This is a genomic window from Chengkuizengella axinellae, assembly GCF_030730905.1.
Taxonomy (GTDB): domain Bacteria; phylum Bacillota; class Bacilli; order Paenibacillales; family KCTC-33759; genus Chengkuizengella; species Chengkuizengella axinellae.
The window spans coordinates 863,152-920,822 of sequence record NZ_JAVAMP010000001.1; the positions used below are offsets into that span (position 1 = coordinate 863,152).

At 35.2% G+C, this 57,671-nt stretch carries 50 protein-coding genes (1 of these 50 running past the window's edge); 42 read left to right on the forward strand and 8 right to left on the reverse strand.

The genetic code is table 11. The annotated features are described in order from the left end of the window. Positions 1–330 carry the 5' end (the start) of a transglycosylase domain-containing protein gene (locus Q5Y73_RS04345; RefSeq protein WP_305990601.1) on the reverse strand. Its footprint begins 2,802 nt before the window's first position, so only the first 330 of its 3,132 coding nucleotides appear in the window; the start codon lies at positions 328–330; the stop codon falls past the left edge of the window. Between the two features lie 219 nt (positions 331–549). Between Q5Y73_RS04345 and tyrS the strand changes: the two genes are divergently transcribed. Continuing rightward, a complete protein-coding gene (gene tyrS / locus Q5Y73_RS04350) occupies positions 550–1,803 on the forward strand; it encodes a tyrosine--tRNA ligase (RefSeq protein WP_305990602.1) in 1,254 nt (417 codons plus the stop codon). 58 nt (positions 1,804–1,861) lie between these two features. Here the strand turns inward: tyrS and rpsD are convergent, their stop codons facing one another. Beyond that, positions 1,862–2,461, reverse strand: coding sequence for a 30S ribosomal protein S4 (gene rpsD, locus Q5Y73_RS04355; protein ID WP_305990603.1), 600 nt, complete (start codon positions 2,459–2,461; stop codon positions 1,862–1,864). Positions 2,462–2,873: 412 nt separating this feature from the next. On the opposite strand from rpsD, the gene Q5Y73_RS04360 reads away from it, so the two are divergent. The 5 genes from Q5Y73_RS04360 to Q5Y73_RS04380 all read left to right on the forward strand — a co-directional run bounded on the left by Q5Y73_RS04360 (position 2,874) and on the right by Q5Y73_RS04380 (position 7,389). After that, the gene (locus Q5Y73_RS04360) at positions 2,874–4,856 is read left to right on the forward strand and encodes a sensor domain-containing diguanylate cyclase (RefSeq protein ID WP_305990604.1); all 1,983 of its coding nucleotides are present in this window, start codon (positions 2,874–2,876) and stop codon (positions 4,854–4,856) included. 169 nt (positions 4,857–5,025) lie between these two features. Then, on the forward strand, positions 5,026–6,141 hold the full coding sequence (locus Q5Y73_RS04365; protein WP_305990605.1) for an aminopeptidase: 1,116 nt from the start codon (positions 5,026–5,028) through the stop codon (positions 6,139–6,141). A gap of 109 nt (positions 6,142–6,250) precedes the next feature. Further along, complete coding sequence (locus Q5Y73_RS04370; RefSeq protein ID WP_305990606.1) at positions 6,251–6,493, forward strand: HPr family phosphocarrier protein; 243 nt, start codon at positions 6,251–6,253, stop codon at positions 6,491–6,493. A 130-nt stretch (positions 6,494–6,623) separates the two neighbouring features. Continuing rightward, positions 6,624–6,911, forward strand: a complete 288-nt coding sequence (locus Q5Y73_RS04375) for an Fpa/YlaN family protein (protein ID WP_305990607.1) — start codon at positions 6,624–6,626, stop codon at positions 6,909–6,911. Between the two features lie 100 nt (positions 6,912–7,011). Continuing rightward, on the forward strand, positions 7,012–7,389 hold the full coding sequence (locus Q5Y73_RS04380) for an Asp23/Gls24 family envelope stress response protein (RefSeq protein WP_305990608.1): 378 nt from the start codon (positions 7,012–7,014) through the stop codon (positions 7,387–7,389). A gap of 30 nt (positions 7,390–7,419) precedes the next feature. Here Q5Y73_RS04380 and ftsW read toward each other — a convergent pair whose 3' ends face one another. Both ftsW and Q5Y73_RS04390 read right to left on the reverse strand, forming a co-directional pair. Next, positions 7,420–8,556 carry a putative lipid II flippase FtsW gene (ftsW, locus tag Q5Y73_RS04385; RefSeq protein ID WP_305990609.1) on the reverse strand — a complete coding sequence of 379 codons (1,137 nt, stop codon included), beginning with the start codon at positions 8,554–8,556 and terminating at the stop codon, positions 7,420–7,422. A 10-nt stretch (positions 8,557–8,566) separates the two neighbouring features. After that, positions 8,567–8,908 (reverse strand): YugN family protein, encoded by a 342-nt coding sequence (locus tag Q5Y73_RS04390; RefSeq protein WP_305990610.1) that lies wholly within the window; start codon positions 8,906–8,908, stop codon positions 8,567–8,569. Between the two features lie 250 nt (positions 8,909–9,158). Between Q5Y73_RS04390 and Q5Y73_RS04395 the strand changes: the two genes are divergently transcribed. The 5 genes from Q5Y73_RS04395 (at position 9,159) to Q5Y73_RS04415 (ending at position 15,142) form a co-directional block, all read left to right on the forward strand. Further along, positions 9,159–10,343, forward strand: coding sequence for an amidohydrolase (locus Q5Y73_RS04395; RefSeq protein WP_371320139.1), 1,185 nt, complete (start codon positions 9,159–9,161; stop codon positions 10,341–10,343). An 85-nt stretch (positions 10,344–10,428) separates the two neighbouring features. Continuing rightward, positions 10,429–10,869 (forward strand): CBS domain-containing protein, encoded by a 441-nt coding sequence (locus Q5Y73_RS04400; protein ID WP_305990612.1) that lies wholly within the window; start codon positions 10,429–10,431, stop codon positions 10,867–10,869. Between the two features lie 90 nt (positions 10,870–10,959). Then, positions 10,960–12,627, forward strand: coding sequence for a DNA repair helicase XPB (locus Q5Y73_RS04405; RefSeq protein WP_305990613.1), 1,668 nt, complete (start codon positions 10,960–10,962; stop codon positions 12,625–12,627). Continuing rightward, positions 12,624–14,612: a helicase-associated domain-containing protein gene (locus Q5Y73_RS04410; protein WP_305990614.1), complete on the forward strand. Its 1,989-nt coding sequence runs from the start codon at positions 12,624–12,626 to the stop codon at positions 14,610–14,612. The genes Q5Y73_RS04405 and Q5Y73_RS04410 overlap by 4 nt, the downstream gene beginning before the upstream one ends. An 86-nt stretch (positions 14,613–14,698) precedes the next feature. Beyond that, the gene (locus Q5Y73_RS04415; RefSeq protein ID WP_305990615.1) at positions 14,699–15,142 is read left to right on the forward strand and encodes a YlbF/YmcA family competence regulator; all 444 of its coding nucleotides are present in this window, start codon (positions 14,699–14,701) and stop codon (positions 15,140–15,142) included. Positions 15,143–15,219: 77 nt separating this feature from the next. Here Q5Y73_RS04415 and Q5Y73_RS04420 read toward each other — a convergent pair whose 3' ends face one another. Next, the gene (locus Q5Y73_RS04420; RefSeq protein WP_305990616.1) at positions 15,220–16,224 is read right to left on the reverse strand and encodes an asparaginase; all 1,005 of its coding nucleotides are present in this window, start codon (positions 16,222–16,224) and stop codon (positions 15,220–15,222) included. A gap of 49 nt (positions 16,225–16,273) precedes the next feature. On the opposite strand from Q5Y73_RS04420, the gene Q5Y73_RS04425 reads away from it, so the two are divergent. Next, positions 16,274–16,537, forward strand: coding sequence for a YlbG family protein (locus Q5Y73_RS04425; protein WP_305990617.1), 264 nt, complete (start codon positions 16,274–16,276; stop codon positions 16,535–16,537). A gap of 167 nt (positions 16,538–16,704) precedes the next feature. On the opposite strand, the gene Q5Y73_RS04430 is transcribed toward Q5Y73_RS04425, so the two are convergent. Both Q5Y73_RS04430 and Q5Y73_RS04435 read right to left on the reverse strand, forming a co-directional pair. Continuing rightward, positions 16,705–18,795 (reverse strand): methyl-accepting chemotaxis protein, encoded by a 2,091-nt coding sequence (locus Q5Y73_RS04430; RefSeq protein WP_305990618.1) that lies wholly within the window; start codon positions 18,793–18,795, stop codon positions 16,705–16,707. Between the two features lie 128 nt (positions 18,796–18,923). Then, positions 18,924–19,298 carry a DUF3899 domain-containing protein gene (locus Q5Y73_RS04435; RefSeq protein ID WP_305990619.1) on the reverse strand — a complete coding sequence of 125 codons (375 nt, stop codon included), beginning with the start codon at positions 19,296–19,298 and terminating at the stop codon, positions 18,924–18,926. A gap of 300 nt (positions 19,299–19,598) precedes the next feature. Between Q5Y73_RS04435 and Q5Y73_RS04440 the strand changes: the two genes are divergently transcribed. The 12 genes from Q5Y73_RS04440 to Q5Y73_RS04495 all read left to right on the forward strand — a co-directional run bounded on the left by Q5Y73_RS04440 (position 19,599) and on the right by Q5Y73_RS04495 (position 33,609). Continuing rightward, complete coding sequence (locus tag Q5Y73_RS04440) at positions 19,599–21,287, forward strand: peptide ABC transporter substrate-binding protein (RefSeq protein WP_305990620.1); 1,689 nt, start codon at positions 19,599–19,601, stop codon at positions 21,285–21,287. Between the two features lie 128 nt (positions 21,288–21,415). Beyond that, the gene (gene opp3b, locus Q5Y73_RS04445; protein WP_305990621.1) at positions 21,416–22,345 is read left to right on the forward strand and encodes an oligopeptide ABC transporter permease; all 930 of its coding nucleotides are present in this window, start codon (positions 21,416–21,418) and stop codon (positions 22,343–22,345) included. Between the two features lies 1 nt (position 22,346). After that, a complete protein-coding gene (gene opp3C / locus Q5Y73_RS04450; protein ID WP_305990622.1) occupies positions 22,347–23,375 on the forward strand; it encodes an oligopeptide ABC transporter permease in 1,029 nt (342 codons plus the stop codon). Between the two features lie 18 nt (positions 23,376–23,393). Beyond that, positions 23,394–24,455 carry an ABC transporter ATP-binding protein gene (locus Q5Y73_RS04455; protein WP_305990623.1) on the forward strand — a complete coding sequence of 354 codons (1,062 nt, stop codon included), beginning with the start codon at positions 23,394–23,396 and terminating at the stop codon, positions 24,453–24,455. Next, the gene (locus Q5Y73_RS04460) at positions 24,452–25,387 is read left to right on the forward strand and encodes an ABC transporter ATP-binding protein (RefSeq protein WP_305990624.1); all 936 of its coding nucleotides are present in this window, start codon (positions 24,452–24,454) and stop codon (positions 25,385–25,387) included. Before Q5Y73_RS04455 ends, Q5Y73_RS04460 begins: the two co-directional genes overlap by 4 nt. A 413-nt stretch (positions 25,388–25,800) precedes the next feature. Continuing rightward, positions 25,801–27,489: a peptide ABC transporter substrate-binding protein gene (locus Q5Y73_RS04465; RefSeq protein ID WP_371320140.1), complete on the forward strand. Its 1,689-nt coding sequence runs from the start codon at positions 25,801–25,803 to the stop codon at positions 27,487–27,489. A gap of 116 nt (positions 27,490–27,605) precedes the next feature. Further along, positions 27,606–28,562 carry an ABC transporter permease gene (locus Q5Y73_RS04470; RefSeq protein WP_305990626.1) on the forward strand — a complete coding sequence of 319 codons (957 nt, stop codon included), beginning with the start codon at positions 27,606–27,608 and terminating at the stop codon, positions 28,560–28,562. Next, positions 28,549–29,478: an ABC transporter permease gene (locus Q5Y73_RS04475; RefSeq protein ID WP_305990627.1), complete on the forward strand. Its 930-nt coding sequence runs from the start codon at positions 28,549–28,551 to the stop codon at positions 29,476–29,478. Before Q5Y73_RS04470 ends, Q5Y73_RS04475 begins: the two co-directional genes overlap by 14 nt. 14 nt (positions 29,479–29,492) lie before the next feature. Then, on the forward strand, positions 29,493–30,485 hold the full coding sequence (locus Q5Y73_RS04480; protein ID WP_305990628.1) for an ABC transporter ATP-binding protein: 993 nt from the start codon (positions 29,493–29,495) through the stop codon (positions 30,483–30,485). After that, the gene (locus tag Q5Y73_RS04485) at positions 30,482–31,441 is read left to right on the forward strand and encodes an ABC transporter ATP-binding protein (RefSeq protein ID WP_305990629.1); all 960 of its coding nucleotides are present in this window, start codon (positions 30,482–30,484) and stop codon (positions 31,439–31,441) included. Before Q5Y73_RS04480 ends, Q5Y73_RS04485 begins: the two co-directional genes overlap by 4 nt. A 219-nt stretch (positions 31,442–31,660) precedes the next feature. Then, a complete protein-coding gene (locus Q5Y73_RS04490) occupies positions 31,661–32,572 on the forward strand; it encodes a selenium metabolism-associated LysR family transcriptional regulator (protein ID WP_305990867.1) in 912 nt (303 codons plus the stop codon). Between the two features lie 194 nt (positions 32,573–32,766). After that, entirely contained in the window at positions 32,767–33,609 is an 843-nt protein-coding gene (locus Q5Y73_RS04495) for a PHP domain-containing protein (RefSeq protein WP_305990630.1), read from the forward strand. A 212-nt stretch (positions 33,610–33,821) separates the two neighbouring features. On the opposite strand, the gene Q5Y73_RS04500 is transcribed toward Q5Y73_RS04495, so the two are convergent. Beyond that, positions 33,822–35,588 (reverse strand): Rqc2 family fibronectin-binding protein, encoded by a 1,767-nt coding sequence (locus Q5Y73_RS04500; protein WP_305990631.1) that lies wholly within the window; start codon positions 35,586–35,588, stop codon positions 33,822–33,824. Positions 35,589–35,771: 183 nt separating this feature from the next. On the opposite strand from Q5Y73_RS04500, the gene Q5Y73_RS04505 reads away from it, so the two are divergent. The 18 genes from Q5Y73_RS04505 (at position 35,772) to rpe (ending at position 57,610) form a co-directional block, all read left to right on the forward strand. Then, positions 35,772–38,549 carry a calcium-translocating P-type ATPase, SERCA-type gene (locus Q5Y73_RS04505; protein ID WP_305990632.1) on the forward strand — a complete coding sequence of 926 codons (2,778 nt, stop codon included), beginning with the start codon at positions 35,772–35,774 and terminating at the stop codon, positions 38,547–38,549. A 226-nt stretch (positions 38,550–38,775) separates the two neighbouring features. Beyond that, on the forward strand, positions 38,776–39,609 hold the full coding sequence (gene dapF / locus Q5Y73_RS04510) for a diaminopimelate epimerase (RefSeq protein ID WP_305990633.1): 834 nt from the start codon (positions 38,776–38,778) through the stop codon (positions 39,607–39,609). A gap of 420 nt (positions 39,610–40,029) precedes the next feature. Continuing rightward, the gene (locus Q5Y73_RS04515; RefSeq protein ID WP_305990634.1) at positions 40,030–41,232 is read left to right on the forward strand and encodes a nitrate/nitrite transporter; all 1,203 of its coding nucleotides are present in this window, start codon (positions 40,030–40,032) and stop codon (positions 41,230–41,232) included. 253 nt (positions 41,233–41,485) lie between these two features. Then, positions 41,486–43,366, forward strand: a complete 1,881-nt coding sequence (locus Q5Y73_RS04520; protein WP_305990635.1) for a bifunctional homocysteine S-methyltransferase/methylenetetrahydrofolate reductase — start codon at positions 41,486–41,488, stop codon at positions 43,364–43,366. 51 nt (positions 43,367–43,417) lie between these two features. After that, a complete protein-coding gene (locus tag Q5Y73_RS04525) occupies positions 43,418–44,302 on the forward strand; it encodes a YicC/YloC family endoribonuclease (RefSeq protein WP_305990636.1) in 885 nt (294 codons plus the stop codon). Positions 44,303–44,367: 65 nt separating this feature from the next. Then, positions 44,368–44,631: an extracellular matrix/biofilm regulator RemA gene (gene remA, locus Q5Y73_RS04530; protein WP_305990637.1), complete on the forward strand. Its 264-nt coding sequence runs from the start codon at positions 44,368–44,370 to the stop codon at positions 44,629–44,631. Positions 44,632–44,644: 13 nt separating this feature from the next. Next, the gene (gene gmk, locus Q5Y73_RS04535; RefSeq protein WP_305990638.1) at positions 44,645–45,247 is read left to right on the forward strand and encodes a guanylate kinase; all 603 of its coding nucleotides are present in this window, start codon (positions 44,645–44,647) and stop codon (positions 45,245–45,247) included. Positions 45,248–45,249: 2 nt separating this feature from the next. After that, positions 45,250–45,447: a DNA-directed RNA polymerase subunit omega gene (gene rpoZ / locus Q5Y73_RS04540; RefSeq protein ID WP_305990639.1), complete on the forward strand. Its 198-nt coding sequence runs from the start codon at positions 45,250–45,252 to the stop codon at positions 45,445–45,447. A 123-nt stretch (positions 45,448–45,570) separates the two neighbouring features. Then, a complete protein-coding gene (gene coaBC, locus Q5Y73_RS04545; RefSeq protein WP_305990640.1) occupies positions 45,571–46,776 on the forward strand; it encodes a bifunctional phosphopantothenoylcysteine decarboxylase/phosphopantothenate--cysteine ligase CoaBC in 1,206 nt (401 codons plus the stop codon). Positions 46,777–46,793: 17 nt separating this feature from the next. Then, positions 46,794–49,253 (forward strand): primosomal protein N', encoded by a 2,460-nt coding sequence (gene priA / locus Q5Y73_RS04550; RefSeq protein ID WP_305990641.1) that lies wholly within the window; start codon positions 46,794–46,796, stop codon positions 49,251–49,253. Between the two features lie 69 nt (positions 49,254–49,322). Further along, a complete protein-coding gene (def, locus tag Q5Y73_RS04555; protein WP_305990642.1) occupies positions 49,323–49,814 on the forward strand; it encodes a peptide deformylase in 492 nt (163 codons plus the stop codon). Further along, positions 49,801–50,772, forward strand: coding sequence for a methionyl-tRNA formyltransferase (gene fmt, locus Q5Y73_RS04560; RefSeq protein ID WP_305990643.1), 972 nt, complete (start codon positions 49,801–49,803; stop codon positions 50,770–50,772). The genes def and fmt overlap by 14 nt, the downstream gene beginning before the upstream one ends. A 5-nt stretch (positions 50,773–50,777) precedes the next feature. Continuing rightward, positions 50,778–52,172, forward strand: a complete 1,395-nt coding sequence (rsmB, locus tag Q5Y73_RS04565; RefSeq protein ID WP_305990644.1) for a 16S rRNA (cytosine(967)-C(5))-methyltransferase RsmB — start codon at positions 50,778–50,780, stop codon at positions 52,170–52,172. Positions 52,173–52,228: 56 nt separating this feature from the next. After that, entirely contained in the window at positions 52,229–53,275 is a 1,047-nt protein-coding gene (gene rlmN / locus Q5Y73_RS04570; protein ID WP_305990645.1) for a dual-specificity RNA methyltransferase RlmN, read from the forward strand. 7 nt (positions 53,276–53,282) lie between these two features. Continuing rightward, the gene (locus Q5Y73_RS04575; RefSeq protein WP_305990646.1) at positions 53,283–54,014 is read left to right on the forward strand and encodes a Stp1/IreP family PP2C-type Ser/Thr phosphatase; all 732 of its coding nucleotides are present in this window, start codon (positions 53,283–53,285) and stop codon (positions 54,012–54,014) included. A gap of 52 nt (positions 54,015–54,066) precedes the next feature. Then, positions 54,067–56,028, forward strand: a complete 1,962-nt coding sequence (gene pknB, locus Q5Y73_RS04580) for a Stk1 family PASTA domain-containing Ser/Thr kinase (RefSeq protein ID WP_305990647.1) — start codon at positions 54,067–54,069, stop codon at positions 56,026–56,028. Between the two features lie 27 nt (positions 56,029–56,055). Further along, the gene (rsgA, locus tag Q5Y73_RS04585) at positions 56,056–56,964 is read left to right on the forward strand and encodes a ribosome small subunit-dependent GTPase A (RefSeq protein ID WP_305990648.1); all 909 of its coding nucleotides are present in this window, start codon (positions 56,056–56,058) and stop codon (positions 56,962–56,964) included. Between the two features lies 1 nt (position 56,965). Next, entirely contained in the window at positions 56,966–57,610 is a 645-nt protein-coding gene (gene rpe, locus Q5Y73_RS04590) for a ribulose-phosphate 3-epimerase (RefSeq protein WP_305990649.1), read from the forward strand. Positions 57,611–57,671 lie beyond the last annotated feature (61 nt).

Below are 57,671 nucleotides of genomic sequence, written 5' to 3' on the forward strand. Positions count from 1 at the left end.
AAAAGCGTCTTGAATCACTTGTGGAATATCGTTTAGTTCAATCATTCTCCGATCTTCTGATGAACGGAGTTGTCCGATTAATGTCTCATCATTAAAATAGGCAAAACCTGAGACATTGTTTTCCATAACCTCTGCAACCATTTCTTCTGATGTGCGTACTGGTTCATCCTTTACTATAGAAGTGACGTAACCTAAAACTACCCCACCTGTTAAAATACCAAATATAATGCCAGTAATTAATATCCATTTTAATGTAAGTAAAGATATAATAAGAGATTTTTTTAATATTGTTTTTGATTTGTCTTTTTTATTTTTTTGTTCCTTTGACATTTTTGATCCCCCTCCGGTCTAATCCATTATAGCATAAAGGTTTTTGTTTGACATTCATCATAATAGAGTATAGATTTGTTTGACTTTAACTTGGTTGTTTGATATAAAAGAATGAAATTGCTAACAAAAGAATACAACTTTTTTACGTCATAAAAGAAAAAAAGTTGCACTTTTAAAAAAAATTGTTATTTGTAGGATTTTATTGGAGGGAACGTGTTCATGGCAAAGTGGGAAGAGCTTTCATTAGAGCAACAAACAGAGGTTACTAGACAAATAGAAGTCATTCGTCGTGGAGTAGTAGAAATTGTACCTGAGGATGAGCTGAAGCAAAAAATCATTAAATCTGTAGTAAATAAAAAACCTTTAAAAGTAAAGCTGGGAGTAGATCCTTCAGCACCAGATATACATATTGGACATACTGTTGTTTTACATAAACTTAGACAATTTCAAGAGCTTGGTCATACGATTCAATTAATAATTGGAGATTTTACAGGTCGTATCGGAGATCCTACCGGGAAATCTGAAACTCGTAAACAATTAACAGAAGAAGATGTATTGAAAAACGCACAATCCTATAAAGAGCAATTTGTAAAAGTGCTTGATCCGGATAAAATAGATGTTTATTTTAATTCTGAATGGCTTTCACCATTGAATTTTGCTGATGTTGTTGAACTTTCTGCTAAAGTGACAGTTGCTCGTATGTTAGAACGTGATGATTTTACGAAGCGTTACAATTCGGGTCAATCCATTAGCATCCATGAATTTTTCTATCCATTAATGCAAGGATATGATTCTGTGGCTTTGCAAAGTGACATTGAGATTGGCGGTACAGATCAAAAATTCAACCTTTTAATGGGACGGACACTACAAAAAGAGTATGGCGTTCAGACACAAGCAACTGTAATGCTTCCATTGATAGAAGGTTTAGATGGCGTAAAGAAAATGAGTAAGAGTTTAAATAATTATATTGGGATTAATGAGGAGCCAAGTGAGATTTATGGTAAATCAATGTCTATTCCAGATGAACTGATGGTGAAGTATTATGAACTTGCAACAGATATTTCTTTGGAAGCGTTAGATAAGTTGAAAAAGGGATTAGAAAGTGGGGAAGTCCATCCGAGAGATGCTAAAATGCAATTAGCTCATACATTTGTAAGGATGTATTATGGCAAAGAACAAGCTGATCAAGCAGAAGAACGTTTTAAAACTGTTTTTCAAAAGCGAGCCTTGCCTGAGGACATTCCAACTATTGATATCTCAACAGAAGAGCTTGATAACGGTGCGCTGCGATTGATAAATTTATTAGTATTATTAAAATTGCAAAGCTCAAATGGAGAGGCGAGAAGAAGCATTACACAAGGAGCCGTAAGAATTAATGAAGAGAAGATTACGGATGTTAATGCGGTGATAACTCCGAATGATGGTGATATTGTTCAAGTAGGTAAAAGAAAATTTGCAAAAATAAGCTTGTAAAAAAATAAGATGTTCATATTTTAAAAAGAAAAAACCCCTCATTTGAGGGGTTTTTAAATTATCTACTGTAAAGCTCGACGATTTGTTGTTCATTAATTTCAGGAGGTAATTCCGCACGTTCTGGATAGCGTACATATTTACCTTCCATTGTTTTTTCATCAAATTCAACATAAGCCGGCACAAAATTGCTGTTCTCTAATGATTCTTTGATGACTTTTAAACCTCTGCTTTTTTCTCTTAAACCAATAACGTCACCTGGTTTTACGGCGTAAGATGGAATATCCACTTTTTTACCATTTACAGTTACATGACCATGAGCTACTAATTGACGAGCTCCTGCACGTGAATTAGATAATGCAAAACGATATACAAGATTATCTAAACGGCCTTCTAATAAAATCATAAAGTTTTCACCAGAAATACCTTGCATTTTAGAAGCTTTATCAAACAAATTACGGAATTGTTTTTCGTTTAATCCGTACATATGACGAAGTTTTTGCTTTTCTTGAAGCTGTAAACCGTATCCGCTGATTTTTCTTCTTTGGTTTGGACCATGTTGACCTGGTGGATAATCTCTTTTTAATTCTTTTCCTGTACCGCTTAAAGAAATTCCTAAGCGACGACTTAATTTAAACTTTGGACCTGTGTAACGTGCCATGTATTTTTGACTCCTTTTATAATTAAATTGATTTTTGATATGTCGGTTCCAGTCTGTGCCTAATTTTATGCAGTTTAACCAAAGGGATAGCGAGGTTAAAACATTGACAAACACTTCAGCCGCCGGTTCATCGTCCACAAAATTAGTGAGGGTATTCACACAAATTTCATCCGCCATAAATACATAACGCTATCCACATTTCTCTAATCGTTAATTTTATAAGAAAGGTACTATAAAAGTCAAGTTTATCTACTAAAAAAAAATCTTTGAATGTAATGTCAGAATGATATAGTGCAAAATTACTAATTTAATAGTATTATAGATATATGGAAAATAGATTTGAAAAATGAAATCTTAAGGATGACCCTGATCCTTTTTGTTACTATCTTTTTTGTATGAAGAAGGTGTTTGTATGAACTTGAACAATAGTAAATATCAATTTAAAAAGGATAGTGTTGGAAACATTCAAGAATGGGACTTCAGTCATAATATTGAGAAATTGAATGTGAAACACCTCAGGCAGATCATCACGGATTCTTTTGGAGAGTTAACGGATCAAATCATTGCAGATTCACTTCAGATGAACGGAGCTTTTTTTGTTGTTGATTCAAATGGAAAAATTTTGAATAAATATGTATTTTCTGAGTGTTTATATTCTGAGAGGCTTGTTTTGAAGTTAAGTATAGATAAAATATGGAGTCAAACAGAGGTCGGAATGAATGCAATAAGTGATTGTATTTCAACTTTGAAACCAAGTTTATTCTCTTCTAAAAAACACTCAAACGAAATGATGATGAATTATATCACATGTGCAGTACCAATTTCATTGTCATCAAAAAAGGAACAAACAGTCATATTAGGTGCTGTTTTGAAAAAAAATGAACAGTTGAATGAGCTGTTTCTTATGAAAACGTTTGCTATGTCATTGCGAACTACAATGCTTAAAAATATTGAATCTTATATTCATTATAATTTATACACAGATTACTTGAAGGTTGCTAGAGAAAATGAGCAGAGAAAACAACTATATCAAATCAACAAAAACTTACAGTCTAAAAAAGATGCAGGGTTGATTATTTCTGAAGTAATACAGACAATAAAGGACATTTATCCAAAGTTGGATTTTCAACTTTTTTTATCAATGGATAATAAAACGAATATATCATTTAAAACGATTTCATTTGATATAGATGAAGATGTTTATTGCAAACGTGCTTTTATGCAAGGCAAAGTGCAAATAAACCAAATGGAACCCAATAATATGATCATCGCTGTTCCTCTCAAAGGGCATCAGGCTGTTTATGGTGTGTTTAGAATTCAAACAAATCTTGAGCCATTTGGTGATAAAGATATTCATTTTGTGTCCATGATCGTTGATTCAGCAGGAATTGCATTTGAAAATGCTAAATTGTTGGAGCAATCTAATTCTTCAGTTGATGAGTTAAGATTAATTAATGATATTACTAGAAAATTAAATAAAAGTTTAAATTTAAGTGAAATTTTTGATTACATATCAACAGAATTAATTAATATTTTTCAAGCAGATTTTGGATGTATACTTGAGTTTAATAAAGAAAATAATGAAATCGTAGTTAAATCAAGTAACATTACAAACTTGCCTCAGGAAGTTTTTTCTATTAATTATGGATTTTCAGGCATTGTCAATCAAACAAAAGAAGGACTAATCGTTCAGGATTATGAGATGAATCCAACTGTTAGTTCAAAAGTAATGGAAATCACATCATCTAGATCTTTGATTGCCTCACCTATATTAGTAAATGATGAAGTTTCGGGAGTTGTAATGTTTACAAATCGATTGCCGAACTTTTTTACCTATGATAACTTTAGACTTCTTCAAGTTCTATCCACACATATTGGATTAGCGATGAGTAATGCAACTCTACACGATGAGATGAATCGAATGGTCATTACAGATAACTTAACAGGTTTATATGCGAGACATTATCTAGATGAGCAAGTAAAAAGCAGCATACAAACTACACATCAATATGGATCTTTAATTCTTATAGACATAGATTTCTTTAAAAGAGTGAATGATACTTATGGTCATCAACTAGGAGATAAAATCTTGAAAAAAGTGAGTCAAATTATTCAATCCTGTATCCGTGACTCTGATATTGCTGCAAGATGGGGGGGCGAGGAAATCGCCGTTTATATTCCTGAAGCACAAGTTAAGCATGCATTAAAAATAGCGGAACGCATTCGCAAAAGAGTTTATCAGGAGACGAGCCCGCGTGTAAGTGTGTCTTGTGGGGTTTCCGATTGGAGTTTGAGTGATAATGTTGTTGGCGTCGAAACTCTCTTCTATAAGGCTGATATGGCGTTATATGAAGCGAAGAAAATGGGAAGAAACCAAATTCAAATCAATACATAAAAATCAACATCTAAACACTTCAAAAGGACTGAAGAGAGTTATTTTCACTTTTGAAGTGTTTTTTATTTTTATGTGTAGATGGAAACTTTTTAATCAGGAAAAAAATATGGTAAGATTTTATATGTGAAATTGAAATGAATTTTGAAGAAATAGATGGAGGCTGAATATAGTGAGAGATCCTAGAGTACAGACATTAGCTAAACAGTTAGTGAATTATTCTATTGAATGTAAACCTGGAGAAAAGGTTTTAATTGAAATGATTGGTTCTGAAAGAGAGTTGTTAAAGAGTGTTATTGAAGAGGTACATGCAAGCGGAGGGCTTCCTTTTGTTGAAATTACAGATCATTCTGTAATGAGATCTTTATTAATGAATGCTACGAAGGAACAAGTTGAACACTGGTCATCTTATGATTTGACTAGAATGGAAATGATGGATGCATATATAGGCATTCGTTCGGGTGACAATTCAAATGAACTTTCCGATGTGCCTGATGAAAACATGAAAATGTACATCAATGATTATCGTCATCCAGTACATTCTGAGCGAAGAGTGAAACATACGAAATGGGTGATTTTAAGATATCCTAACAATTCAATGGCTCAATCCGCAAATATGAGTACTGAGGCTTTTGAAGATTTTTACTTCAATGTATGCAATTTAGATTATAATAAAATGTCAAGCTCAATGGATGCATTGGTTGAATTGATGAATTCAACAGATAAGGTGAAAATTGTTTCTCCTGGTACCGAGTTGACATTTTCCATCAAAGATATCCCTGCGATAAAATGTGCTGGTTCCAACAATATACCTGATGGGGAAGTCTACACTGCTCCTGTATTGGAATCCGTTAATGGTACTATTTCATACAACACACCGACTGTGTATTCAGGCATTACTTTCGAGAATATTCAATTTAAGTTTGAGAATGGAAAAATAGTGGAAGCGACTAGCAATGATACTGAAAGATTAAATAAGGTCTTGGATTCAGATAAAGGTGCACGTTACATAGGAGAATTCAGTTTAGGATTTAATCCGTATATAAAAAATCCGATGAAGGACATTTTATTTGATGAAAAAATAGATGGAAGTTTACATTTCACTCCAGGTCAAGCTTACGATGAAGCAGACAATGGCAATCGTTCTTCCGTACATTGGGACTTAGTTTTAATACAAAGACCTGAGTTTGGTGGTGGGGAAATCTACTTTGATGATCGTTTGATTAGAAAAGATGGTCGTTTTGTTGTCAGTGAATTGGAGCAGTTAAATCCTGAAAATTTAAAATAACATAAGAGAAGTCAATATTTCTAGTGAAAATGACTTGCGCGAATTCATCTATACGATGTATCATATATTTAATGTAATATATGGTATTTATAAAATGGAGGGAAGCCCTATGTCAAAAAATGAAGCAATCATGGAAATATCTCAAACAGCAAATAAATTTACTTCATCTATCGTTTTACAGTTTGACAACAAATATATTGATGTGAAGAGCATCCTAGGTTTGTTCACTACATTGGTTGATTCAAACAGTTATGAACTACATGTGCATGGACCTGATCAAGAGGAAGCGACTGCTAGTATGAAAGAAGTATTTGCTAAACATAATTTAACAATTGAAGTCAAAGAAGATTAATTCTTAATAGATTTAATGTTAAATTCCTAGCTTCCTCTTTTATGAATAATGGATCATCTCTTGTGTATTTCAACGTTTTCGTCTAAACTATTTTTTAAGGGAAGTGACCATATCACAGGGGGGAAGTTGGGTGTCTACATCTGAAATATCTAACGATTTAGTTCAAAAAGCCTATGATCTTCTTCAAGAAGATGCAAATAAAATATTAAAGTTAATTGAAGTGCAAATGGAAACACTCACCAACCGTAGATGTCCTTTGTATGAGGAAGTCTTGGATACTCAAATGTATGGCTTATCAAGAGAGATTGATTTTGCTGTGAGAGCAGGTTTAATGTCAAGTAGTACAGGCAAAGAAATCATTAGTGAGCTAGAGAGGAATTTAGCCAAGCTGTATGAAGCGTTAAACCAATGTGAATGAGTATTCACTAATTCTGTTTATTAAGGGATGCCTCTACTATTTCAAATTTGGCTCTATGTAGAGCCTTATTCATATATTGAAAATAAGAAGGGGTGAGCTTATGTCCGGTTTTGACAATAGTGGTGCTGTACGTATTTCACCTGATGTAGTTGCAACAATTGCGGGTTTAACAGCGATTGAAACACCTGGTATTGCGGGTATGTCTGGTGGGGTTTCAGAGGGACTTGCTAAAAGATTAAGTGGAAAAAATGTACAAAAAGGTGTGTCTGTTGAAGTAGGACAATTAGAATCAGCCATTGATTTAAGAGTAATTGTAAATTATGGTTCCAAAATACATGAAGTTTGTAAAAACTTGCAAACGAATGTAAAGGAATCAGTAATGAGTATGACAGGTTTATCAGTGGTTGAGGTGAATGTCAAGGTAGAAGGTGTGGTTTTCCAAGAGGAGACTACTGATGCCCTTCAGAAAGTAAAATAAATAAAAAAAATAACCCTAGGGTTATTTTTTTTATTTAGATAAACGGTTATTTTCACGAGAGATACTGAGCAAGATACCAACACTGATCAGTGAAGTAATCATAGATGAGCCCCCTTGACTAATAAAAGGAAGAGGAACCCCCGTTATTGGAATTGCATTAGTAACCCCTCCAATATTGATAAGGGCTTGGATTGCTAATATCCCTACGATCCCAGTTCCTACTAATGTACAAAACATATCTGTAGATTTAATAGAAATGATTAAACCTCTCCACAATAATAATAAGTAAGTCATTAAGAAGATAGTACTACCGATAAACCCTAGTTCTTCTGCGATAATGGAAAAAATAAAATCATTAAAAGGAAAAGGGAGATAAAAAAGTTTTTGAATGCTTTGTCCAAAACCAGCCCCTGTCATCCCACCATGTCCAAAAGCATATAAAGACTGGATGATTTGATAACCACTACCCAGTTGATCAGACCAAGGGTCTTGGTAAGATGTAAATCGACTTAATCTAATATTAATAGCAGTGCTTGTAGTTTCAAACTTAGTTAATAGGAATAGAAGTAGGCTCATAACTCCTAAAGATACCGTTAATATGCCAAATAAGTGTTTTAGATTAGCCCCTCCAACAAAGACAACTAGTAAAGTACCAAATATAAGAATAGCAGCTGTCCCAAGGTCTGGTTGAATAAGTATTAATCCCGACACGAAAGCAATAATAACTAAAACAGGTAACAAACCTGTTTTAAAATCTCTAAACTGTTCTCCCTTTTTACAGATAAGAGCAGATATGTACAGGATGATACCTATTTTTGCAAATTCTGAAGGCTGTAAAGTTCCAAATGAACCGAGAGTAATCCAACTTCTAGCTCCATTTAGTGGCTCGGTGAATAACACAAAAACCAGCATGATGATGATCGTAAAATTTATGGGTGAAATCCATTTTTTAAGCTTTTCAATACGCATATTCATTACAAAAAACATAGCAACTAAACCAACAATGGCAAACACAACTTGTTTTTTCGTATAATATAAGGCATCTTGTTGATAAAAAGAAGCAATCGGGGAACTAGAACTAAAAACCATCACGATTCCAAATCCTACAAGTAAAAAAGTTAAAACGAGCAGAATAAAATCAGGAGTCCCTCTTCTACCGTTATCCATTTTAAGGGACCTAGCTTAATAGTTTTTCTAATTCTGATATTTTTTCGTTAGCTACTTTTAAAACAGGCTGAGGGATATCAGCGTTATAATCTACTCCATGTGGGAAGCTTTCTTGACCTATGTATATGTCCTCTGGTGTCAATACAGCATATGGAGATTCCATTTTTCCGTCAATCACTCTGCAATTGACTCTTAAAAAATAGACATCATTTTTTTGGTCTTGTATTCTAAGATCATATGTAGCTCGATAATACTCCCACTGTCCTCTCACAAATCCTAAACCGCCTGTAATTTCATCCATATATTTTAATTCGCTTTGCAGTCCTTGTAATTCTTTTTTTTCTAAAATCATTAGTTGACCTCCTAGACCTTTTTATTCTTTATCCATGATAGTATGTTTCATTCAGTTGTGCAAGTTTAAACCCAAAAAAGTGAAGAAAAACAAACGATTGTTTAAGCTTCGAACTATTTAAATCTCTAGTGTGTTAAGGGATAGTGTTGAGGGATGATTTACATATTTTAAAATTTAGTGACAAAAGAAAGAGGTTATTGATGATATAATATGAAGAAAGAATAAATGATTCGATGTGAAGGTGATGAATTTGAATAAATATACTCAAAAAATAGAAACACTTTTCCCCGAGATGGTGAAATGGAGAAGACATCTACATATGAATCCTGAATTGTCTTTTCAAGAAAGTGAAACTACACAATTTATATTTGATAAACTATCGGAGTGGGGCATAAATGCCATTAAATCTAAAAACAATGGTGTGATAGGCACAATATATGGAGATAAATCCGGTCCTACAGTTGCATTAAGGGCTGATATCGATGCATTGCCTATTCAAGATGAAAAAAAGGTGCGTTATGCTTCACAAAAAAAGAATATTATGCACGCATGTGGTCATGATGGTCATACAGCTAGTTTGCTTTCGATAGCAAAAATACTGCAAGAAGACCGATCTGAGTTAACTGGGAATGTCAGGCTTATATTTCAACCTGCTGAGGAACAATATCCAGGTGGAGCGTTATCTATTATTGAAGATGGTGCATTGGAAGATGTGGATGTCATTTATGGTGTACACTTATGGACGCCTTTGCAAACAGGAATTGCTTCTTCAGTTGCAGGACCAATCATGGCATCCGTTGATGAATTTAAAATCAAAGTGATAGGAAAAGGAGGTCATGCTGGATTACCGCATGATACAGTGGATAGTACCTTGGTTGGAGCTCAGTTAGTGGTTCAATTACAATCTATTGTTAGTAGAATGATCAATCCAATAGAACCAGCAGTTGTGTCTGTAGGTTCATTTCATTCAGGGGAAAGCTTTAATATTATTTCATCTCTTTGTACAATCAAAGGCACAGTAAGAACGTTTAATGACAAAATCAGAGCTTATATTCAAGAGCGATTTACTCATATATGCAAACAAATCGGTGAGCTGTATGGTGCCGAAATTGAGTTGGATTATATTAATGTATATCCACCTGTTGTAAACCATAAGAATGAAACGAATCGCTTTATTAAGATGAAAGAAAGCGAAATTGTACATGCTGAAATTTCAACTTCCCCTTTAATTATGGCTGGAGAAGATTTTTCGTATTATTTAAAGAAAGTTCCTGGTTGTTTCATGTTTGTAGGTGCTGGTAATGAAGAGAAAGGAATGAATTTCCCTCACCATCACCCTAAATTTGATTTTGATGAAAGAGCAATGAAAAATGCGGTAGAGCTGCTTTTAGGGATGACGTTAGATTATATGTATGTAAATGCATCGAATGGGTAACTATAAATTTGAATCCGTATTTGAGTAATGATCGTTCAAAATGGTTCACTTTTGAACACGTACTATAAGATTAGGAGGATTACCCATGTCAACACTAAAAGATATTATGACTACTGATTGTGTAACAGTGACCTCACAGGATAACATTTATGAGGCTGCAGTAAAGATGAAAGAACATAATATTGGAATCATCCCTGTTGTGGAAGGCAAAAAATTGATCGGGGTATGTACGGACCGTGATTTAGTAATTAGAGGCTACGCAGAAAAAAAATCAGGTTCAACAGCTGTAAATGAAGTGACTAGCACAAACATAATAACAGCTTCTCCAGAAACAAGCATTGATGATGCAGCCAATATGATGGCAGAGCAGCAAATACGTCGTTTGCCAGTTGTAGAAAATGGAGAGCTATGTGGAATTGTTGCAATTGGTGACCTGGCTGTACGTGATATTTTTGAAAATGAAGCTAGCGATGCATTAAGTAAAATATCTGAACCGACACAAGAGCAGCAAAATTTTGCTCATTAAAATTTAAAATATCTAAAATTTAGTAAAAAGAATATGAAAGAAAAAAGGGGGGCCATCTGTGGCCCCCTTTCAAATAGGGAGTGATAAATCTTGTCATGTTTAATTGTACAAGCTGATTTCACATTGCTTTTTGAAACGGACTCACCTAAATTTGAAGAGGTTAGTGAGTATCTATCTCTTTTCTCTGATTTAGTGAAAACACCTGAACATATCCATACATATAAAATAACTCCTCTATCTTTATGGAATGCTTCAGCTTCTGGGGTTAAATCCCAAGAAATCATTCGTTTTTTAAAAAAACATAGTAAATTTGAAATTCCTTTAAAAATTTGCAAAGACATTCAAATGTATATGAATCGTTATGGGATTTTAAGATTAGAAAAAAATAATGACTCTTTGACATTAATATCTAGAGATTCAGACATCATGAAACGGATTCGAAAATCGGATTCAATTCAACCGTATTTATTAGAAGAGATAGATCAGTATTCATGCAGAATTGATTTGAAACATAGGGGAATCATCAAACAAGAATTAATTCAATTAGGATTTCCTGTAGAAGATATTGCAGGATATTTATCTGGTGAAACGTTACAAATACAATTAAGTGATCTGGAACTTAGAGATTACCAATCAAATGCAATCGAATCTTTTTATCAAGGAGGAAGTAAAAGTGGTGGAAGTGGATTAATCGTTCTACCTTGTGGTTCAGGTAAAACCATCGTAGGTATGGGGGTTATGTCAAAAGTGAACTGTGAAACATTAATTTTGACTACAAATATGACTTCAGTGAAACAATGGAAACGAGAAATATTAACAAAAACAAACGTTACTGAGGAATTTATTGGAGAATACACTGGGGAACTGAAACAAGTAAAACCCATTACCATTGCTACTTATCAAATTCTAACACATCGAAAAAGCAAGGTTGATGAATTTATTCATATGGAGCTTTTCAAAAAAAGAGATTGGGGATTGATTATTTACGATGAAGTACATTTGCTGCCTGCACCTGTTTTCAGAGAAACTGCTAATATTCAAGCTACCAGAAGATTGGGTTTAACAGCAACATTAATCAGGGAAGATGGCAGAGAAGAGGATGTATTTTCCTTAGTAGGTCCTAAAAGATTTTATTTTCCGTGGAAAAAGCTTGAACAACAAGGTTGGATATCAACAGTAAAGTGTTATGAAATTCGGGTTGAATTATCAGCTGATCTAGAAAAACAGTATAATCAAACGGAAAATCAAAAGCAAAAGTATAGATTAGCTTGTGAGAATTCCTTGAAAATCGATGTGATTGAACAGCTTATTGGATTACATTCAGGAACACCAACTCTTATTATTGGTCAATATATAGATCAATTGAAAAAGATTTCAAATATTTTAAAAGCACCATTAATTACAGGACAATTGCCTCAATTAGAAAGAGAACGGTTATACAGTGAATTTAAAGAAGGAAAGGTTACGTTGCTGGTCGTATCAAAAGTAGCCAATTTTGCAATTGATTTACCTGATGCTGGTGTTGCCATTCAGGTATCTGGTAGCTTTGGTTCAAGGCAAGAAGAAGCACAGAGACTTGGTAGAGTTTTAAGACCTAAGAAAACAAATAATAAAGCACATTTTTATACATTAATTACGAAGGATACAAAGGAGCAGGAATTTGCGTTAAAAAGACAATTATTTTTGGTCGAACAAGGTTATCAGTATCAAATTTTAGATTCGAATCAAATAACGAAGAAGGAGCTGCTAACCTCGTGAATTGTGAAAAGTATCTTTCCAAGTTGCCAGCATCTTTTATTGAAGAAATTCAAAACGATTCAACATATGCTCAAATCATAAGAAACGGACATGAGCTAAAGGATTGTTTAACATCTTCTGATTTATTAATGAAGTGTTATGAGAAATTAAGTTATCTAGAAAAGAAAACTTTGAATTTAATCCTTAGAAACTTTGGCTATGGTCCATTTGAATGGAAAGACATGCTTTTATCAGTAGATACACCATTTTCAGAATCGGAAATTAAGGTAGGTCTTACACTTTTAAGACAAAAAGGAGTTGTTTTTACATTTCGAAAAACATGGGGAGATCATGTTTTTGTAATTCCCAAAGATAGTTTTCGTTCCTGGGTAAGCGTATTGATGCCGGATACAAATAAGATGGAATATTTACCTGATGAGGAAGTTCAACCTACTCATAAGATAGGACGTGGATTTTCATTTGATATGTTTCAATTCATTATTTTTATAGAGAAAAATGAGTTGGAATTAACACAAGCCGGATTGGTTAAAAAACGGCAAGTTCAAAAAATATGTGATTTCATTGATTTTAATGAAGAGGATTTAGAATATATTGATTTTAAATACGAGGGGGAGGATGTTTATCCAAAACAATTTGCAATAGTACTTGATATGATGATGAGATTGCAATTAGTCAATAAAGAATCTAAATCATTTCATCTAAATATGGAAAAAACACATGTTTGGCTTCTTCAAAATATGGATCAAATGAATAGGATTTTATATGAAAACTGGCAGCAAATATGTATGCCTAGTAATGTTTGGCTTCAGCTAATATGGGCAAAAATAGAGACTCTGGACTATGATATGTGGTATCCTATAGATGAACTGATAAAGTGGGTAAAAGGCACGCAGATTTTACAGTCCACTAATATAGATGAAACGCATTGCGCTAACCAAATACTAAATTGGATCAAAAGTTATGCGGGATTTGGTTGGATTGAGATAGGGAAAAACAACAAGGATGAATTTGTTTTCAAATGGAAGATTAATATTCATGCTGAAGTAGAAGTAGATATACCTGTAGTAGATGAGGTGCAGTTTTATGTTCAAGCTGACTTTGAAGTTATTGTTCCTCCCAATGTTCCTTTTCATATCAGATGGGAACTTGAAGGAATGTCAGAGATCACATATTCAGACCTTATTATGCGTTATAAATTGCATAAAAAAAGTATCGAAAGAGCGAGACAAAAAGGAAAAACATCAACAGATCTGATTCTTTTTTTGGAGCAAAATTCAAAATATGAATTGCCTGAGAATGTAAAGAGCTCAATTGAAGAATGGTCTGAACAGTTTGGGAAGATTGTGATTGAAGAGGTTCTATTATTGAGATGCTCGGATAGTAAAATATCAGAACAAATAAAAGAAAATCCGATATTTCAGCCATATATTCTAACGATGTTGGGTGATCGGGATTTTATTATTGATAAAGGCAGCTCCAAAGAATTTTATAGGAAGTTAGAACAGCATGGATATTCACCTTTTATTAAAGAAACAAATAAGCAAAATTCGAATCAAATAGACAAAAACAACTCTGATATAAAACCTATTCATCTAGACGATTCATTTATGTTTGAGGACACTTCGTCAGCTTCAAAAGGATTGATCTATTCTAATAAAGCAATGTTATATTATGATATGGAAAAAACATTTCCAAAAGTAATAGATGTCTATCCAAAATTAGAACAAATTCCACCAATGTGGTTAAAACAATATAGATCTTACCATCCGTCAACAGAAAAGGAAATTGTACAAAAAGCCATTGAAAATCGTGTATATTTAAAATTGCGTAGCAATCATAAAGAGAGAACCATTTTGCCAAAAGAATTAGAAGAAAAATCAGATCAATATTCAGTACGAGGATTTGAAAACAATGATGAAATTACCTTATTTTCCCATCAATGGAATGAAATGAGGTTGATTTTCCCTGGGATTAATGATAAATAGTTATTAAGTCCTAATTAATGTATGAAAAAAAGGGCGTTTTACAATTATCTCTAACTTATAAATAGAATTAGATAGGAATGATATAGATGAGTGTATATGAACTCACTGATTTGGATATGTCTACGTTGTTAATGGAAGCATATGATCTTGGTGATATGATAAATGCTTCCGAGGAGCTTAACGATTATTTGTTTTGGAAAAAAGAGATTGAAAAAGACGCAGAGGTTCAAATAAAGGTAAATCAATTTCTGAAAAAGAAGGAGATTTATGAGGATTGCGAGAGGTTTGGACAATTTCATCCAGACTATCATTCAGCTTTAGAAGAAGTTCAAAAAGTAGAAAAAGAATTAAATGAGTTAAATAAAGTTAGAAAGTTCAAAGAATCGGAAGAGAAGATTGATCTTCTCCTATATTCGATTTCTAAAACTCTCGCTCATGAAATTTCAGAGGAGATAAAAGTGCCAAGCAACAATCCCTTGCCAACAGTAGCAGGCTGTGGCTCAGGTGGATGCAGTGGAAAGTGCAGTTAAAGACTTTTGTCCCTGCCAGAATGTTCAGATCAAACTTAAACATTCTGGCAGGGTATTAAAAAAGGTTATAAAAAAGGTTATACACGGTGAAGCTTAAATACAGGTTCTAAACGACCTACATTTTCATTCCTGCGATTCTTTATAATTGGATAATGAAACCTAGTTAGTTCTTGTTTTTCGTGTGATGAAAGCAAGCCCAATTGAGATAGAATTTCTACAGCTGATGGATAAGAAGCTCTTTCTGCTCCGTCACTAACTTTGATTGCTATACCTAAATCTTCTGAAGGGATTGTTAAAGCAAATACACCTTCATTGCCCATTTTTCCAAGAATACGACCTTTAGTGGCTTGAATGAGATGTGTATCAAATCGCTCTGTTCCTGCTATATAAAATGGTTGCAAAGAAACAGCATGAACTATTTTTTCACAAGCTTGTTTCTTTCTTTCAGCTAAAGAGGTCGGTGAACCCAATTTTGCAAAAGCAGTTGCTAACTGGTGAACTGTTATTCCAAACACAGGAACACCACAGCCGTCTTTAGCAATATTAATCTCGCTTGTTTTAGCCCCTGTCATTTCTTTGATAGTTTCTAACATGATTTGTTGAACTGGATGTTCGACGGATAAATAGCTATTCAATGGGCAATTTAATAATTTGGACAACAGAAGCATGCCAGCATGTTTTCCAGAACAAGTATTATGCAGGCTTGTGAATTGAACATTTTCACGAAGCAACCTTTCTCTTGTTTCTTTATGAAGTGGCTTTTGTTCTCCGCATAACAATTGAGAATGATTTAAATTTATTTTAGTGAGAATGGATTGTACTGCTCTGACATGTTCTGATTCTCCATTATGTGAAGAGCAGATAACAGCAATTTCTTCATCCGATAATTCGATATCAGTATTTAATACTTCTTCCATGATTGGAATCGCTTGCAACAGCTTGGCAGTGGACCTAGCATATGTTTTATAGTGGGGATCTCCTAAATAATATTGAAGTTTGCCATCTGAATTTGAAACCGCAATATAACCATCGTGTAGGCTTTCGATCATAGATCCTCTTTTTACATGTATCAAAGTAGTCAAGAAATTCACTCCCTTTAGTTTTAAGAAATTATGAATTTGAGGTGTTAAAATGTTTACTGGAAGAACTGGACTCATCATATGGGTTAAACATATAAAAGCATTAAGATTAGTTGAAAGATATGGCACAATTCACTATGTATCAAAAAAGATGAAGTATGTAGTGTTATATGTTAATGAAACAAAGGTAGAACAAACGATTGCTCAATTAAACAAACTGAATTTTGTTATAAACATTGAACGATCTTATCGAAGAGAAATTAAAACAGATTATGATACTAATGTGCCTGATAAAACTAGATTTTACTCCATTTAATTAAAATCCCATTTGATTATTACTTAATGCAAGCTAGATGTCAAATGAAAATCATTATCTTTTTGTACATATTAAAAGCGCCTAAACTTAGATTGATGATGAACTAACATCAATCCTTCTAAAAGGCGCTTTTTTTCCGGCTATATTTCAGATCAAAAATCCTTCATTTAGTTTTCTTCTTTTACCTTGAATCGTTCTACAGATTGATTTAATTCTGTAGACATGGATAATAAGTCATCAATTCGGTCTATGACAGTAGTCATATTTGAAGTTGTTTCGGTTGCAGATGCGGCAACTTCTTCAGTACTTGATGTTGTTTCCATCGCATAGGAAGAAGATTCCTTGGAATTGGTCTGAATAGATGATACACTTGATTTTTGCTCTCGTAGCAAATTATTCATTGAATTAATGGATAGTAACACTTTATCCATGGATTCAATAATTTCCAATAAAGCTGTTTTAGCTTTTTCCGCTGCCATTCTTTCTTCATGGGCTTGTTCTATGTTATAAGCCATTGTATTGTTTACATTAGAGATTGAATCAAGTACAAGATTAATGATTTCCTCTACGTTGTCTGAAGCTTCCTTGCTTTGTACTGCTAATTTTCTTATCTCATCAGCAACAACAGCAAATCCTTTTCCCTGAGTTCCTGCACGAGCAGCCTCAATACTAGCATTTAAAGAAAGCAAATTTGTTTGCTTGGCAATATTTTTTGAGGTTTCAAGTATTTTTCTGATTTGGAATGCACGTTCTTCTAGTATATTGACTTCTTTAGAAGAATGATCTGTAGATTCGGCCAAAGATTGAACTCCATCGATCACGTTTTCAAGAATGGATTGATTATCATTGATTGTTTCCTGAGTATGTTTAGCTTTTTCTATAACATTATTTTTTTGCGTTTCAATTTCAGTGGCAAGCTCCATAAATTGATCGATTTTATCATCGGTTTCCTGGCTTATAGTTGCTTGATATTCAGAGCTATGAGCAATTTCGTCGATGGCTGCTGTGATTTGTTTAGAAGCTACAGCTACTTCGTCCACAGTTAGACGAAGCTTCTCTGATGTAGTGAGAGTTAGTTTTGACGCCTGTTTCGTATTGGTTACAAGCTGATTTAAGCTGTACACCATTTCGTCAAACGAATCTGCAAGCATCCCAATTTCATCTTTTCGTTTGATATTAGTTGTTTGGGTTAAATCCCCTTTAGAAATTCTATTTGAGACGGATATTAATTTTTTGAGGGGTTTAATTAATCTATTGGAAAACCCAAAAGCAATGATAGTGACTGCTGCCAATAAAGATAAAACAACGATGATGATTACATTTCTAATTTCTGAAACTGCACTAAATGCAACAGTTACTGGAGTTTCGACAAAAACAGCACCACCAATTTGATTATCATATACATAAGATGTCACATGTGAGACCCCATTTTCATCTTTAAAAATTCCATATCCACTCATACTATTGATTTCTGAAAATTCAGTAGTTTCCAATTTGGCGATCATATCCATGACACCTTCGTGTTCAAGTGTGTTTTCAACAGCTCCATCTTGATTTATTAATGCTAGATGTTCTTCGTCATCTGAAGCTACTAAGTATCCATCACTTGAAATTAAAAACATTTGATTTTGATTTTCTTCGAAATTTCCTCTTATCTCCTTCCAAGCGGACTGTAAACTTAAATAAGTTCCAATTGTTCCAATGGGTTTGTTAACTAAATCAGTCACTGAATTTGAAACTTCCAAAATAAATTTCGGTCCCATCATATAGTTGCTTTCTTCAATTTTTCCTATGTAGTTACCTGTATTATTTACTTTTATGTAAGAGGAATCTTCGGAACGGTCTTGCATAATAGAGGAGAATCCAGACCGTAATACTTCTTGGCCCGTTTCATCTATTTGGTAGATATCAATAAATTTCGAGCTTGTCCCTTGCAAGTGGGAGAATCCAATGTTGATTTCTTCAGTAGATTTGTTTTTTAATAAATCAGACATTAGATTTAATTCTTCAGAAGTTGTGAGAACATAATTTTGCAATGATTGCAGTTGGGTTTGAGCTACCATTAAAGATTGATTTTGAATATTTTCCTCCATTTTTGTTGATACGTAAGGAGTAATAATTATACTAAGTAAAAGTCCAGTAGTTACCATAGAGAAGAAAAATAACAGATTGATTTTTGTCCCTATCCCATGAATGTTAAATTTTTTTCTTATGTATTTTGACCTATCTTGTGTATCTTTTTTTATGTTTTTTGCCACACAAAAACCCCCTTAATAAATCCAATTGTATTAATTGAATTATATCATTAATAGGGGGTATGAATACTGCATTTCGGTAAAATGTTTCCAAAATAAAACATATTTAATACATTTTTCTACATAAAAAACTATAGATAATAAAATAATAAGCATAACATCATAATACAAAATAATACTAACCCTGTTACAAGAAGTGGTTTAATGAAATTGAATTCAGACATTTCTGAAGGTAGTCTCATCGAGTCTATATCATCACCCAGCATTTCTCCTTGGCGAGTAGTTCTTTTTACCACTTTTCGAATACTAGAATAGAAAAAATCGAAAAAACCGCCTCTAACAACAATGAGGAATAAGCCAAGTAATAAAAATACCGCTGAGATGATAAAAATCGAATTGATGTATGAGACTAAGGTAATTTCTTTATAATAAAGAAGCGATAGGAAAAAAGGTGCTAAAAAAATAAAAATATTGAATAAAATTACCTTTTTATTGTATAAATACATGATCAACCTCCTAAATCTCATTATATAATTCGGGTTCTAAAAAGGGAAGTTTTTAAGAAGATAACGCTTTACCATAAGACTATAATGACGTTTTACAGTGATAAAATAATTACTAAAATATAGTACTGTAGACCTATTATTTTGTATCTTAAGTCATTAGTTTTATCAAAAATTGTAAAAATAAATAGGTATTTAGAATTATCAAAAAAATAATGTACAATTTATAGAAAAGCTGTATAATAAGAGTAGTGGACAGAAACCCACTGGAAAAAAATGATTAAAAAAGGGGAGAATTTATTCATGAGAAAGACAAAATGGTCTTTTCTACTAACACTCATGTTAGTGTTAAGTGTGTTCGTAGCTGCATGTAGCGGCGGAGGAGAGGCAACTCCTGAAGAAACACCTGCAGATGAAGGTACTACAACTGAAGGAGAAGCAACAACTCCAGAAGAACCAGCATCAGATGTAGCACAAGTATTGAACGTGCTTGAAACAGCTGAAATCCCAACAATGGATACTGTAATGGGTACAGATGCAGTTGCTTTTGAATGGGGTAACGCAGTATTTGAAGGTTTATACGCTTTAGGTGAAAATGCACAACCTGTTCCAGGTGTTGCAGAAAGTCATGAAGTAAGTGAAGATGGTAAAGTTTATACTTTCAAATTACGTGAAGATGCAGTATGGTCTGATGGCTCTCAAGTAGTAGCAGACGATTTCATCTTTACTTGGCAAAAGGTTGTAAACCCAGAAACTGGTTCTCAGTATAACTTTATAATGGGTGACATACTTAACGCAAACAGCATCATGGCTGGTGAAATGACTCCAGACCAGTTAGGTGTTAAAGCAATTGATGAAACAACTTTAGAAGTAACTTTAGAGCAACCAGTTGATTATTTCCTTTCATTAACTGCGTTCCCTGTATACTTCCCGCAAAAGCGTGAGTTTGTAGAAGCGCAAGGTGAAAACTATGCTCTTGAAGTTGAAAACTTACTTTTCAATGGTCCATTTGTTATGACAGAGTGGAAACATGAAGAAGGTTGGGTACTTAAGAAAAACCCTAATTATTGGGATAAAGATGTAGTTAAGTTAGAAGAAATCAACATTAAAGTAGTAAAAGACGTAGCTACTGGAGTGAACTTATACGACACTGGTAAAGTTGATCGCGCTGGATTAACTTCTGAATTTGTAGACAAGTATAGAAATGATCCTGCATTCACGACAATTGAAGAAACAGTTGTATTCTGGTTTAAAATGAACCAAGAAAATGAAGCCTTAGCAAATGAAAACATTCGTAAAGCGATTGCATTAGGTGTAGATAGACAAGGATTAACAGATGTTATCTTAAACAATGGTTCTATTCCTGCATATACAGCAGTTCCTAAGGGATTTGTTTCCCACCCAGAAACTGGTGAAGAATTCAATGACAAATACGGTAATTTCTATGAGTTTGATGCTGATCTAGCATTAGAGCACTGGAATAAAGGTTTAGAGGAATTAGGATTAACTGAACTTTCATTAGAAATTTTAGGTGGAGATACTGAAACAGCTAAGAAATCTGATGCTTACTTTAAAGATCAATTAGAGAAACATTTACCTGGATTAACTGTTACATTATTAGAGGTTCCATTTAAACAACGTCTTGAATTAGACGAAACTCAACAATATGATCTTCAAGTTGCAGGTTGGGGTCCAGACTATCTTGATGCTATGACTTTCGTTGATCTTTGGGTAACTGGTGGCGGTCATAACATGATGAGTTATTCTAACCCTGAGTTTGATCAATTAATTGAAGATTCTAAAACGAATTTAACTGGTGTTGAGCGTTTTGAAGCAATGCAAGAAGCTGCTCGTATCGTAATGGAAGATGCTGCATTCTCTCCACTTTATCAACGTGCAAGAGCAGTGTTAATTCAACCATACATTAAAGATATGTTTGTTCTTCCTTTTGGTCCAGATTATACTTATAAGTGGGCATCTATTGAGAAATAAGTAATCAAACATGTTAGTGTTTATTTAAATTAGGAAAGAGAGTATGTGCTCTAGCCCATACTCTCTTTTTCCCTGTAAGCTGTTGAATGACTTGTGTGAATGCACAAAATCGATTAGGAGGTGCAGAAATGGCAAAATACATTTTGAAACGTGTAGCATTTTCATTTATTACATTATTAATTATTGCATCCATTACGTTTTTCTTAATGAAACTTATGCCAGGAACACCGTTTACTGCTCAAGAGAAATTAACTGAAGTTCAAATAGAGATTTTAAATGAAAAATATAACTTGAATGATCCAGTGCCAGTTCAATATGCTAAATATATTGGTAACATGTTAAAAGGAGATCTAGGGGTTTCTTTTCAATTTGATAATCGAAATGTTACTGATTTAATATTAGACCGCATTGGACCTTCTGCTCATCTTGGTTTGCAAACGTTAATCTTTGGAGCAATAGCCGGAATAATTTTTGGTGTAATTGCAGCACTGAAGCAAAATACGATGTGGGATTATGGATCTACATTTTTAGCCGTATTAGGTAAATCAATACCGAATTTTGTCTTTGCAGGGATGTTGCAATATTTTATTGGTGTAAAACTTGGTTGGTTTCCAGTCGCATTTTGGGAAGGGCCGTCCTATACAGTTATGCCTACCATTGCAAACGCAATGTTTACCTTAGCAGTAGCTGCTCGTTTTATGAGAACTGAAATGATCGAGGTCCTATCATCTGATTATATTGTAACTGCAAAAGCTAAAGGGTTAAGCAGTGCAGTGGTGACTATAAAACATGGGTTGCGTAATGGATTAATACCACTGGTTACAGTGTTAGGTCCTTTAGCAGCAGGTTTATTGACGGGTTCACTCGTTATAGAAAGGATTTTTGCTATTCCGGGACTAGGTGAACAATTTGTGCGTTCAATTACTACAAATGACTTTCCTATGATTATGGGTATAACATTATTTTATTCTGTTTTTCTAATATTTGTAATTTTATTAGTTGACATTTTATATGGTATTATCGACCCTCGTATCCGTCTTGCAGGAGGTAATAAATAATATGAAATCTGAAGAAATATTGTCTAAACAATTATTTGAACCTGCAACTATAGATCCAAGTAAGGGTGAGGAAATTACAAAACCAACTCTTTCTTATTGGCAGGATGCTTGGTTGAGAATTAGAAAAAACGTTGGCGCCATTATTGGTATTATTTTGCTAGTGACTTTAATATTTTTTGCTCTTGTCGGACCATATATGACACCATATGATTCATTTGAGCAAGATTTATCTAGAGCCAAACTACCGCCTAAAATACCTGTTCTTGAAAATATAAGCTGGCTCCATTTGGATGGAACCATTCAATTTACAAAAGATCAGCCACGAATAGATGTATATGAACAAAAAGGGATTGAAGAGTATTTTTGGTTCGGTACTGATGGGTTAGGTCGCGATTTATGGACAAGAACTTGGGAAGGAACACGTATTTCTTTATTCATTGCATTGGTAGCTGCGTTGATAGACATGGTAATCGGTGTAGCATATGGTGGAATCTCTGCCTATTATGGGGGCAGAGTAGACAATGTAATGCAAAGAATAGTTGAAATATTGTATGGTATCCCATTTTTAGTGGTTGTTATTTTATTTATGCTAATTTTAAATCCCGGCATATTATCGATCATACTTGCCATGACAGTAGTTGGATGGCTTGGAATGTCTCGAGTTGTCCGAGGACAAATATTAAAATTAAAAAATCAAGAGTTTGTATTGGCATCTAAAACACTGGGAGCCAAAGATTCTAAAATAATTATTAAACATTTATTGCCGAATATTACGGGTGTAATTATTGTTAATACAATGTTTACGATACCTGGTGCTATATTTGGTGAAGCATTCTTGAGCTTTATTGGATTAGGTTTACCTGCACCAATGGCATCACTAGGAACCTTAATCGAAGATGGTTTCAAATCATTACAAATTTTTCCACATATGATCTTGTTCCCGGCAATTGTTATCAGTGTCATTATGATAGCATTCAACCTTGTAGCAGACGGATTACGCGATGCGCTAGATCCTAAAATGCGCGACTAATAAAGGTAGGTGGTAAATATGGAAAAAATACTTGAAGTAAAAAATATGCACGTTTCATTTGATACATTTGGTGGTGAAGTTCAAGCTGTTCGTGGTGTTGACTTCGATTTGAATAAAGGTGAAACGCTAGCCATTGTTGGTGAATCTGGATCAGGCAAATCAGTGACATCCAAAACAATTATGCGTTTGATTCCTACACCACCAGGTAGAATTAAAGAAGGTGAAATCCTTTTTGGCGGTAAAGATTTAGCCAAACTTTCAGAAAAAGAAATGCAAAAAATTAGAGGTAAGGATATCTCTATGATATTCCAAGACCCAATGACTTCCTTGAACCCAACAATGAAGGTTGGGAAACAAATTATGGAAGGTTTAATTAAACATCAGAAATTAAGCTCTAGTGCTGCTAAGGAACGAGCTATCGAATTATTAGGATTAGTTGGTATTCCGCAGCCGGAGGTTCGTATAAATCAATTTCCTCATCAATTTTCTGGAGGGATGCGTCAGCGTGTTGTAATTGCAATCGCACTAGCTTGTAATCCTAAAATTTTACTGGCAGATGAACCTACTACAGCGTTAGATGTAACCATCCAAGCTCAAATAATTGAATTGATGAAGGATTTACAGAAAAAAATGAATACATCCATTATTTTTATCACACATGATCTTGGTGTAGTAGCCAATGTGGCTGATCGTGTTGCAGTAATGTACGGTGGAAAAATAGTTGAGATTGGTACAGTGGATGAAATATTCTATAATCCACAGCATCCATATACATGGGGGTTGCTTAGCTCTATGCCTAGCCTGGATGCTAAAGAGGATGAATTATTTGCGATTCCTGGTTCACCACCAGACTTAATAAATCCACCAAAAGGTGATGCATTTGCAGTTCGTAATCAATTCGCACTTAAAATTGACTTAGAAAAGGAACCACCGATGTTTAAGGTTTCCAATACTCATTATGCTGCAACGTGGTTATTACATGAAAATGCTCCAAAAGTAGAACCGCCACCATATATTAAACGATTGAAAGAGACAAAACAATTGTCTAAGTCGGGTGCGAAAGCGAGTGATCACAAATGAGTAAACAAAAGCTTCTTGAAATCAATAACTTGAAACAGCATTTTGAAATATCTAGAGGTAATGTAGTAAAAGCAGTTGATGGTATTTCATTTGATGTGTATAAAGGTGAAACTTTTGGTCTTGTTGGGGAATCAGGCTGTGGTAAATCAACTACAGGACGAACCATTATTCGTTTATATAATGCAACCGATGGTAATATCATTTATGATGGTGTGGATGTACATGATAAAAAATCTAAAAAGGATTTAAAAATGTTCAATCAAAAAATGCAAATGATTTTCCAAGATCCATATGCATCATTAAATCCTCGTATGAAAGTTTCTGATATTATTGCTGAAGGTATTGATATTCATGGATTAGCTTCCTCTAAGGAAGAAAGAATGGATCGTGTCATTGAACTTCTTGAAACGGTTGGTTTAAATAAAGAGCATGCTAATCGTTACCCACATGAATTTAGTGGAGGTCAAAGACAACGTATTGGTATTGCTCGTGCACTTGCTGTTAAACCTGAATTCATCATTGCTGATGAACCTATTTCAGCATTAGATGTATCTATCCAAGCACAAGTGATCAACCTTCTGAAGAAGCTTCAGAAGGAGAAAAAATTAACTTATCTATTTATTGCTCATGATCTTTCAATGGTTAAATATATCAGTGATCGAATCGGAGTTATGTACCAAGGGAAGATAGTTGAACTTGCTGAAAGTGATGAACTTTATAGTAATCCAATTCATCCATATACGAAGTCACTGTTATCCGCTATTCCATTACCTGATCCTGAGCATGAACGAACTCGTAAACGTATCATTTATGATCCATCTCAGCATCAGTACAATAATAGTGAAGAAGCATCCCTAAGAGAAGTCAAACCTGGACATTTTGTATATTGTTCTGAAAATGAGTACAAGCGTTATAAAGCAGAAAATCAATAACAAACAATTATATAATCACCCGTTAATGACCTTTAAAAAGTTGTCATTAACGGGTGATTTTTCTTTTTATGAAAGATTCAACTGCATTTCACAAAGACTTTGTTACGGAGTTTTTCTACTTTGTCCAATATGTTGGTATATATTCTAAAAATATTAATATAAATAGTTATAGTTATGATCATGCCACATTTGACAGAATATTTGATCTTTATTAGAAAAGTGCTTATTCATGAATACTGAATCTCCCCGGATAAAGTTTTTTATATATACATAAGCACGGCTGCTTGTTCTATACCGTTGGTTAATTTAATATGTAATATTGTATTCTACTAATTGAAAATAGCAGATTTTTTCTAATATTGATTAAAATTCAGTTAAATAATGGTAAATAAAAATATAGGGGGAATTAGATGATGAAAAAGGGGTTCAAGTTAAGTCTCCTAGCTGTATTAGGTTTAGTATTTGTAATGGGAATGGTTTTGATTGGATGTACAGATGAAACGGCTGATCCCGTGGATGATGAACCTGTAGAGGATCAGGATAATTCTACAGAAGATGAACCAAAGGATGAGCCAGCGGATAATCCACCAGTTGAAGAAAAAGTATTTCGAGCGAGTTTTGCAAGTGAACCACCTTCGCTAGATCCTGGTCAAGCAACAGATACAACTTCATCCACAGTTCTTCGTGGGGTATTTGAAGGATTAACTCGAGTTACTCCAAATGGTACTGAACTCGCGGGGGCTGAAAGTTATGAAATTTCAGATGATTATTTAACTTATACATTTACATTGCGCGACCACAATTGGACGAATGGAGATGCGGTAACAGCTCATGATTATGAGTATGCATGGAAGCGTGTATTAAATCCTGAATTTGCAGCGGATTATGCGTATCAGCTTTATTACATTAAAAATGCGGAAGCTGCTAATACAGGAGAAGGAAGTCTTGATGATGTAGGTGTAAAAGCATTGGATGATAAAACGTTAGAAGTTACGCTTGAAAATCCAACAGCCTATATTATGGATCTTTTTGCATTTACAACATATAAACCTGTAAATAAAAAAGTAGTTGAAGCCAATGCAAATTGGTCCAATGATGCAGGAGAATTGTATGTTAGTAATGGTCCATACAAATTGGATGTGTGGGAGCATGGAAATGAAGTACAATTAGTCAAAAATGAAGGTTATTGGGATGCAGATACTGTTCAATTAGATCGAATCATCTATGCAGTAGTTGAAGATGAAGGTACTGTATTAGCATTATATGAAGATGGTGAATTAGACTGGGCGGGTTCACCGTTCTCTTCTTTACCAACGGATGCTCTTCCAGTTTTAAAGGATCAAGGATTGTTAACTACACAGATAAGAACTGGAACTTATATGTATTTATTTAATGTAGAAAAAGAGCCATTTAATAATAAAAAGATACGCCAAGCGCTTTCATATGCAATTCATCGTCAAACGATAATTGACAACGTATCACAAGGTGAGCAAATTCCAGCAATGGGTCTAGTTCCTGCAAATATGGAGTTAGTGAAAGAGCCGTATTTCCCAGATAACAATGTAGAACAGGCGAAGCAATTATTTAATGAAGCTCTTGCTGAATTAGGATATGCGAGCGCAGAGGATCTACCTCCAATTGTGCTTAGTCATAATACTAGTGAAGGACATCAAAAAATTGCTCAAGCCGTTCAAGAACAATGGAGGCAGGCATTTGGAATCGAGGTCACTCTTGAAAATGCAGAGTGGGGTGTTTATCTTGATCAATTAGATGCAGGAGACTTCCAAATCGGACGTTATGGTTGGATTGGTGACTTTAATGATCCAATCAACTTCCTTGAAATCTTTAAAGAGATAGGTGGAAATAACAAAACAAATTGGCATAATGAAGAATATGCTAGCTTGTTGGATAAATCCTACTCAGAAGGGGATGTAGCTGTTAGAACTCAATTGCTAAAGGATGCGGAAGCTATCTTTATGGATGAGATGCCTGTAGCACCGTTCTATTATTACACTTTCAACTACGTTTATAATCCTCAAATCAAAGATATTTTCCTAGATAGTTTAGGAAATACGGATTTGAAATGGGCATATGTTGAATAAAAAACAACTCTAATTATGCTAGTTTTATGATATCAACTTAAGGTATATGGAAAAGCTCCATATACCTTAAGTACTATGAAGAACTAAAAATCCAATAAAAGTGGAGGTGGCGCGGATTGACTAGGTTTCTTCTACGTCGCTTATTTTTTGTTTTGATCTCTCTGTGGGTCATAATATCTGCAACCTTTTTCTTAATGAAGGCAGTACCTGGTGGTCCTTTTTCAGCTGAGAAAAAAGTTCCAGATGAGATTTTAAAGAGTTTAGAGGCACATTATGGTTTAGATAAACCATTAGCAGTTCAATATTATGATTATCTTAAATCAGTTGTAACCTGGGATCTTGGTCCATCTTTTAGATATGATGCGGAAACAGTAAATCAAATTATTAACAGGACGTTTAAAATCTCACTAGTTTTAGGATTGGAAGCGTTATTATTATCGATTGCATTAGGTTTGTTTTTCGGAGTAATGGCGGCACTGTATCATAATAAATTTCAGGATTATTCTTCAATGGTATTAGCGGTTATTGGCATGTCAGTTCCTAGCTTTATTTTGGCTGTATTTCTACAATATATATTTGCTATAAAATTCGATATTTTCCCAGCAGGTAGATTTGAAAGTCCTCTGCATCATGTGCTTCCAGCCTTATCTTTAGCAGCTTTGCCAACTGCTTTTATTGCTAGACTAACCCGCTCCAATATGCTAGAAGTGCTGCAACAGGATTATATTAAAACAGCCAGAGCTAAAGGAATAAAAGAAAATGCAGTAATGATTAAACATGCAATTCGAAATGCAATACTTCCAGTTGTTACTTATTTGGGACCTTTAACAGCAGGGATTTTGACTGGTAGTTTTGTAGTAGAAAATATTTACGGAATTCCTGGATTGGGAACACAATTTGTACAAAGCATAACAAATCGTGATTATACCGTAATTATGGGCACAACCGTCTTTTATAGTATTATTCTCGTCTTTATGATATTTGTCGTAGATATGTTATACGGAGTTATCGATCCGCGCATTAACATTACTGGAGACAATGCTAAAGGAGGTAATGCTAATGAGTTCCAATAAAGTAACCTTAACACCAGAGCATTTTAAGTCCTATGAAAAAGACATTAGACAAGCTGAAAAAATTTCAAGGAAAAGTTTAAATTACTGGGAAGATGTTTGGATTCGTTTGAAGAGTAATAAAATAGCTATAACTGCGATCGTTGTATTATCCGTATTGATTTTAATGGCTATATTTGCACCCATATTCAGCTCATACGAGTATCAAGGACAGGTTTTAGAAGATAAGAATCAACCTCCTTCATTAGAGCATTGGTTTGGGACAGATGAATTAGGAAGAGATATGTTTGTACGTACTTGGTATGGTGCAAGAATTTCATTATTTATCGGAGTTGTTGCAGCTTTAATAGATTTAACAATTGGTGTTATATATGGAAGCATTGCAGGTTATTTTGGCAGAAAAGTAGATGAAGTCATGATGCGAATCTGTGATGTATTATACGGTATTCCGTATTTACTTGTCGTGATTATGTTAATGGTTGTATTGCCTCAAGGATTAGGTACGATGATTCTTGCGTTGACTGTGACAGGTTGGATTACAATGGCAAGAATTGTCCGTGGACAAATTTTACAATTAAAGGAACAAGAATTTGTGTTGTCTGCACGTTCATTAGGTTCAAGTACTAAGCGGTTGCTATTCAGACATTTAATTCCTAATGCTATGGGACCCATTATTGTTACTTTAACTTTAACCATACCACTAGCTATTTTTACTGAAGCATTTTTGAGCTTTTTGGGATTAGGAGTTCAAGCCCCTATTGCTAGTTGGGGAACAATGGCGGAAAACGGAATACAGGCATTAAGATATTTTCCATGGAGAATATTCTTCCCAGCATTCTTTATTAGTTTAACTATATTAGCATTTAATATATTAGGTGACGGATTGCGTGATGCACTAGATCCACGTTTACGTAAATAAGGAGGTGACTAAAATTGGAAAAATTGTTAGAAGTGAAGGATTTACATGTATCCTTTCAAACTTATTCTGGTGAAGTACAAGCTGTCCGAGGTGTTAGTTTTGATGTGAAAAAAGGAGAGACAGTTGCAATAGTTGGAGAATCTGGATGTGGAAAAAGTGTAACAGCACAAACGATTATTAAATTAATCCCAATGCCGCCTGGGGAAATTAAACAAGGTTCTATATTGTTTAATGAAAAAGAAATTGTAACAAAATCAAAAAAAGAAATGTTCGAGATTCGTGGAAAAGAAATCGGAATGATCTTTCAGGATCCAATGACATCTTTAAACCCCACTATGAAAGTTGGAAACCAAATTCGTGAAGGGCTTATAAAACATCAACGTATGAGCCCAAGAGCTGCTACGGAAAGAGCGATAGAGCTATTAAAGTTAGTTGAAATTCCACAACCTGAAAAAAGGATCAATCAGTATCCCCATGAATTTAGTGGAGGGATGAGACAGAGGGCAATGATTGCAATCGCTTTGGCTTGCAACCCCAAGTTATTAATTGCAGATGAGCCAACAACAGCATTAGATGTCACCATTCAAGCCCAAATATTGAAGCTTATGAAAAACATTCAGAAAAAAATGGGTACATCGATCATACTTATTACACATGATCTTGGCGTTGTAGCTGATCTTTGTGATCGTATCGTTGTAATGTATGCAGGAAAAGTAGTGGAACAAGGAACAAAACGAGAGATTTTCAAAAATCCTCAGCACCCTTATACAAAAGGATTGCTCCGCTCAATTCCAAGATTAGACCAAGAAAAAGAGACTTCTTTAATTCCTATATTTGGTACGCCTCCAGATTTAATAAGTCCTCCAGATGGGTGTGGCTTTTGTGAACGCTGTGACGATGCAATGAACATTTGTAAATTAGAGGATGCAGAGCTGCATCAAGTTAGCGAAACACATCAATCAAGGTGTTGGTTATTACACCCTATGGCACAGGGGGTGGAATCATGAATGAACCTTTAATCGAGGTTAGAAATCTAAAAAAACATTTTATAGTAGGCAGAAAAAAGGTCTTAAAAGCAGTGGATGGAGTTAATTTTACGATTCAGTCAGGTGAGACCTTGGGAATGGTTGGGGAATCAGGATGTGGTAAATCTACTGTGGGAAGAACCATGCTCCGTTTATACGAACCTACCTCGGGGGAAATGATCATAGAAGGTAAAAACATTTATGCACTATCAGCAAGAGAATTAAAACAGAAGCGGCGAGATATGCAGATGATATTCCAAGATCCTTATGCCTCTTTAAACCCAAGAATGACTATCAGAGATATTATTGCTGAGCCCTTAGACATACACAAATTAACTTCAAGCAAACAAGAGCGTATTGCTAGAGTCGAAGAATTGTTAGATCTGGTTGGTTTAAATTCTGACCATGCCAATCGTTATCCACATGAATTTTCAGGTGGACAAAGGCAAAGAATAGGAATAGCTAGAGCTCTAGCTGTAAATCCCAAATTTATTATTTGTGATGAGCCCATCTCAGCACTAGACGTTTCCATTCAAGCACAAGTAGTTAATCTCTTAAAAGATTTACAAAAAAAACTAGGCTTAACTTATTTGTTTATTGCACATGATTTATCCATGGTGAAACATATCAGCGACAGAGTGGTGGTTATGTATTTAGGAAATATAGTGGAACTGGCAGATAGTCAAACATTATACAAAAACCCATCGCATCCTTATACTAAAGCTCTGATGTCAGCTATTCCTATACCTGATCCAGATATTGAAGAAAACCGAGTAGGTACTGTTTTATCAGGTGATTTACCAAGTCCAATTAATCCTCCAAGTGGATGTGCGTTTCGTACTAGATGTCCTATAGCTACTGAAAAATGTGCAGAGGTAAAACCCGAATTTCAAGAGGTAAAAGATGGGCATTGGACTGCATGTCATTATGTTGATTAAATGTAAAGACTCCCACTGAAACAATATTCTCTATATCGGAGTCTCTCATAGGTGTACGAGTATTTCTAAAATCGGATGCGAATTTTATGATTTGCATTCGGTTTTTTCTTTTTCTCACTTTGCTAACCGATCCGAGAGTTTTCTTTATCACAAATGTGAGTTATTATATATAATTATATACATGTATTTAAATAAACGCTTGAAAGAATGGAGAGGATGATTCCCTTGAACTTCCATCAGCTTCATATATTTTTTACAGTAGCCGAAAAAGGAAGTTTTTCTGCTGCTGCACAATTTTTGCATATGACCCAGCCTGCTGTAACAATGCAAATTCAAGCACTAGAAGATCATTTTGGCACAAAGTTATTTCATCGAACTACTAAAAAGGTAGTTTGCTCTGAAGCAGGAAAAACACTATTGCCATATGCAAGAAAAAGCATTCATTTAATTAAAGAAACAGATGAAGCTATGTCCAAGTTTACACATTCTCTAAAAGCTAGATTACAGTTAGGAGCAAGTTTGACAATTGGGGAGTATATTCTGCCGAGAATATTAGGTCCATTTTCATCTGAGTATCCTGATATTACAGTAAGCTTACAAGTAAACAATACAACACAAATTCTAGATGAAATCTTAAAACATAAATTAACGTTTGGTTTAATAGAAGCAGAAATACAGCATCCAGATTTACAAACGCAAGCGGTGTTAAATGATGAGCTGAAGTTAATATTACCTTCTAATCATCCACTTTTAGATATGGATGTCATAACGATAATGGATGTTTTGAAGTATCCTTTTATATTACGAGAGCAAGGTTCAGGAACTAGACAGGTTATGGAGAAAGAGTTGTCTGAACAGGGGATAGATATGAATTCAATGAATATTGTTATGGAATTAGGGAGTACAGGTGCTGTGAAGTCAGCTGTAGAATCAGGACTTGGAATATCCATACTATCCTATTCATCAGTTAAACATGAAAAGACACTTGGTTTGTTGCATACCAGAACAATTGATGGAATCTCTTTTAAGAGAGAGTTTTATTCTGTGCATATTAACACGGCTATTTTACCTATCTCAGCGATTACTTTTTTAAGTTTCCTTAGAGAACGTGACTTGAGTCAATGGCTCTAAGTACCCCAAAAAGTGAAGAGATATCTTCGATGGAGTTTCCTAATTCTTTTTGGGGACCCCGGAACCCCCCACAAAAAAGTGAGGGTAAGCTTTGTAGATAACGCCTATTACTATTGCGGGACCCAGAAAAACTTACCACAAGAACAATTATTTGAAAAAGTGGATCATACATTTAAAATGAAAGTTGGTTTATCATGAGTAATCATCATCAATTTATTGATCTTCATACACATACATTGGCTTCAGATGGACTTCATATGCCAAGTGACAACGTGAAAATGGCAAAAGAAAAGGGATTAGCAGGTATTGCTATAACAGATCATGATACTGTAGCTGGTGTAAAACAAGCAATTGAAGAAGGTCAAAAAATAGGGATTGAGGTTGTCCCTGGTATTGAAATTAGTACCGTGGCTAATAAGCTGGACATTCATATCCTTGGCTATTATATAGACTATGAGGATCAAGTTTTCTTAGAGCGGTTAAATCAGCTTCGTGATGTTCGTTCAATACGTAACGACATGATGATTAAGAAACTGCAGGAGTTAGGTATTGAAATAACGATAGAGGATGTATTAGCGCTTGCTCCTAAGAAAAAAACAAAGCAAACGGTGGGTAGACCACATATTGCAGAAGTACTTGTTCATAAAGGGATTGTTAAAACGATTAAGGAAGCATTTGATGTGTATATCGGCAAAGATGGAAAAGCATTTGTAAGCCCTCCTCGCATTCATCCTACTACTGCTATTGATTGGATTAGGCAAGCAGGAGGCTCTGCCGTCATTGCACATCCTGGATTATATGAAAATGATGAATTGGTGGAGGAGCTAATTCAACATGGTGTTGATGGTTTAGAAGTTTATCATTCTGACCACAGTCCTGATGAAGAGAAAAAATATCTTAAATTAGCCAATAAGTATCAATTAACGATTACGGCAGGCTCTGATTTTCATGGTGAACGTAACGGTGAAGTATTCCATGCTCCAATTGGAGGGAGAAAAGTGAATATAGATGTGTTGTCGGAGCTGAAAAGAAAATAACTTCATCCGAGAAGATACACGAATTAATATATTATGCTCTCGCAAAAAGTTTGAGGGAAAAATCATCATAAATTAAAAACAGTATGCCATCATTCGATGAACATACTGTTTTTTTAGAATTTATAAGCTTAAAAATTCAATGTGCTTCCATTAAAACAACATACCCCAAAAGTGAAGATAATGAATGTTTTGAATCAGTTTAATAAATTCAACTATTTAATGCAGTGCTCCAGCTTATTAATCACTTCTTCTTCAGGAGTAATGAACACTGTTTTTTGATTATCATAAATTACATACCCAGGTTTTGATCCATTAGGTTTACGTACATGTCGGATGAGTGTGTAATCTACAGGTACTTGACTGGATTCTTTTGCTTTACTAAAGTAGGCAGCGATCATTGCTGCTTCTTCTAATGTTTTCTCTCCAAACTCAGTGCTTTTGATCACAACATGTGAGCCAGGGATATCTTTTGTGTGCAACCACGTATCTCTGTAGTCTGCAAATCGATTTGTCAAATATTCGTTTTGAAGATTGTTTTTGCCAACATATATTTGTACACCTTCACTAGAGGTATAACAAGTAAGAGAAGGTTTATTACTTTTCTTCTTCTTCCGATTGGAGGTTTTCCTTTTACGAATATAACCTTGCTCCATCAATTCTTCTCTGATCTCATCAATATCCGTAATGGAAGCTGAACTCATTTGTTGGAGCACAGATTCAATGTATTCAATTTCTTGTTTTGTGACTTCAATTTGTTCTTTCACAACAGAAACACTATTTTTACTTTTAGTATATTTTTTAAAATAAAATTGAGCATTTTCTGAAGGAGATAGCTTCTGATTTAACGGGATTTTTATTTTTTCTTGATTTTCATCGTAATAGTTAATCACTTCGATTTCTTTATCACCACGATTTATTTCATGAAGTGCAGCAGTTAGAAGTTCACCATAAATACGATATTTATCTGCATCCATTGCCTGCTCAATGGTTTTGTTTAATTTTTTTACCTTTTTCACATTTTTATTTTTTTCGTTTTGGAGTAGTTTTAAAAGATCACCCACTTTTTGTTTCATGATGTCTCTCTCTACTTTGCTCCCAAAATATTCGTCTAGGCATTGATGGATCGTGTCGAAAGATGTTGTTTTTCCTTGGATGTGAGTAAGTTGTAAAACATTAAAATAGATCTTGTCAGTAGACTCAACAATCGTAGGTTCATATTGGTTTTCTATTACCTTTTTCATCGTTTTTAAAAAAGTGTTAATTAGCTGCTGTTGCTGTACTTGATTTATGATCATTGCATCTAGAGTAAGGTTTAAAGGAAGTTCACTTCGGTAAACGATTTCTTTTGCTGTAATTGGGCTAACACCGCTAAAGTTATTTAAAATAAATTGCCATGCTTTTATTTCTTCCATTTGCTCAGCTTTTTGAAGTAGCTCTTTGATTTGCTCTTCAGAACAATTCAAAGGATTCATTTTCCCTTGTTCTGGTGGTGTTATATATTCAACTCCTGGCAAAACAACTCTATGTCGATTAATAGATGCATTTACATGATGAATACTGTCTAGGATGATCTTTTTATCAGAATCCATTAGTATGATATTACTATGGCGACCCATAATTTCTACAACGATCACTTTTCTATTAAAATCACCTAATTCATCTCTCTGCCTAATTTGGATGTGGAATATTCGCTCAAGTTCAATTTGCTGAATGGATTCTATAATTCCATTTTCACAATGTTTTCTTAACAACATACAGAACATTGGCGCTTCCATTGGATTTTTAGATGTACCTTCCGTTAAATGGACCCTAGGGTAGGTAGGGTTTGCAGAAAGGATCAGCTTTTTGTTTTTCCCCTGAGCTCGTATATGTATCCGTATATCGTGTTCGTTTGGTTGATATATTTTATTAATTCTTCCACCTACACAATTTTGCAATTCATGTATAAGGGCATGTATAACGAGTCCGTCTATTGCCATGATAAGTGCACTCCATTTCTAATTCTAATAAAATTCTGAACTCAAATATAGTGGTATTGATTGATCATACATCTCCTTATTTTATACTATATTGGCTTGTTTAAAAAGTTCGTCTTATAAGTGATATTTTGCGGCTTGTCTGAATACATTTACCCTAGACAGGTTTTAGGGAGGGGACTGGTGATGAGTCATAGAAAATGGTATCAATTAAGCACTGATGAAACGTTAGAAACTTACAGAGTAAATGCAAGCAAGGGACTTTCCACGAAAGAGATCGCAAGAAACCAAGAAGAGTACGGACAGAATGTGATTATCGAAAAACAAAAGATTTCACCGATCACATTATTTTTAAATCAGTTTAAAGATTTTATGGTATTAGTGTTAGTTGGCGCTGTATTAATATCAGGGCTGCTGGGTGAATTTTTGGATGCGATCACGATCATTGCTATCATTATTATGAATGGTATATTAGGTTTTATTCAGGAATTTAGAGCAGAACGATCATTGCGTGCATTAAAAGAAATGTCAGCACCTAGTGCTAGAGTAATTAGAAACGGAGAAGAGATCAACATTAAAGCCAGTGAACTTGTTCCGGGTGATATGGTTTTAATTTCTGGTGGAGATCGAATTCCAGCAGATTTGCGTTTTATTGAAACACATGGTCTTCATGTGGAAGAATCAGCATTAACAGGTGAATCTGTTTCAGTAACTAAACATCAGGAAGCCATAGATGAAGATGAAGTACCTTTGGGTGACCAGCGTAATTTAGGTTTTATGGGAACCATGGTCACAAAGGGGACTGCTAAAGGTATTGTAGTAAAAACAGGTATGAATACAGAGATGGGTAAAATTGCTGATCTGATACAAAATACAGAATCTGCAGAAACTCCGCTTCAACATCGCTTGGAGCAATTAGGGAAAATATTAATCGCTTTATCCATAGGATTAACAATAATGGTTGTTATTGCAGGGATATTGCATGGTCAACCAACGTATGGGATGTTCTTGGCAGGTGTAAGTTTAGCAGTGGCTGCGATACCAGAAGGGTTGCCTGCAATTGTAACGATTGCACTTGCACTAGGTGTACAGCGAATGATTAAACGAAAAGCTATCGTGAGGAAGCTGCCTTCTGTTGAAACGTTAGGGTGTGCTTCAATCATTTGTTCAGATAAAACAGGTACATTAACACAAAATAAAATGACTGTGACTCATTTATGGTTGGAAGATAGAATACTCGAAGTTTCAGGGGATGGATATCGGCCAGCTGGAGAAGTGAAACATAATGGAAAATCTTTGGATGTTCAAAAGGATGCTTCTATTCGACGTTTAATGCAAATTTCAGTGTTATGCAATAACGCAAGCTTGCAAAAAACAACTGAGAAACAAGACAAAAAAAGAAATAATACGCAACAAACAGATTGGGGAATTGAAGGGGATCCTACAGAAGGTGCTTTACTTGTACTCGGTGCAAAAACGGGCATGACCAGTGCATCCTTGCAGAACTTATATCAACGTGAGAAAGAACTCCCCTTTGATTCTGAGCGAAAGAGAATGTCAGTTATTGTACAGCATCAAGGCGGTAAGTTAGTTTGTACTAAAGGAGCGCCAGATTTGTTGCTGGAACGCTGTTCCTATGTATTATGGGAAGGAAAGATAACCCCTTTAAATGATCAGTTGAAAAAGAAGGTTTTAGCTGCTAATGAAGCGATGGCAAGATCAGCCTTGCGTGTATTAGGGTTGGCTTATCGTGATATTAAAAAAACGGAAAATGCACAAGACGATGAGGATGTAGAACATAATTTAATTTTTGTAGGTTTAACAGGTATGATTGATCCTCCTCGAAAAGAAGTTCATGAAGCCATATTTAAATGTAAAAAAGCAGGTATTAAAACGGTCATGATTACAGGAGATCATCAAACAACTGCGGATGCAATTGCAAGACAATTAGGTATCGTACCTAAAGGTGGCGGACTTACTATAAATGGTAAACAGATTGCAGAAATGTCAGATGATGATTTAGATCAAACAATTGATGATGTTTATGTGTTTGCCAGAGTTTCTCCTGAACACAAATTAAGAATAGTAAAATCTTTGCAAAGAAAAGGCCATGTCGTTGCTATGACTGGTGATGGAGTAAATGATGCGCCAGCGATTAAAGCCGCTGATATAGGGATAGCGATGGGAATTACAGGTACAGATGTTTCTAAGGAAGCTTCGGCTTTGGTGTTGAGTGATGACAATTTTACAACCATCGTTTCAGCGATTGAGGAAGGTCGAGGCATATATGAAAACATACGTAAATTTATTCGTTATTTGCTTGCATCAAATGTAGGAGAAATTTTAACGATGTTTATCGCGATGATGATGGGAATGCCATTACCTTTAGTACCCATACAGATTCTATGGGTAAATCTAGTGACAGATGGTTTGCCGGCCATGGCATTGGGAGTGGATCAAGCAGAGGATGATCTGATGCAGCAAAAACCAAGACCAGCTAAAGAAAACATATTTGGCCGCAGACTTGGCTGGAAGATCATCAGTAGAGGGATTGTGATTGGGATTTGTACCTTAGCGGCATTTTGGATCATTTTACGAGAAAATCCTGGAGATCCTGAGAACTTAGTTAGAGCTCAGACGGTTGCTTTTTCAACATTAGTAATGGCTCAACTCATTCATGTTTTTGACTGCCGCAGTTCTCATTCTATTTTCCATCGAAATATATTTCAAAATATGTATCTAGTGATCGCAGTAGTTTCATCTGTATTATTACTGCTAGGTGTACTATACATTGAAGCGCTTCAGCCAATATTTAAAACTGTAGGACTCGGAATGACGGAATGGTCTCTAGTCTTAGTATTTGCAGGAATACCTAGTTTCTTCTTTGGAGCTGGCAGCATCATTAAAAAGATGTTCAGAAAAAAGAAAACGATCAAATTCAGCCCTAAATCCATGGCGAGATAGGGTAAGTATAACTTTGGAATAGCCTTTATCATCAAAAAGAACTAGAACTTCCAAATTATTAATTTTGATTAGGAAGTTCTTTTAAAGGCATCTCTGATATTGTTCACTTTTGCTGTTAAATCATGATCATTACGTCTCTGAATACAAAAATAATGTATTAAAATCTATTTTAATAGTTGAATAAGCATGTTAAATTATTGTAGATTAGATTGAAGGAGTGATTATGATGGAATTTACAAAAATGAACGGTCTAGGTAATGATTTCATTATTGTGACAGGAGAAAAACAACTACCAGAACAAGTTTCTGAGTTAGCGATAAAACTTTGTAATCGATTTTTTGGTATTGGTGCAGATGGTTTAGTATATATTCTTCCATCGGAAAAGGCTGACTTTATGATGCGAATTATCAATTCAGACGGATCAGAGGCTGAACAATGTGGAAATGCTATCCGTTGTGTAGCAAAGTACGTTTATGATCATGGATTAACAAATAAAACTGAAATATCCATTGAAACTATTGGAGCTGGTGCACAGCAAGTTTGGTTGAATGTTGATCAAGGAAAAGTGAAAACAGTAAAAGTGGATATGGGTGAGCCGATTTTAAAGGGAAAAGAAGTACCAACAACAATTGATCAGGATATTGTAGTAAATTACCCAATTGAAGTAGATGGAAGACAATTTCATTTTACAGCGGTATCAATGGGAAACCCTCATTGTGTGATTTATGTAGATGATGCTGTGAATTTTGATTTAGATACTTGGGGACCAAAATTAGAACAACACCCTTTATTTCCAAATAAAATCAATGTAGAATTTGTAACTGTAAAAGATTCCTCTCATACGGATATGCGTGTTTGGGAAAGAGGCGCTGGTCCGACTTTAGCTTGCGGAACTGGAGCTTGTGCAACTGTTGTTTCTTCAGTATTAAACGAAAAAACAGATCGCACTGCAACGGTCTCTCTAAAAGGTGGAGATTTATTGATTGAATGGAATGAAGCAGATAATCATGTATACATGACTGGACCAGCTGAGGAAGTATACCAAGGAAAGCTTCTTTAATTCCTCCATTTCCCGGGCAACCGCAAAATATAATGAATTTTGAGGGTTTCTGACAACAGAACTCGTCAAAAATAAAAATAGATCTGATTAATATATTGAATCATACGTCCTTGATTTGAATATAGAGGAAAATGTGTACCTTATTTTATGAATTTTTAAGTTTCTAATGAAAATAGAGGAAATGAATGATCTTATTTCATCTATTGATAAGAAATAAGAATAAAATCATAGGGATAAGGTTAACAATTTCCTCTTTTTTATATGATTGAATGAGAAATATTCAGTGAAAGAATTTAAACATGTATATTAAATGAATATTTTATGAACGATGGAATATTGTGACAAAAATCACATTCAATTCTCTTGATGGCGCTTACAATTTAATTATAAAAATTATTTAAATAGGGGAGTGTGGAAGGGATGAGATTTAAAGAATTTTTAAGAAGTGGACATAATCCAACTTTGTTTGCCTCATTTTTATATTTTGATATTAGTTTTATGATTTGGGTTTTATTGGGGCCTACAGGTACGTTTATCGTTGAAGATTTAGGATTATCAGACTTTGAAAAAGGGATGATGGTTGGGATTCCAGTGCTCGGGGGAGCATTGCTGCGCATTCCAATGGGATTATTGGCAGATCGGTACGGTGGAAAACGCATAGGTCAAATGGGCATGATTTTAACCATGATTCCTTTAGCATGGGGATGGTTATTTGCAAACAGTCTACCTCAAATATATATGCTTGGATTTTTATTGGGTGTAGCAGGTGCGAGTTTTGCAGTAGCATTACCTTTGGCAAGTCGTTGGTATCCAAAAAAACATCAAGGTTTAGCGATGGGGATCGCAGGAGCAGGGAACAGCGGTACAGTATTTGCAACATTGTTTGGACCACGATTAGCTGAAATGTATAGTTGGCAGGCTGTATTTGGTATTGCACTGATCCCTCTTTTTATCGCATTTGTTGTATTTACCTTATTAGCTAAAGATAACCCGAAAGCTGTAAAACCGATGAAGGTTGGAGAATACATGCATGTGATTAAACATAAACATACATGGTTGTATAGCTTTTTCTACAGTTTGTCTTTTGGTGGCTTTGTTGGTTTAACAGGTTATTTAACTCTATTCTTTTATGATCAGTATGGTGTAAGTAAAGTTACTGCTGGAGATTTTGTTACTTTATGTGTTTTTGCAGGTAGCTTTATTCGTCCTGTTGGAGGATATCTAGCAGATAAATATGGAGGGTTGCGTCTACTCGTGTTTCTATTCAGTGGTGCGATGGTTACGTTATTGATCGTTGGCACATTGCCTTCTGTTTATGTAGCATTAACGATGTTGTTTTTTACACTGTTGTTTTTAGGAGCAGCGAATGGAGCTCTTTTCCAAGTCATACCCGTTCAATTTCCTAAAGAAGTGGGTTTATTAACAGGATTTGTTGGGGCTGCTGGAGGTTTAGGAGGATTCTTTCTTCCTAATATTTTAGGTACTTTCAAAGAATTTACTGGATCATATACGTATGGATTTTGGTGGGTATCTGCTACCATTTTAGTTGCAATTGTCTTTTTAGTGAAGTTGCAAAAATCAAGTAGGATTAAAAATCTAAAAGGGGTTTTCAATGAAGTTTAATTGAGCTTGCTTTATCTCTCAAATATTCACACCTGATTCAAAGCAAAGAACCGTTTGAATGGACGGTTTTTTGCTTTGGTAGGAAGGTTTGAAATACTTTCACTTTTTAAACATAATTTATTAATCTTATTGTATTTGGCTAAATTATTACTTATCTTTCTCCTCGATTTATGATACATTAAAGTATAAAAGATTGAGATCAAAAGGGATTTTTTTGAACATCTTATACTATTTTTAAATATGGGGGATGGAAATGAAACCAGAATTGCGCGAATACCTTAAAACAAATATCATTACTGGAGATGGCGCAATGGGAACCTATTTATATCATCTTGGATTTCCAGTAGGTATTTCGTATGAAGAATTTAATATAATAAAACCCGATGTCATAGCAGATGTTCATCGCAAATATTATGAAGCAGGGGCTCGTTTAATTGAAACCAATACTTTTACGGCCACAAGGGAGAAATTATCCAAATACGGATTGGAAAATGAAGTGAGATCCATCAACCTTGCGGGTGTGAACATTGCACGAAGTGCTGTTGGAGAGGATGCATATGTTGTTGGAGCTATTGGTTCTATTAGAGCAGGACGACGTAATAATATAACTACAGATCAACTAAAGAGAGATTTTGAGGAACAAATTGAAGCTTTATTAGAAGGAGAAGTGGATGGATTTATTCTGGAAACTTTTTTTGACTTAGACGAAGCTATTATACCAATTCAAATCATTCGTTCTAAGAGTGATTTACCGATCATATGTCAATTCGCAGTTGAGGATGTTGGACGTACTTCCGATGGTTTTTCCATATCAGAGGCTTTTCAACAGGTCAGAGAACATGGTGCTGATATTGTTGGTTTAAATTGCAGAAGTGGTCCAAATTTAATGATCAGAACGTTAGAGAACATTTCTAGAGCCGAAGAAGTTCCTCTTTCTGTATTTCCAAATGCAGGGATTCCAGACTATGTTGATGGGGAATATACTTACATGGCATCACCAGAGTATTTTGCTCAAAGTGCACTGCACTTTGCCAAATTAGGTGCGAAAATCATTGGAGGCTGCTGTGGTACAACGCCGGAGCATATCAGTGCCATATCTGAAGCATTAAAAGAGTTTGATCCTCAGGATCTGCAGTATTCAGCTAAACCTGCTAAAAGTTCAGTAGATACTCAAAAAACAATTGAAACTAATGAGATTTTTGAGGATAAAAAACCTTCCATCGTTGAAATCGTTAAACAAAGACATACCGTTATTGTTGAACTAGATCCTCCGAGGGATTTGGATATTAGTAAATTTATGAAGGGCTCCGAAGCTTTAAAACAAGTCGGTGCAGATGCCGTAACTATGGCTGATAATTCATTAGCTGTGACAAGAATGAGCAATTTAGCATTAGGTCAGTTGATTAAGGAAAAACATGATGTTCGTCCATTAGTGCACATTGCTTGTCGTGATCGTAATCTGATTGGGTCACAAACCCATATGATGGGATTGCATGCATTAGGGATTGATCATGTTTTAGCAGTAACAGGTGATCCAGCTCGTTTTGGAGATTTGCCAGGCTCTAGCTCTGTGTATGATACAACTTCCTTTGAAATGATAAGAATGATTAAACAGCTTAATGAAGGGATTTCTTTTTCTGGTAAACCTCTAAAGCAAAAAGCTAATTTTGTAGTAGGGGCTGCATTTAATCCAAATGTGAAATACTTGGACAAAGCGGTTAAACGACTAGAGCGAAAGATTGAAGCGGGTGCAGATTATATTATGACTCAACCCGTATATGATGCAGGTTTAATTAAAGCAGTGTTTGAATCAACTAAACATTTAAACATCCCTATTTTTATAGGAATCATGCCACTTGCAAGTGGGCGAAATGCAGAATATCTACACAATGAAGTGCCAGGAATTCAATTATCAGATGAAGTTAGAAAAAGAATGTCTGGACTCTCAGGAGAAGAGGGAAGAAGAGAAGGTGTAGAAATTGCGAAGGAGCTATTGAATACAGCAATCGAATATTTCAAAGGGATATATTTAATTACACCATTTATGTCTTACCAAATGACTGCAGAGTTAACAGAATATGTTTGGATGAAGACAAATCGTTTAGACTCTCACTTGTACCCTATCTCAAAATGAATTAGAATAGAGGTTGTTCAAAAAGTTGAATAGATCATTGGATGTGTTTGTATGTTTCAAAGTATGACTGGATTTGGTCAAGCAATCAGATTGTTTGAAGGTTATCAAATTCAAATAGATGTAAAATCGGTTAACCACCGATATCGAGAGATTATTGTAAGAATGCCGCGAGAGTGGTTGTCACTCGAGGAATCTTTGAAGGCTATGATTCAAAAGAGGATTCAGCGAGGTCGTGTAGAAGTATTTATGACAATAGAACATCAAGAATCAAATGCTGATCATCAACTAGAAATAGATTGGTCATTAGCAGATCGTTATGTTCAAGCTGTCAACCAGTTAAAAGATCGTTATCAACTGCAGGATTCATTATCGATAAAAGATTTCTTAGCTATTCCTGAACTCATTACATCAACTAGAAACCTTCCTGATCAAAATGATTTTGTGAATCAACAAATTTCAGAATGCTTAGAAGATGCTTTGAATCAATTGTTGGAAATGAGGAAGAGGGAAGGAAGTTATTTACGTGAAGATGTAATGAAACGAGTCACCGTCATGAGACAACATCATCTTCAGATCCAGTCTATGACTTCTACGGCAGTTGAACAAATGCGTGAAAAACTGCATCAGCGAATTCAAGAAATTTTAACGCAAAAACAATTGGATGAAACTCGTCTTACGATGGAAGTAGCTTTACTTGCAGAGCGTGCGAATATAGATGAAGAATTAACCCGCTTGTTAAGTCATTTTGATCAATGCAACACATTATTTGAACAAAATGAGCCTGTCGGGCGCAAATTTGATTTTTTAATTCAAGAAATGAATCGAGAAGTGAATACGATCGGATCAAAGTCTAATTTTACCGAAATCACGAATAAAGTCGTTGAAATGAAAGCAGAGTTAGAGAAGATAAGAGAGCAAGTTCAAAATATTCAATGACAATTATGATCTTTGTATGTATACCATACAGGTATTCTGTGAATAGGTATTAGGGAGGAACTGAAATGGGAATAAAACTTATTAATATTGGTTTTGGCAATATTGTATCTGCGAATCGTATTATTTCTATCGTCAGCCCAGAATCGGCACCCATTAAAAGAATGATTCAAGAAGCGCGTGACCGCCACATGTTAATTGATGCTACATATGGAAGACGAACTCGTGCTGTGATCTTAACAGACAGTGATCACGTTATTTTATCTGCTGTACAACCTGAAACAGTTGCACAAAGATTAACAAGCAATAAAGAAGATGATCAAGACGAATAAGTTGGAGAGTGTTATGGATAAAGGACTATTAATTGTATTATCTGGACCTTCAGGAGTAGGAAAAGGGACAGTATGTACAGCATTGCGTAAAAGGAAACCCGAACTTATATACTCAATTTCTGCCACAACTAGAAGGCCACGTGATGGCGAAGTTGATGGTGTAAATTATTTTTTTAAAGAAAAAGAGCAATTTTTAACCATGATTCAAAATAATGAGCTTTTAGAATGGGCAGAGTATGTTGGCAATTATTACGGTACACCCATTCAATTTGTAGAAGATACAATTAACGCTGGCGATGATATTATATTAGAAATTGATGTCCAGGGAGCTTTGAAAGTGAAAGAGACATTTCCCGAAGCAGTGTACATTTTTTTAGTTCCTCCTTCAATAGATGAATTGAAAAATCGCATAGAAGGAAGAGGAACTGAAACAGCCGATATTATTAAACATCGATTGTCTATGGCACAAGAGGAAATTGAACTTTTAAAACATTATGATTATGCAGTAGTTAATGATAAGATAGAAAATGCTTGTTCAAAAATAGAGTCCATTATAGTAGCAGAGCATTGTAAAAGATTTCGATTTATAGAGAACAAAACTAAAGAAGAGGTGTAGTGATGTTATATCCATCCATTGATGAAATTGTTGATAGAATTGATAGTAAATACTCACTTGTTGTGGCAGTATCCAAAGAAGCAAGATTGCTTCGAGATGGGAAGTCAGTAAAGCTTGAAAAAGTGAAATCACATAAATATGTCGGTATGGCATTAGAAGAAATCTATAACGAGCATCTTTTAATCATAGAAAGCAAGTAATTTAAATATTTTATTTTTCAACAACCTGAGGGTTGTTATTTTTTTGATGCACGTCATTTCTGAAAGGTTATGTTTTAGATGATGGGGTGTATTATTATTTAGTGGGAAAGTAGGGTGAGTTGTATGCTAAAAGGTAAAACAATCGTACTTGGTATTAGTGGGGGGATAGCTGCATACAAAGCAGCTTCTTTATGCAGTAAGTTAGCTCAAGCAGGGGCAAGCGTTCATGTGATCATGACCGAATCTGCGGCAAAATTCATCCAGCCCTTAACGTTGCAAACATTGTCTCGCAACCCTGTTATCATCGACATTTTTGATGAAGAAGATGCGGCAGTTGTATCACACATTGATTTGGCAGATCGAGCAGATCTAGTGTTGGTTGCTCCGGCAACAGCAAATATGATTGCAAAAATGGCTCATGGTTTAGCAGATGATATGTTGAGTACAACTTTATTAGCTACAACAGCACCGATTATGGTTGCTCCTGCAATGAATGTACATATGTATGCCCATCCAGCCGTACAACAAAATATGAAAACCCTTCAGCAACGTGGGATTCAATTTGTTAGTCCTGGAACAGGTCAATTAGCTTGTGGGTATGTAGGTGAAGGAAGGTTGGCTGAACCTGAAACGATTTTTGATGTTGTAGAACAGCATTTTTTGACTTTCAACTCATCATCTCAATTACTTCAAGGAAAACGTGTATTAGTTACAGCTGGAGGTACATTGGAACGTATAGATCCTGTAAGGTATATCACGAATGATTCTTCTGGTAAAATGGGTTTTGCATTAGCAGAGACTGCTTCTAGAATGGGTGCAGATGTTGTTTTAGTGTCAGCAAATACGCATTTGAGTTTACCTGAAGGTGTTGAAAATGTAAGTGTTGAAACTACGGAAGAGATGTATCAAGCTGTTTTAAACAGGTACGAAAAAATGGATATCGTGATCAAAGCTGCGGCCGTTTCAGATTATCGACCTGTCCAACAATATAAACAAAAAATAAAGAAATCAGATGACTCTATAACAATTACATTTCAAAAAAATCCTGACATACTTAAGAAACTAGGTGAATTAAAAACGCACCAATTTCTAATTGGTTTTGCAGCTGAAACTAACAATGTGGAGCATTATGCACTTGAGAAATTGAAAAACAAAAACTGTGATATGCTCGTTGCTAACGACGTAACGCTTCCAGGTGCTGGTTTTGGCACTGACACGAACAAAGTGAGTTTGTATGATAAAATGGGATTGATTGAAGAACTACCACTTTTATCTAAAGAGCAAATATCAGAGCAGATTCTTAAAATTACTGCTTCAAAATTGTCGTAAGGTGGTGATTTGAATCCATGTATGCTCGAGTCATCGTTGATGTTCCTTCGAAGCAAACCAATCGTCCATTTGATTATAAAATTCCACCGACTCTAAAAGATTGGGTGGAGGTCGGTAGTCGAGTTGGGGTAAGATTTGGTCCGAGAATGATCCAAGGTTTTGTCGTTGAGTTATTAGAACAAAGCGAAGTGGATGATCGCAAATTAAAAAGTATTGAAAGTGTTCTAGAGCTTCAACCTTCATTAACAGAGGAACTGGTAGAGTTAGCGAAGTGGATGAGTCGCAGATATTTATGCAATGAAATCACAGCACTTCAGGTCATGTTGCCAGGGGCATTGAAAGCAAAATATGAAAAATACATTGCTCTAGCGGAGGATTCTGGTTCAGATTCACTAACAAATGATCCATTGCATGCTAAAGGTGAAATGCAAAATGAAATTATACATTTTATAAAAAAGAAACAAACTGTTGAAATGAATGAGCTGCTTACTAGATTTCCTAATGCAAGCATGTTGATTAAAAAACTGATCATAAACGAAATCTTGATAGAAACACAAAATATCAAAAATCGAGTCTCTACTAAAAAAGTGCTAATGGTATATCCTCCAGATAATATCACTATGTTAGAAGGATATAAACAAGAGTTGTCCAAGCAAGCTCATAAGCAATTAGAAGTTTTACAATTTTTTATAGATCAACCCAAACCGATTCAGCTGTCGGAGTTAACTAAACGTTTAAATACCAGTTCTTCAAGTATTAAGTCACTAGCCAGTAAACAATGGTTAAAATTAGAATCAACTGAAATTTATCGTGATCCTTATCAAAAACATGATTTTAAACAGAGTTACCCTCTCCAACTCACCGAGGAGCAAGAGAAGGTTTTTCAAACGATCAGACAGACAATTCATGCGAAGAGGCAGCAGCTTTTCCTGCTGCATGGCGTGACTGGAAGCGGAAAAACAGAAATATATTTGCAAACGATTCAACAATGCATTCATCAAAATAGAGAGGCTATTGTCCTAGTTCCCGAAATATCTCTTACTCCACAAATGGTTGAACGATTTAAAAGTCGCTTTGGAGATTTGGTTGCGGTGCTTCATAGTCGTTTATCTGCTGGTGAACGATTTGATGAGTGGCGGAAAATTCAACAAAAAAAGGTGAAGGTTGCTATCGGTGCAAGGTCTGCTATTTTCGCTCCTTTTACAAACATCGGCTTAATTATTATTGATGAAGAACATGAGACATCCTACAAACAACAGGATAACCCAAAGTATCATGCGGTAGAAATTGCAAAAATGAGAAGTAAAGCACATCAAGCTGCGGTTATTCTAGGTTCAGCCACCCCCTCACTTGAAACTTATTATGAAAGTCATCAATCAACCATGCAATATTTGCCTATGCCATCTCGAGTGGCTGGACGAGCAATGCCAACTGTTCAGGTTGTTGACATGAGGGAAGAATTAAAAGAAGGAAACAGATCCATGTTTAGTAGGCCATTACATCAAGCCATTGAGGATCGTTTAAATAAAAAAGAACAAATTGTATTATTGTTGAATCGTAGAGGATATTCTACTTTTGTCATGTGTAGATCTTGTGGACATGTTGTAAGCTGTCCTCATTGTGATATTTCACTGACATATCACATGAATACTCGTCATTTACGTTGTCATTATTGTGGTTATGCTGAAAGAGAAAGCAGCTCATGTCCATCATGTTCAAGTGAGCATATACGCTATTTTGGAACAGGAACTCAAAAAGTTGAAGAGAGTTTGACTAGTCATTTTCCAGGTATTCGAGTGATCCGGATGGATGTAGATACAACCTCAGAAAAGGGATCGCACGAAAAATGGTTGAATCAGTTTCGCGATCAAAAAGCAGATGTTTTATTAGGAACACAGATGGTAGCCAAAGGGTTGGATTTTCCAAAAGTGACGTTAGTTGGAGTTATAGCTGCCGATACAGTACTGAATCTTCCGGATTTTCGAGCCGCTGAAAAAACGTTTCAGCTTCTGACACAAGTATCTGGTCGAGCAGGAAGGCATCAATTACCTGGGGAGGTTGTCATTCAAACTTACAATCCAGATCATTATAGTGTCATTAGTGCTAGCCATCATGATTATACATCATTTATGAGAACTGAACTACAAAGCAGAAAGCAAGGCATTTATCCTCCATATTGCAAATTGATATTAATTACATTTTCTCATGAGAATATGAACCTTTTAGTTAGGACTGGTGAGTCATTTTCAGAATATATTAAAAGGCAGCAACTTCCATCTATCATTGATGTTTTAGGACCTGTTGCCTCTCCAATTCCAAGGAAGAAGGATAGATATCGTTTCCAATGTTTGATAAAATATCGAGGAGGATGGGAAACGATTCATCTGGTTCACAAAGCCGTTTCTTCGTTGGAGAATACCGTAAAACAAACAAAATTACAAGTTAGTGTTGATGTAGATCCACAAATGTTAATGTAATAGAAGTTAATCAATCCACTTATTTTGGACTAATTTGAATAAAATATTTAGAGAAGGTAGGTGTTTGACATGGCAATTAGAGTCATTGTTAAAAATCCAGATCCCATTCTAAGGGAAAAATGCAAACCTGTAACGAAATTCAATAAAAATCTTCATAAACTGCTGGATGATATGGCAGAAACGATGTATGATGCACCAGGAGTTGGGCTTGCTGCTCCACAAATAGGCATATTAAAACGAGTGATTGTGCTTGATTCAGGTGAAGAAGATGGACCAGGATTAATTGAAATTGTAAACCCAGAAATTATTAAGACTTCCGATGAAAAAGAAGTAGGACCTGAAGGATGTTTGAGCATTCCTTCTATTAATGGAGAAGTCAATCGTTTTAAAGCAATTACGGTTAAAGGTATGGATCGAGATGGAAATGAAGTTGTGTACGAAGCAGAAGATTTTCTTGCAAGAATTTTTCAACACGAAATCGATCACTTAAATGGAGTATTGTTTACAGATATAGCAGAAACCATATATGAAAGGGAACAACCTAACAATGTCATTGACTAAACAAATTCGCATCGTTTTTATGGGAACACCGGATTTTGCTGTTCCCTCACTTAAGGTATTAATGGAACAGGAATGGAATGTTGTTGGTGTGGTGACACAACCGGATAGACCAAAGGGCAGAAAAAAGATATTAACTCCCACTCCAGTAAAAGCGGAGGCATTAAATCACGATATTCCTGTTTATCAACCTCATCGCATGAAGGATCCCGAAGCGATTGAGCAATTAAAGCAATTACAACCTGATTTGATCGTCACTGCGGCATTTGGTCAAATATTACCGAAAGCGGTATTGGATGTTCCTCGCTTTGGATGCATCAATGTTCATGCCTCACTTCTACCTAAATATAGAGGAGGTGCCCCTATTCATCATGCCATTAAAAATGGGGAGTCCGTTACAGGAGTTACCATTATGTATATGGCAGAAGGATTAGACACAGGAGATATGATCAGTCATGTTGAAGTGCCTATTCTTGACCAAGATAATACGGGAACTATGTTTGAAAAATTAAGTAGGTCAGGAGCGGAGTTGTTAAAAACTACCTTACCTAAACTTGTAGAAGAGGGGATTCAAGCTGAGCCTCAGAATCATGAAGAAGCTTCCTATGCTCCTAATATTCAAAGAGAAGATGAACTTATCGATTGGCAAAAATCTTCGAAGAAAATCTTCAACCATATTCGTGCTTTAAATCCATGGCCAGGTTCTTATACTTCATGGGATGGGAAAGTTCTAAAAATATGGAAAAGTATAAATCCTGATGTAAGAACGCTTCATTCAGAAAATGTAAATGATGCAGTGCCAGGTACAGTAATTCAAATGAATAAAGAAGGCATAGAAGTGAAAACTGGTGATGGAACCATCTGGTTGACGGAAATTCAACCGGCTGGTAAAAAAAGAATGGATGTTGCTGAGTTTAACAAAGGAAGCAATATTCCAGAAGGAACAAGGTTCGGGAGCTGATATTTATGACTTCAACTAATACATCGAAAACGAAAAAGAAAATACCTACAGCTCGTGAGCTAGCAATGAATATTCTCACAAAGGTTGATGAGAAGAAGGCTTACAGCAATATTTTGTTGAATGAATCTTTGAACAAATTTCAATTAGAAAGACAAGAGGTTTCATTAACAACTGAAATTGTGTATGGAACCATCCAAAGAATGAATACGATTGACTATTTTCTCAATCAATTTGTATCAAAAAAAGTAAACAAGCTGCAACCATGGGTTCGTAGTTTATTGAGATTAAGCTTTTATCAGTTGTATTACTTGGATCGAATACCTGATCATGCGGTTGTGAATGAAGCAGTGAATATTGCGAAACGAAAAGGGCATCGCGGTATTTCAGGCATGGTGAATGCTGTGCTCAGAAATATCATTCGTAAAAAAGAGCAGTTAGTGTTGCCAGACTCTTCAAATAAGGTTCGTTATATATCCTTAAAGCACTCACATCCAGAATGGATGGTAAAACGGTGGATTCAACAGTTTGGTCAGGAGGTTGCTGAACAAATATGCGAGGCTAATAACGGTGCTCCACATGTGAGTGTCAGAGTAAATCAAATGAAAATGGATAGAGATACCGTCATACACGAGATGGAAAATGAGGATTTACAGGTTGCACTTTCTTCATTATCCCAAGATGGGATCGTAGTTGAAAGTGGTGGGAATATGGCTCACAGCCATTGGTTTAAAGAGGGGAAAATTTCCATTCAAGATGAAAGCTCAATGTTGGTTGCTGCTATATTGGATCCTAAACCGAATGAAACGATTCTTGACTGCTGTGCTGCACCTGGAGGAAAAACTACACATATCGCAGAAAAAATGAGAAGCTCTGGGACGATTTGGGCAAATGATATACATCCACATAAACAGAAATTGATTGATGAGCAAAGTGACCGATTACAGCTCAAAAATATTAATACAACGATTCATGATGCACTTGATTTAAATAAAAAGTTTGAAAAACATACGTTTGATCGGGTATTACTTGATGCACCTTGTTCTGGTTTGGGCGTAATCCGTAGAAAACCTGATTTGAAATGGGTTAAAAGCGAGGCAGATGTTAAAGAAATTAGTAAAATACAGCTGGACATTCTAAGTCGTGTTGCTGATTTATTGAAACCAGGTGGTATTTTAGTGTATAGCACCTGTACGATAGAGTCTTCTGAAAATGAGAATATTATCCATGATTTTCTACAGGAAAATCCTGAATTCACGATCGATTCCTCCACAAGTCAACTCTTGCCTCATCATGTATATGATCGAGTAAAAGTAGAAGATGGATTGATACAGGTTTTACCACAATTTTTTCATTCAGACGGTTTTTTTATTGCTCGTTTACAAAAAAAAGAGAATGTATGATAAAATATCTTTAATCATTAGAGCTTTCTACTATAAACAAACAAGGTTGTGTGAAGATGAAACCCTTTATATATGATTACACCCTAGAGGAATTGCAAACATGGGTAAAAGAAAAAAAACAGCCGACATTTAGAGCAGACCAAATCTTTGATTGGTTATATGTAAAACGCATTAGCAGTTTTGAGGAAATGTCAAACATACCAAAAAAGTTGCGTGATCAGTTAGAAGAGCACTTTAATTTTGTAACTTTAAATGAGATTACAAGATTCCAATCTAAAGATGGTACAATCAAATTTTTATTTGAGCTGCACGACAAAAATGCAATTGAAACGGTAATTATGAAACATGATTACGGCAATAGCATCTGTGTAACGACACAGGTAGGCTGTAGAGTAGGTTGTACTTTTTGTGCATCCACTTTAGGGGGATTGAAACGAGATTTATCTGCTGGTGAAATTATTGCACAAGTAGTGCAGGCGCAGCAAAGATTAGATAAAACAAACGAGCGGATCAGCAGTATTGTGATCATGGGAATTGGAGAGCCTTTTGAAAATTATGATCAAATGATGAAGTTTTTACGCACAGTGATTCATGAAAAAGGTTTAAATATTGGACAGCGCCACATTACGGTTTCAACTAGTGGGATTGTGCCAAATATTTATAAGTTTGCAGATGAAAAAACACAAATTAATTTAGCCATTTCGATCCATGCTCCAAACGATAAGCTGCGCTCAAGTTTGATGCCTGTAAATCGTCGATTTCCTTTTGAGGAATTATTAAAGGCATGTAAATATTATATTGAGACATCGGGAAGAAGACTTACTTTTGAGTATGCATTAATCGGAGGTAAAAATGACAAACCTGAGCACGCTGAAGAATTAGCGGACGTGTTGCAAGGTATGTTGTGCCATGTAAACCTGATCCCAGTCAATTATGTACCAGAGCGCGATTATACTAGAACACCGAAAAAAGATATTTTTGAATTTAAAAAAATATTAGAACGTAAAAAGATTAATGTGACCATTAGAAGAGAACAAGGTCATGACATCGAGGCAGCTTGTGGACAATTACGTGCTAAACATATGGAGTTAAGTACGAGGTGATATAATAATGAAATCAACCAATAAAACAGATGTTGGACGTACTAGAGCAGTGAATGAAGATCGAGCTGTAGTACAAACAGAGTTAAATGGGTATACACTTGCTATTGTGGCGGATGGAATGGGTGGACATCAGGCAGGGGACATAGCCAGTCAAATAACGATAGAAACGATTCAAGAAAGTCTGCACACCTTAGAGGCTGGAATGTCTGTAGAAGAATGTGAGATGACCATCCGAGAAGCCATATATTTAGCAAATGCAAAAATATTTCAACTTGCTTCGGAAAATGACAAATACGCTGGAATGGGAACTACTGTTGTAGTTGCACTTGCAACAGATGAACTTATATTAATTGCTCATATTGGTGATAGCCGAGCTTATAAATTTTCAGGGGAATCTATGATGCAACTAACAGAAGATCATTCCTTAGTGAATGAATTAGTAAAAAGTGGACAAATCTCTCCTGAAGAAGCTGAACAGCATCCAAGGCGTAACTTATTAACTCGCGCTTTAGGAACTGAAGAATATGTGACGATTGAGATTCATCATCACGAATGGGATCAACATGATGTACTGATGTTGTGCAGTGATGGGTTGAGCAGTCTGGTCAAGCAAGAGAATATGATTCAGATATTAAAAAAGGATCAGGATTTGGATTTGACAGCAAGTGAATTAATCGAACATGCACTTGAAGCAGGTGGCGATGATAATATCACCGTTGTATTGTTAATGAATGAGTAAAGACAACGAAAATATAGAGCTTAAATTTTCTAAAACGTAAAGAGGTGAAAAAATGATAGGACAGCAATTAAGCGGTCGATATGAAATTTTAAATCGCGTTGGTGGCGGCGGAATGGCATTGGTCTTTAAAGCACATGATAAATTGTTGAATCGCATGGTTGCCATTAAAGTGCTTCGTCAGCAATTTGTTTATGATGAGGATTTCATTCGTCGCTTTCGTCGAGAGGCTCAATCTGCTGCGTCACTTTCTCATCCGAATGTTGTAAATATTTATGATGTAGGACAGGAAGAGGATATTCATTACATTGTAATGGAATACATAGAGGGTAGCAATTTAAATGAAGAAATTAAAAGAAGAGCTCCATTTCAAGTAGATGAAGCTATACATATTGCGTGTCAAATTTGTGATGCATTAGAGCATGCACATCAAAACCAAATTATTCATAGAGACATTAAACCGCACAACATATTAATTGGTAAAAATGGACGTGTTAAGGTAACAGACTTCGGAATTGCACGTGCAGCTACATCTTCTGAAATTACCCAGACAGGTTCTGTATTAGGATCGGTTCATTATTTTTCACCTGAACATGCTAAAGGTGTTACACAAGGTGCAAAATCTGATTTGTATTCACTAGGTATTGTTTTGTACCAAATGTTAACGAACAAACTTCCTTTTTCAGGGGAAAGTCCAATTAGCATTGCTTTAAAGCATATACAAGAAGATGTTGAGGAACCAAGAAAACTGAACTCATTAATACCGCAAAGTGTAGAAAATGTGGTTCTTAAATCCATGCAAAAAAATCCTGAGCAAAGATACCAGTCTGCAAAAGAAATGCTTCTAGATTTAGAAACTAGTTTATCACCTGAGAAAATGAATGAACAAAAATTCAGCTTTGATGATAATTTGGATGATGATGAACAAACAAAAGTTATGCCTGTGATTGGTTTAAATCGAAAAGTAGGACAGATGGACATAGACAATACGATAATGCCTGAACTGAAGGAAAACAATGATAAAAAAAATCGATTTATTTGGGTGAAACCTGTTGTTTGGACTTTTAGTACGATTATAATTTTATTTTCAGCTTGGTTTGGTGTGAAGGCAGTGTTGGGCATGCTAGATGTGCCTGATGTTGAAGTTCCTGATGTTATTGGATTAACCTTAGAGGATGCGACGATTGAATTGGAGGAAAACCAGTTAATTGTAAAAGAACCAGTTCAATATAAGTATGATAATGAAATAGAGGCAGGTATTGTCATTGAACAATCTGATATTAGTAAAAAAGTAAAAGCCAATTATCCAATAACATTAACTGTCAGTAATGGGCAGGAAGAAGTTATCATGGAGAACTATGTTGGAATGCAGTGGGTAGATGTTGAAAATGATTTGAGGAAAAAAGGTTTTGCAGATGGTAAAATTGAAATGGAAATGGTTCTATATGATGCTCCAGTTGGAGAAGTTATAGAACAGACTCCATCTCCTGATGAAAAATATAGCCCAAATGATCAGGATGTAATTTTTTCCTTTAAGGTAAGTGAAGGGTTAGGCAGTATTGAAATGCCTGATTTAATTGGAGTTAGTAAAGATGCAGCAATTTCAATGCTTCAACAAAGGGGACTTAATTATATAATAGAATATGATTTTTATATAAATGTACCTAAAGGGTTTGTATTCAGACAGCGTCCTATTGATGCCGGCTCCCCTGTTAACATAGGACAAGAAATTACGATTTCTGTAAGTGAAGGTGATCCTGATAATGTTAGAAAGCCAAAACAAGCAATTATTGTAGCTCCTGAAACTGAAGGAGAAGAGTCTACAATTGAAATTAAAATTACAGATGCTATAGGTACAGATCGAGTCTGGAAAGTTGAAAAGATAGTTGAAGAAGAAACCTATTATGTTCCAGTAGTGTTAATGCCTGATTTAGAAGGTGGTAAGGCAACGATTAGTGTTACAGTTGATTATAAACATGTAGGGACTTATGATGTAAAATATGAGGATTATGAATAAATAAAACAGGAGGGTTTTGATTTTTTTATGGTAGAAGGAAGAATTATAAAAGCACTAAGTGGATACTATTATGTGAAACCTCATCAGAAAGGACAACCAACAATTCAATGCAGAGCGCGGGGGATTTTCAGAAAAAGGGAAACCTCACCTTTGGTTGGAGACTTTGTGATGGTTGAGCTGTCAGAAAATGGTGAGGGTACAGTTCATGAAATTCTTCCTAGAACAAGTGAATTAATTAGGCCCCCTATTGCAAATGTAAATTTGGCTGTGCTTGTTTTTTCATTAGTAGAACCTGATTTGAACTTACAACTTTTAGATAAGTTTTTAGTTCATGTTGAAAAAGCCGGGCTTGATGCGATGATTTGCTTTTCCAAATATGATTTGTTTAAAAACTCAAAGGATGCTTCCAAGCAGGCTGAGGCAATAAATGAGCTGGTGCAATATTATGAAAGTATAGATTATCCGGTATTGTTGACAAGTAAGAGGACTAATGAAGGTCATGATGAGCTTCTTGCACATATGGCCAACAAAACGAGTGTTTTTTCTGGACAATCAGGGGTTGGAAAATCTTCTCTTTTAAACGCCATCATACCTGGTCTAACCTTAGAAACAAATCAGATTAGCTCAAAGTTAGGAAGAGGAAAGCATACTACGCGTCATGTTGAATTGCTTGAATTAAGCAACGGAGGCATCGTAGCTGATACACCAGGTTTTAGCCAATTGGATTTTACTAATATTGAACAAGAGGATTTAGGTTACTATTTTTCTGAATTTAGAGCGTATATTCCGGACTGTAAATTTAGAGGATGTTTACATCGAAAAGAACCTAAATGTAAAGTGATCGAAGCAAAAAACCAAGGGAATATATTAGAAAGTCGGTATGAACATTATCTTTTTTTTCTAGATGAAATTAGCCAGATGAAACGGAGGTATTAGTATGTTGCGCATCGCACCATCCATATTATCAGCAGATTTTTCAAAGATAGGTCAAGAAGTTCAAGAGTTGGAATCCGCAGGAGCAGATTGGATTCATGTGGATGTGATGGATGGACATTTTGTACCTAATATTACGATAGGTCCTTTAGTCGTTGAAAGTATTCGTCCATACACTTCGCTTCCTCTTGACGTACATTTGATGATAGAAAATCCTGAAGCCTATATATCTAATTTTGTGGATGCTGGAGCAGATTTGATTACAGTTCATGCTGAGGCATGCACTCACTTGCACCGCGCGATTCATCTTATTAAAGGACTTGGCAAAAAAGCTGGCGTAGTGCTTAATCCAGCAACACCTTTGTCAGCGATTGAACATGTAGTGCATGAGCTTGATTTGGTACTGCTTATGACAATCAACCCTGGATTTGGAGGTCAGAAATTTATTGAATCCATGCTTCCTAAAATTAAACAGCTTAGAGAGATTAGCAATCATCAAGGGCTGAACTTGGATATTGAAGTTGATGGCGGAATTAATAAAAAGACAGCTCCATTGGTTGTAGAAGCTGGTGCTAATGTACTTGTAGCGGGAAGTGCTATATTTAATCATGAGAATAAAAAAGAAGCTATTGCGCAATTAAGAGTTTAAAAATCATCCCAATTAATAGGTATGTTGGATATTGAACGGACATATATAATGAGTAGGGCAA

Coding starts and splice junctions, on each gene's coding strand:
- rpsD (WP_305990603.1), bottom strand. CDS start 2,461: ATGGCACGTTACACAGGTCCAAAGTTTAAATTAAGTCGTCGCTTAGGA.
- rsgA (WP_305990648.1), top strand. CDS start 56,056: ATGGTAGAAGGAAGAATTATAAAAGCACTAAGTGGATACTATTATGTG.
- Q5Y73_RS04465 (WP_371320140.1), top strand. CDS start 25,801: ATGAAAAAGGGGTTCAAGTTAAGTCTCCTAGCTGTATTAGGTTTAGTA.
- Q5Y73_RS04390 (WP_305990610.1), bottom strand. CDS start 8,908: ATGATTTTAGAAAAAAAAGAATTACAAGGACTGCAAAGCGAATTAAAA.
- Q5Y73_RS04520 (WP_305990635.1), top strand. CDS start 41,486: ATGAAACCAGAATTGCGCGAATACCTTAAAACAAATATCATTACTGGA.
- Q5Y73_RS04475 (WP_305990627.1), top strand. CDS start 28,549: ATGAGTTCCAATAAAGTAACCTTAACACCAGAGCATTTTAAGTCCTAT.
- coaBC (WP_305990640.1), top strand. CDS start 45,571: ATGCTAAAAGGTAAAACAATCGTACTTGGTATTAGTGGGGGGATAGCT.
- Q5Y73_RS04485 (WP_305990629.1), top strand. CDS start 30,482: ATGAATGAACCTTTAATCGAGGTTAGAAATCTAAAAAAACATTTTATA.
- tyrS (WP_305990602.1), top strand. CDS start 550: ATGGCAAAGTGGGAAGAGCTTTCATTAGAGCAACAAACAGAGGTTACT.
- Q5Y73_RS04415 (WP_305990615.1), top strand. CDS start 14,699: ATGAGTGTATATGAACTCACTGATTTGGATATGTCTACGTTGTTAATG.
- Q5Y73_RS04495 (WP_305990630.1), top strand. CDS start 32,767: ATGAGTAATCATCATCAATTTATTGATCTTCATACACATACATTGGCT.
- Q5Y73_RS04455 (WP_305990623.1), top strand. CDS start 23,394: ATGGAAAAAATACTTGAAGTAAAAAATATGCACGTTTCATTTGATACA.
- Q5Y73_RS04525 (WP_305990636.1), top strand. CDS start 43,418: ATGTTTCAAAGTATGACTGGATTTGGTCAAGCAATCAGATTGTTTGAA.
- Q5Y73_RS04370 (WP_305990606.1), top strand. CDS start 6,251: ATGTCAAAAAATGAAGCAATCATGGAAATATCTCAAACAGCAAATAAA.
- Q5Y73_RS04360 (WP_305990604.1), top strand. CDS start 2,874: ATGAACTTGAACAATAGTAAATATCAATTTAAAAAGGATAGTGTTGGA.
- dapF (WP_305990633.1), top strand. CDS start 38,776: ATGGAATTTACAAAAATGAACGGTCTAGGTAATGATTTCATTATTGTG.
- Q5Y73_RS04505 (WP_305990632.1), top strand. CDS start 35,772: ATGAGTCATAGAAAATGGTATCAATTAAGCACTGATGAAACGTTAGAA.
- Q5Y73_RS04380 (WP_305990608.1), top strand. CDS start 7,012: ATGTCCGGTTTTGACAATAGTGGTGCTGTACGTATTTCACCTGATGTA.
- remA (WP_305990637.1), top strand. CDS start 44,368: ATGGGAATAAAACTTATTAATATTGGTTTTGGCAATATTGTATCTGCG.
- opp3b (WP_305990621.1), top strand. CDS start 21,416: ATGGCAAAATACATTTTGAAACGTGTAGCATTTTCATTTATTACATTA.
- pknB (WP_305990647.1), top strand. CDS start 54,067: ATGATAGGACAGCAATTAAGCGGTCGATATGAAATTTTAAATCGCGTT.
- ftsW (WP_305990609.1), bottom strand. CDS start 8,556: ATGGATAACGGTAGAAGAGGGACTCCTGATTTTATTCTGCTCGTTTTA.
- def (WP_305990642.1), top strand. CDS start 49,323: ATGGCAATTAGAGTCATTGTTAAAAATCCAGATCCCATTCTAAGGGAA.
- Q5Y73_RS04440 (WP_305990620.1), top strand. CDS start 19,599: ATGAGAAAGACAAAATGGTCTTTTCTACTAACACTCATGTTAGTGTTA.
- opp3C (WP_305990622.1), top strand. CDS start 22,347: ATGAAATCTGAAGAAATATTGTCTAAACAATTATTTGAACCTGCAACT.
- Q5Y73_RS04575 (WP_305990646.1), top strand. CDS start 53,283: ATGAAATCAACCAATAAAACAGATGTTGGACGTACTAGAGCAGTGAAT.
- Q5Y73_RS04400 (WP_305990612.1), top strand. CDS start 10,429: ATGTCAACACTAAAAGATATTATGACTACTGATTGTGTAACAGTGACC.
- Q5Y73_RS04435 (WP_305990619.1), bottom strand. CDS start 19,298: ATGTATTTATACAATAAAAAGGTAATTTTATTCAATATTTTTATTTTT.
- gmk (WP_305990638.1), top strand. CDS start 44,645: ATGGATAAAGGACTATTAATTGTATTATCTGGACCTTCAGGAGTAGGA.
- rsmB (WP_305990644.1), top strand. CDS start 50,778: ATGACTTCAACTAATACATCGAAAACGAAAAAGAAAATACCTACAGCT.
- Q5Y73_RS04500 (WP_305990631.1), bottom strand. CDS start 35,588: ATGGCAATAGACGGACTCGTTATACATGCCCTTATACATGAATTGCAA.
- Q5Y73_RS04425 (WP_305990617.1), top strand. CDS start 16,274: ATGTTTACTGGAAGAACTGGACTCATCATATGGGTTAAACATATAAAA.
- Q5Y73_RS04460 (WP_305990624.1), top strand. CDS start 24,452: ATGAGTAAACAAAAGCTTCTTGAAATCAATAACTTGAAACAGCATTTT.
- Q5Y73_RS04515 (WP_305990634.1), top strand. CDS start 40,030: ATGAGATTTAAAGAATTTTTAAGAAGTGGACATAATCCAACTTTGTTT.
- rlmN (WP_305990645.1), top strand. CDS start 52,229: ATGAAACCCTTTATATATGATTACACCCTAGAGGAATTGCAAACATGG.
- fmt (WP_305990643.1), top strand. CDS start 49,801: ATGTCATTGACTAAACAAATTCGCATCGTTTTTATGGGAACACCGGAT.
- priA (WP_305990641.1), top strand. CDS start 46,794: ATGTATGCTCGAGTCATCGTTGATGTTCCTTCGAAGCAAACCAATCGT.
- rpoZ (WP_305990639.1), top strand. CDS start 45,250: ATGTTATATCCATCCATTGATGAAATTGTTGATAGAATTGATAGTAAA.
- rpe (WP_305990649.1), top strand. CDS start 56,966: ATGTTGCGCATCGCACCATCCATATTATCAGCAGATTTTTCAAAGATA.